Source organism: Paraburkholderia sp. BR10954 (assembly GCF_040965775.1).
Taxonomy (GTDB): Bacteria; Pseudomonadota; Gammaproteobacteria; order Burkholderiales; family Burkholderiaceae; genus Paraburkholderia; species Paraburkholderia youngii.
Genome location: NZ_JBFRCK010000020.1, coordinates 1 through 56,824, shown reverse-complemented (window position 1 = coordinate 56,824; position 56,824 = coordinate 1). Strand labels below are relative to the sequence as shown.

General features: G+C 62.0%; 56 protein-coding genes. 20 read left to right on the top strand and 36 right to left on the bottom strand.

The annotated features are described in order from the left end of the window. Positions 1-8: 8 nt before the first annotated feature. From AB4Y34_RS25010 to AB4Y34_RS24955, 12 genes are all read right to left on the bottom strand, one after another. Positions 9-878: a MaoC/PaaZ C-terminal domain-containing protein gene (locus AB4Y34_RS25010; protein WP_368717539.1), complete on the bottom strand. Its 870-nt coding sequence runs from the start codon at positions 876-878 to the stop codon at positions 9-11. A gap of 22 nt (positions 879-900) precedes the next feature. Beyond that, positions 901-1,707, bottom strand: a complete 807-nt coding sequence (locus tag AB4Y34_RS25005; RefSeq protein ID WP_176378378.1) for an enoyl-CoA hydratase — start codon at positions 1,705-1,707, stop codon at positions 901-903. A 16-nt stretch (positions 1,708-1,723) separates the two neighbouring features. Further along, positions 1,724-2,890: an acyl-CoA dehydrogenase family protein gene (locus AB4Y34_RS25000; RefSeq protein ID WP_368717538.1), complete on the bottom strand. Its 1,167-nt coding sequence runs from the start codon at positions 2,888-2,890 to the stop codon at positions 1,724-1,726. 34 nt (positions 2,891-2,924) lie between these two features. Beyond that, positions 2,925-4,079 carry an acyl-CoA dehydrogenase family protein gene (locus AB4Y34_RS24995; RefSeq protein ID WP_368717537.1) on the bottom strand — a complete coding sequence of 385 codons (1,155 nt, stop codon included), beginning with the start codon at positions 4,077-4,079 and terminating at the stop codon, positions 2,925-2,927. 31 nt (positions 4,080-4,110) lie between these two features. Further along, positions 4,111-5,310, bottom strand: a complete 1,200-nt coding sequence (locus tag AB4Y34_RS24990) for an acyl-CoA dehydrogenase family protein (protein WP_368717536.1) — start codon at positions 5,308-5,310, stop codon at positions 4,111-4,113. Positions 5,311-5,352: 42 nt separating this feature from the next. After that, on the bottom strand, positions 5,353-6,495 hold the full coding sequence (locus tag AB4Y34_RS24985; protein ID WP_368717535.1) for a CaiB/BaiF CoA transferase family protein: 1,143 nt from the start codon (positions 6,493-6,495) through the stop codon (positions 5,353-5,355). Between the two features lie 3 nt (positions 6,496-6,498). Beyond that, a complete protein-coding gene (locus tag AB4Y34_RS24980; RefSeq protein ID WP_176378383.1) occupies positions 6,499-7,353 on the bottom strand; it encodes an SDR family oxidoreductase in 855 nt (284 codons plus the stop codon). Positions 7,354-7,397: 44 nt separating this feature from the next. Then, positions 7,398-8,207 carry an enoyl-CoA hydratase/isomerase family protein gene (locus tag AB4Y34_RS24975; protein WP_368717534.1) on the bottom strand — a complete coding sequence of 270 codons (810 nt, stop codon included), beginning with the start codon at positions 8,205-8,207 and terminating at the stop codon, positions 7,398-7,400. Between the two features lie 17 nt (positions 8,208-8,224). After that, complete coding sequence (locus AB4Y34_RS24970) at positions 8,225-9,031, bottom strand: enoyl-CoA hydratase/isomerase family protein (RefSeq protein WP_368717533.1); 807 nt, start codon at positions 9,029-9,031, stop codon at positions 8,225-8,227. An 11-nt stretch (positions 9,032-9,042) separates the two neighbouring features. Further along, a complete protein-coding gene (locus AB4Y34_RS24965; RefSeq protein WP_368717532.1) occupies positions 9,043-9,843 on the bottom strand; it encodes an enoyl-CoA hydratase/isomerase family protein in 801 nt (266 codons plus the stop codon). 92 nt (positions 9,844-9,935) lie between these two features. After that, on the bottom strand, positions 9,936-11,087 hold the full coding sequence (locus AB4Y34_RS24960) for a thiolase (protein ID WP_368717531.1): 1,152 nt from the start codon (positions 11,085-11,087) through the stop codon (positions 9,936-9,938). A 57-nt stretch (positions 11,088-11,144) separates the two neighbouring features. Beyond that, positions 11,145-11,510 carry a Zn-ribbon domain-containing OB-fold protein gene (locus tag AB4Y34_RS24955; RefSeq protein WP_368717530.1) on the bottom strand — a complete coding sequence of 122 codons (366 nt, stop codon included), beginning with the start codon at positions 11,508-11,510 and terminating at the stop codon, positions 11,145-11,147. A 384-nt stretch (positions 11,511-11,894) separates the two neighbouring features. Between AB4Y34_RS24955 and AB4Y34_RS24950 the strand changes: the two genes are divergently transcribed. The 5 genes from AB4Y34_RS24950 to AB4Y34_RS24930 are packed head-to-tail and all read left to right on the top strand — an operon-like array spanning position 11,895 to position 16,462. After that, a complete protein-coding gene (locus tag AB4Y34_RS24950; RefSeq protein ID WP_368717529.1) occupies positions 11,895-13,058 on the top strand; it encodes an acyl-CoA dehydrogenase family protein in 1,164 nt (387 codons plus the stop codon). Positions 13,059-13,106: 48 nt separating this feature from the next. Then, the gene (locus AB4Y34_RS24945; RefSeq protein ID WP_176111382.1) at positions 13,107-13,583 is read left to right on the top strand and encodes a MaoC/PaaZ C-terminal domain-containing protein; all 477 of its coding nucleotides are present in this window, start codon (positions 13,107-13,109) and stop codon (positions 13,581-13,583) included. Positions 13,584-13,585: 2 nt separating this feature from the next. After that, a complete protein-coding gene (locus tag AB4Y34_RS24940) occupies positions 13,586-14,839 on the top strand; it encodes a CaiB/BaiF CoA-transferase family protein (protein ID WP_176378389.1) in 1,254 nt (417 codons plus the stop codon). A 38-nt stretch (positions 14,840-14,877) separates the two neighbouring features. Then, positions 14,878-15,642, top strand: coding sequence for a glucose 1-dehydrogenase (locus AB4Y34_RS24935; protein WP_368717528.1), 765 nt, complete (start codon positions 14,878-14,880; stop codon positions 15,640-15,642). A gap of 43 nt (positions 15,643-15,685) precedes the next feature. Continuing rightward, positions 15,686-16,462: an enoyl-CoA hydratase-related protein gene (locus tag AB4Y34_RS24930; protein ID WP_176122725.1), complete on the top strand. Its 777-nt coding sequence runs from the start codon at positions 15,686-15,688 to the stop codon at positions 16,460-16,462. A gap of 82 nt (positions 16,463-16,544) precedes the next feature. Here AB4Y34_RS24930 and AB4Y34_RS24925 read toward each other — a convergent pair whose 3' ends face one another. The 3 genes from AB4Y34_RS24925 to AB4Y34_RS24915 are packed head-to-tail and all read right to left on the bottom strand — an operon-like array spanning position 16,545 to position 19,193. Beyond that, positions 16,545-17,696, bottom strand: a complete 1,152-nt coding sequence (locus AB4Y34_RS24925; RefSeq protein WP_368717527.1) for a Gfo/Idh/MocA family protein — start codon at positions 17,694-17,696, stop codon at positions 16,545-16,547. A gap of 37 nt (positions 17,697-17,733) precedes the next feature. Continuing rightward, entirely contained in the window at positions 17,734-18,753 is a 1,020-nt protein-coding gene (locus AB4Y34_RS24920; protein ID WP_368717526.1) for an SDR family NAD(P)-dependent oxidoreductase, read from the bottom strand. Continuing rightward, positions 18,750-19,193, bottom strand: a complete 444-nt coding sequence (locus AB4Y34_RS24915) for a nuclear transport factor 2 family protein (protein WP_368717525.1) — start codon at positions 19,191-19,193, stop codon at positions 18,750-18,752. Before AB4Y34_RS24915 ends, AB4Y34_RS24920 begins: the two co-directional genes overlap by 4 nt. Before the next feature lie 180 nt (positions 19,194-19,373). Here AB4Y34_RS24915 and AB4Y34_RS24910 point away from each other — a divergent pair, with 180 nt between their 5' ends. After that, entirely contained in the window at positions 19,374-20,261 is an 888-nt protein-coding gene (locus tag AB4Y34_RS24910; RefSeq protein ID WP_368717524.1) for an SDR family NAD(P)-dependent oxidoreductase, read from the top strand. A gap of 20 nt (positions 20,262-20,281) precedes the next feature. Here AB4Y34_RS24910 and AB4Y34_RS24905 read toward each other — a convergent pair whose 3' ends face one another. From AB4Y34_RS24905 to AB4Y34_RS24870, 8 genes are all read right to left on the bottom strand, one after another. Continuing rightward, a complete protein-coding gene (locus AB4Y34_RS24905) occupies positions 20,282-20,962 on the bottom strand; it encodes a TetR/AcrR family transcriptional regulator (protein WP_176378395.1) in 681 nt (226 codons plus the stop codon). A gap of 132 nt (positions 20,963-21,094) precedes the next feature. Further along, on the bottom strand, positions 21,095-22,087 hold the full coding sequence (locus tag AB4Y34_RS24900) for an NAD(P)H-dependent flavin oxidoreductase (RefSeq protein ID WP_368717523.1): 993 nt from the start codon (positions 22,085-22,087) through the stop codon (positions 21,095-21,097). Positions 22,088-22,108: 21 nt separating this feature from the next. Beyond that, positions 22,109-22,888 (bottom strand): SDR family NAD(P)-dependent oxidoreductase, encoded by a 780-nt coding sequence (locus tag AB4Y34_RS24895; protein ID WP_176378397.1) that lies wholly within the window; start codon positions 22,886-22,888, stop codon positions 22,109-22,111. 51 nt (positions 22,889-22,939) lie between these two features. After that, positions 22,940-23,734 carry an enoyl-CoA hydratase/isomerase family protein gene (locus AB4Y34_RS24890; protein ID WP_176378398.1) on the bottom strand — a complete coding sequence of 265 codons (795 nt, stop codon included), beginning with the start codon at positions 23,732-23,734 and terminating at the stop codon, positions 22,940-22,942. A gap of 47 nt (positions 23,735-23,781) precedes the next feature. Continuing rightward, positions 23,782-24,519, bottom strand: coding sequence for an enoyl-CoA hydratase (locus AB4Y34_RS24885; protein ID WP_176121369.1), 738 nt, complete (start codon positions 24,517-24,519; stop codon positions 23,782-23,784). Positions 24,520-24,538: 19 nt separating this feature from the next. Continuing rightward, the gene (locus AB4Y34_RS24880) at positions 24,539-25,699 is read right to left on the bottom strand and encodes an acyl-CoA dehydrogenase family protein (RefSeq protein ID WP_368717522.1); all 1,161 of its coding nucleotides are present in this window, start codon (positions 25,697-25,699) and stop codon (positions 24,539-24,541) included. Between the two features lie 78 nt (positions 25,700-25,777). Continuing rightward, positions 25,778-26,989: an acyl-CoA dehydrogenase family protein gene (locus AB4Y34_RS24875; RefSeq protein WP_368717521.1), complete on the bottom strand. Its 1,212-nt coding sequence runs from the start codon at positions 26,987-26,989 to the stop codon at positions 25,778-25,780. A gap of 3 nt (positions 26,990-26,992) precedes the next feature. Continuing rightward, on the bottom strand, positions 26,993-28,927 hold the full coding sequence (locus tag AB4Y34_RS24870; RefSeq protein ID WP_368717520.1) for an AMP-binding protein: 1,935 nt from the start codon (positions 28,925-28,927) through the stop codon (positions 26,993-26,995). A gap of 352 nt (positions 28,928-29,279) precedes the next feature. Here AB4Y34_RS24870 and bktB point away from each other — a divergent pair, with 352 nt between their 5' ends. Continuing rightward, the gene (gene bktB, locus AB4Y34_RS24865) at positions 29,280-30,461 is read left to right on the top strand and encodes a beta-ketothiolase BktB (RefSeq protein WP_176121373.1); all 1,182 of its coding nucleotides are present in this window, start codon (positions 29,280-29,282) and stop codon (positions 30,459-30,461) included. Positions 30,462-30,482: 21 nt separating this feature from the next. On the opposite strand, the gene AB4Y34_RS24860 is transcribed toward bktB, so the two are convergent. After that, positions 30,483-30,842, bottom strand: a complete 360-nt coding sequence (locus AB4Y34_RS24860; RefSeq protein ID WP_368717519.1) for a hypothetical protein — start codon at positions 30,840-30,842, stop codon at positions 30,483-30,485. On the opposite strand from AB4Y34_RS24860, the gene AB4Y34_RS24855 reads away from it, so the two are divergent. Continuing rightward, entirely contained in the window at positions 30,825-32,168 is a 1,344-nt protein-coding gene (locus tag AB4Y34_RS24855) for an MBL fold metallo-hydrolase (protein WP_368717518.1), read from the top strand. The two genes, AB4Y34_RS24860 and AB4Y34_RS24855, sit on opposite strands and share 18 nt — an antisense overlap. 76 nt (positions 32,169-32,244) lie before the next feature. Here the strand turns inward: AB4Y34_RS24855 and AB4Y34_RS24850 are convergent, their stop codons facing one another. Then, the gene (locus AB4Y34_RS24850; protein WP_368717517.1) at positions 32,245-33,222 is read right to left on the bottom strand and encodes an NAD(P)H-dependent flavin oxidoreductase; all 978 of its coding nucleotides are present in this window, start codon (positions 33,220-33,222) and stop codon (positions 32,245-32,247) included. A 190-nt stretch (positions 33,223-33,412) separates the two neighbouring features. Between AB4Y34_RS24850 and folE the strand changes: the two genes are divergently transcribed. Then, positions 33,413-34,048, top strand: coding sequence for a GTP cyclohydrolase I FolE (gene folE, locus AB4Y34_RS24845; RefSeq protein ID WP_368717516.1), 636 nt, complete (start codon positions 33,413-33,415; stop codon positions 34,046-34,048). 93 nt (positions 34,049-34,141) lie between these two features. On the opposite strand, the gene AB4Y34_RS24840 is transcribed toward folE, so the two are convergent. From AB4Y34_RS24840 to AB4Y34_RS24825, 4 genes are all read right to left on the bottom strand, one after another. Next, complete coding sequence (locus tag AB4Y34_RS24840) at positions 34,142-34,684, bottom strand: nuclear transport factor 2 family protein (RefSeq protein WP_176378406.1); 543 nt, start codon at positions 34,682-34,684, stop codon at positions 34,142-34,144. Positions 34,685-34,695: 11 nt separating this feature from the next. Next, complete coding sequence (locus tag AB4Y34_RS24835; protein WP_176111403.1) at positions 34,696-35,010, bottom strand: hypothetical protein; 315 nt, start codon at positions 35,008-35,010, stop codon at positions 34,696-34,698. A 414-nt stretch (positions 35,011-35,424) separates the two neighbouring features. Further along, complete coding sequence (locus AB4Y34_RS24830; RefSeq protein ID WP_368717515.1) at positions 35,425-36,210, bottom strand: SDR family NAD(P)-dependent oxidoreductase; 786 nt, start codon at positions 36,208-36,210, stop codon at positions 35,425-35,427. Between the two features lie 129 nt (positions 36,211-36,339). Continuing rightward, positions 36,340-37,239: a LysR family transcriptional regulator gene (locus tag AB4Y34_RS24825; protein WP_368717514.1), complete on the bottom strand. Its 900-nt coding sequence runs from the start codon at positions 37,237-37,239 to the stop codon at positions 36,340-36,342. Between the two features lie 221 nt (positions 37,240-37,460). Between AB4Y34_RS24825 and AB4Y34_RS24820 the strand changes: the two genes are divergently transcribed. Next, positions 37,461-39,053 (top strand): methyl-accepting chemotaxis protein, encoded by a 1,593-nt coding sequence (locus AB4Y34_RS24820; RefSeq protein WP_368717513.1) that lies wholly within the window; start codon positions 37,461-37,463, stop codon positions 39,051-39,053. A gap of 10 nt (positions 39,054-39,063) precedes the next feature. On the opposite strand, the gene AB4Y34_RS24815 is transcribed toward AB4Y34_RS24820, so the two are convergent. From AB4Y34_RS24815 to AB4Y34_RS24805, 3 genes are read right to left on the bottom strand one after another with little or no spacing between them, the layout of a single operon-like run. Next, positions 39,064-39,777: an alpha/beta fold hydrolase gene (locus tag AB4Y34_RS24815; RefSeq protein WP_368717512.1), complete on the bottom strand. Its 714-nt coding sequence runs from the start codon at positions 39,775-39,777 to the stop codon at positions 39,064-39,066. A 32-nt stretch (positions 39,778-39,809) separates the two neighbouring features. Then, positions 39,810-41,405: a GMC family oxidoreductase gene (locus tag AB4Y34_RS24810; RefSeq protein ID WP_368717511.1), complete on the bottom strand. Its 1,596-nt coding sequence runs from the start codon at positions 41,403-41,405 to the stop codon at positions 39,810-39,812. Next, positions 41,402-42,871: an aldehyde dehydrogenase gene (locus AB4Y34_RS24805; protein ID WP_176378411.1), complete on the bottom strand. Its 1,470-nt coding sequence runs from the start codon at positions 42,869-42,871 to the stop codon at positions 41,402-41,404. Before AB4Y34_RS24805 ends, AB4Y34_RS24810 begins: the two co-directional genes overlap by 4 nt. A gap of 222 nt (positions 42,872-43,093) precedes the next feature. Between AB4Y34_RS24805 and AB4Y34_RS24800 the strand changes: the two genes are divergently transcribed. After that, complete coding sequence (locus AB4Y34_RS24800) at positions 43,094-44,074, top strand: LysR family transcriptional regulator (RefSeq protein WP_368717510.1); 981 nt, start codon at positions 43,094-43,096, stop codon at positions 44,072-44,074. 13 nt (positions 44,075-44,087) lie between these two features. Here AB4Y34_RS24800 and AB4Y34_RS24795 read toward each other — a convergent pair whose 3' ends face one another. After that, entirely contained in the window at positions 44,088-45,041 is a 954-nt protein-coding gene (locus tag AB4Y34_RS24795; protein WP_368717509.1) for a GlxA family transcriptional regulator, read from the bottom strand. Between the two features lie 201 nt (positions 45,042-45,242). On the opposite strand from AB4Y34_RS24795, the gene AB4Y34_RS24790 reads away from it, so the two are divergent. The 5 genes from AB4Y34_RS24790 (at position 45,243) to AB4Y34_RS24770 (ending at position 50,401) form a co-directional block, all read left to right on the top strand. After that, the gene (locus AB4Y34_RS24790) at positions 45,243-45,671 is read left to right on the top strand and encodes a carboxymuconolactone decarboxylase family protein (RefSeq protein WP_176378414.1); all 429 of its coding nucleotides are present in this window, start codon (positions 45,243-45,245) and stop codon (positions 45,669-45,671) included. Positions 45,672-45,710: 39 nt separating this feature from the next. Continuing rightward, a complete protein-coding gene (locus AB4Y34_RS24785; RefSeq protein WP_368717508.1) occupies positions 45,711-46,694 on the top strand; it encodes a phytanoyl-CoA dioxygenase family protein in 984 nt (327 codons plus the stop codon). 241 nt (positions 46,695-46,935) lie between these two features. Next, complete coding sequence (locus tag AB4Y34_RS24780) at positions 46,936-47,853, top strand: NmrA/HSCARG family protein (protein WP_368717507.1); 918 nt, start codon at positions 46,936-46,938, stop codon at positions 47,851-47,853. Positions 47,854-48,008: 155 nt separating this feature from the next. Next, entirely contained in the window at positions 48,009-48,821 is an 813-nt protein-coding gene (locus AB4Y34_RS24775) for an alpha/beta fold hydrolase (RefSeq protein WP_368717506.1), read from the top strand. Further along, complete coding sequence (locus AB4Y34_RS24770; RefSeq protein WP_368717505.1) at positions 48,818-50,401, top strand: AMP-binding protein; 1,584 nt, start codon at positions 48,818-48,820, stop codon at positions 50,399-50,401. Before AB4Y34_RS24775 ends, AB4Y34_RS24770 begins: the two co-directional genes overlap by 4 nt. Before the next feature lie 15 nt (positions 50,402-50,416). On the opposite strand, the gene AB4Y34_RS24765 is transcribed toward AB4Y34_RS24770, so the two are convergent. The 3 genes from AB4Y34_RS24765 to AB4Y34_RS24755 all read right to left on the bottom strand — a co-directional run bounded on the left by AB4Y34_RS24765 (position 50,417) and on the right by AB4Y34_RS24755 (position 53,596). Continuing rightward, complete coding sequence (locus AB4Y34_RS24765) at positions 50,417-51,292, bottom strand: enoyl-CoA hydratase-related protein (RefSeq protein WP_368717504.1); 876 nt, start codon at positions 51,290-51,292, stop codon at positions 50,417-50,419. A gap of 42 nt (positions 51,293-51,334) precedes the next feature. Beyond that, positions 51,335-52,288 carry a spirocyclase AveC family protein gene (locus tag AB4Y34_RS24760; protein WP_368717503.1) on the bottom strand — a complete coding sequence of 318 codons (954 nt, stop codon included), beginning with the start codon at positions 52,286-52,288 and terminating at the stop codon, positions 51,335-51,337. Between the two features lie 96 nt (positions 52,289-52,384). Further along, positions 52,385-53,596 (bottom strand): aminoglycoside phosphotransferase family protein, encoded by a 1,212-nt coding sequence (locus tag AB4Y34_RS24755; protein ID WP_368717502.1) that lies wholly within the window; start codon positions 53,594-53,596, stop codon positions 52,385-52,387. Positions 53,597-53,852: 256 nt separating this feature from the next. On the opposite strand from AB4Y34_RS24755, the gene AB4Y34_RS24750 reads away from it, so the two are divergent. The 4 genes from AB4Y34_RS24750 to AB4Y34_RS24735 all read left to right on the top strand — a co-directional run. Next, positions 53,853-54,656 (top strand): SDR family NAD(P)-dependent oxidoreductase, encoded by an 804-nt coding sequence (locus AB4Y34_RS24750; protein ID WP_368717501.1) that lies wholly within the window; start codon positions 53,853-53,855, stop codon positions 54,654-54,656. Positions 54,657-54,767: 111 nt separating this feature from the next. Then, a complete protein-coding gene (locus tag AB4Y34_RS24745) occupies positions 54,768-55,574 on the top strand; it encodes an SDR family NAD(P)-dependent oxidoreductase (RefSeq protein WP_368717500.1) in 807 nt (268 codons plus the stop codon). A 50-nt stretch (positions 55,575-55,624) separates the two neighbouring features. Further along, on the top strand, positions 55,625-55,945 hold the full coding sequence (locus AB4Y34_RS24740; protein ID WP_368717499.1) for a 2Fe-2S iron-sulfur cluster-binding protein: 321 nt from the start codon (positions 55,625-55,627) through the stop codon (positions 55,943-55,945). A 39-nt stretch (positions 55,946-55,984) separates the two neighbouring features. Beyond that, a partial coding sequence (locus tag AB4Y34_RS24735) for a cytochrome P450 (RefSeq protein ID WP_368717498.1) occupies positions 55,985-56,824 on the top strand: 840 nt, incomplete at its 3' end.

Here is a 56,824-nt window from a genome sequence, read left to right as displayed (position 1 = left end):
GCGCGGTTTCAGGCAATTTCCACGATGCCGTTGTTCAGCACCACCGCGTCGCGCGCGTCGACGCGCGCGCGCAAATGCAGGCGCGTGTCACTGTCCCGCCAGAACTGGAAGCGCACTTCTTCGCCGGGGTACACCGGCGAAGTCAGGCGCAACGCCAGTCGCTTCAAGCGCGATGCGTCGTTGCCCGCGAACCTGCGAATCGCCGCGTAACCCGCCATACCGTAGGTCGCGAGGCCGTGAAGAATGGGACGGCTGAAGCCGGCCTTCGACGCTACCTCCGGGTCCGCGTGCAGCGGGTTCGCATCGCCCGAAAGGCGGTAGATCAACGCAGCATGGGCACCGGTCGGGAACACGTATTCCGCATCGGGCGCACGCTCGGGCACCGCCGGAAGCGCTTCGGGCGGCGCGTCGCTCGCGCCCGACTCGGCGCTGAATCCGCCGTCGCCACGCAGAAAGGACACCTGCCGGACTTCGGCAAGCGGTTCGCCCGTCGAGGCGTCGATGATGTCGCGCTTGAGTTCGACGATCGCGCCTTTGCCGGCGCCTTTGTCCGAGATGCGGCTCACCCGCGTCTTGCTGACGATGGTCGCCGCCACCGGCATCGGGCGCACGAAACGCACGTCCTGCTCACCATGCACGAGCTTCAGGTAGTCGATGCCGGTGCGCGGGTCGCGCATCCACGATTTCGGCCACGCGAACGCGGCCGCGCAGGTCGGCATCGCTTGCAGGTCCTTTTCGTACACGTAGCGCAGCTGTTCGGTGTCGAGCGGGTCTCCGCCCAGCCCGAGACCCAGCGAATACAGCATCACGTCGCGCTCGCTGTACGTCTGCGTAACATCCTCGATCGGCCAGTTCTTGACGACTTCGTAGTTCAGCATGAGGTGATAGTCCTATGTGTGCTCAGTGGTCCGTGAAGTTGGGCTTGCGCTTCTCGAGGAAGCTCGCCATGCCTTCCTTGTAGTCATCGCACTGGTTGGCGATCGGCATGTCCAGTCCGGCGTACATCACCGCCTCGTGGGGCGTCTGGAATGGCACCTCCCAGACCTGCTCCTTCATGATGCGCATCGAGCGCGGCGAGCAGTACTCGGCCATTTCGCGCGCGTAGGCATAGGTCTCCTCGACGAGCTTGTCGGCCGGGATTGCCCGATTCACGAGTCCCATCCGTTCGGCTTCACGTCCCTTGATCTTGCGTCCCGACATCAGCAGGTCGAGCGCGTGCGCCTGGCCGACGTGGCGCGCGAGTATCCAGGCCATGCCGTACTCCGCGGTCAGGCCCCGGCGCGCGAATGCCGTCGTGATGGTGGCGTCTTCCGACGCAAAGCGGAGGTCGCAAAAGAGCGCGTGGATCAGGCCAATGCCGACCGTCGCACCGTTGAGCATCGCGATCACCGGTTTCGGGATGGCCGGATAGTACGAGCAGCGCGTCTGCCAGTCGGCGCGCTTGCGCATGTCGAACGGGCGCGGCAGCTTCGTCATCAGCGCGGCCGGGTCGCCGCCAAAGCTGTGAATATCGCCGCCCGCGCAAAACGCCTTGCCAGCACCGGTGAAAACGATGACGCGCACGCCATGATCCGCGCCCGCCGCCTGCATCGCCTCGTACACCTCGGTCGCCACCTGGTCGTTCCAGGTGTTCATGTGTTCCGGACGGTTCAGCGTGATCGTTGCAATACGGTCCTTGACGTCGTACAGAATGGTCTCGAAGCGCATGAGATCCCTCCAAAGCTCAGAATGAACGCGGCAGGTCGAGCACGTGCTCGGCGACGTAGGACAGAATCAGGTTCGTCGAAATCGGCGCCACCTGATAGAGACGCGTTTCGCGGAACTTGCGTTCGACGTCGTATTCGCAGGCGAACCCGAAACCGCCATGTGTCTGCAGACAGGCATTGGCGGCCTTCCACGAAGCCGTGGCCGCGAGATGCTTCGCCATGTTCGCTTCCGCGCCGCACGGCTGATGATTGTCGAACAGCTCGCAAGCCTTGTAGCGCATGAGGTCGGCCGCACGCACGTCGATGTATGACTCGGCAATCGGAAACTGGATGCCCTGATTCATGCCGATCGGCCGGTCGAACACGATGCGCTCGCTCGCGTACTTCGATGCGCGATCGACGAACCAGTAGCCGTCGCCGATACACTCGGCGGCGATCAGTGCGCGCTCGGCGTTGAGCCCGTCGAGGATGTACTTGAAACCTTTGCCTTCCTCGCCGATCAGGTTCTCTTCAGGGATTTCCAGATTATCGAAGAACAGTTCGTTGGTCTCGTGGTTGACCATGTTCGGAATCGGTCGCACGGTCAGGCCATTGCCGATCGCCTGATGCAGGTCCACGAGGAAGCACGACAGCCCATCCGACTTCTTCTTCACGTCCGACAGCGGCGTGGTGCGCGCGAGCAGGATCATCATGTCCGAGTGCTGCACGCGTGATATCCACACCTTCTGGCCGTTGACCACGTAACGGCCGCCTTTTTTTACAGCGTTGGTCTTCAGCTTTGTCGTGTCCGTTCCCGTGGTCGGCTCGGTCACGGCCATCGATTGCAGACGCAACTCTCCGCTCGCGATCTTCGGCAGGTATTTGCGCTTTTGCGCTTCCGAGCCATTACGCAGCAGCGTATTCATGTTGTACATCTGGCCGTGGCAGAACCCGGAGTTGCCGCCGTTGCGGTTGATCTCCTCCATGATCACGGACGCCTCGGTCAACCCGAGGCCGGAACCGCCATACTCCTGGGGAATCAGCGCAGCCATCCAGCCGGCCTTCGTCAGTGCGTCGACGAAGGCCTCCGGATAGACGCGCTCATGATCGATACGGCGCCAGTACTCGTCCGGGTACTCCTTCGAGAGGTCACGCAACGCGTCGCGCAGTTCCTGATATTGATCGGGTTTGGAAATTCGGCTCATGAATGGATTCCGTTTGCTTGGCTGGACGCGCGGCTCACGCTGCTGCATCGATCAGCCCGCCGGCATTGGCGAGCTGGGTCAGATGATGTTCGGTCGAACCGAACTGGATATCGATCACGCTCAGGCGTCTCAGGTAGTGGCCGATCTTGCACTCTTCGGTCATCCCGATGCCGCCGTGAAGTTGCACGCCTTGCTGACCGACGAAACGGCCCGAGCGTCCGATCTGCACTTTCGCCGCGGACATGCTGCGGTCGCGTTCGGCCGCATCCGGCTCCTCGCTCATCATGGTCGCGAAGAGCGCCATGCTGCGCGCCTGCTCCACCATGACGAGCATGTCGACCGCACGATGCTGGAGTGCCTGAAACGATCCGATAGGCACGCCAAACTGCTTGCGGACCTTCAGATACTCGACTGTTTCTTCGTGCGCGGCGGCCATTGCGCCCACGGCTTCCGCGCTCACCGCCGCGATGGCGTGCGCAACGACCGCTTCGATCAGCGGCAACGCGGCGCCCGCCACGCCCAGCACGTCGCTATCCGCAACGCGCACGCCGGACAATTCGATGTCTGCCGCACGCAACCGGTCTTGCGTCGGATACGAGTGGCGCGTCACGCCAGCCGCGTCGCCGCTGACCACGAACAGACCGATGCCGTCGCGCGCGCGTCTGCCGCCCGACACGCGCGCCGACACCACCAGAAGATCGGCGCTGCCGCCGTGCAGCACCACGCGCTTGGCGCCGTCGAGCACCCAGCCGTCGGCGTCGCGCCGTGCGGTGGTCGCAACGTCCGCAAGGTCGTAGCGCGACTGCGCCTCGCTGTGGGCGAACGCCATCTGCAGCTCACCCTGCGCAATCTGCGGCAGAATCGCCGCACGTTGCGCCGCGTTGCCGCCGAGGCGCACGAAGCCGCCGCCCAGCACGACCGTCGCAAGATACGGTTCGACTGCGAGCCCACGGCCCAACGCCTCCATCACGATCATCGTTTCGACCGGGCCGCAGTTACTGCCGCCGTATTCCTCGTCGAACGAAAGGCCCAGCAGACCCATGTCGGCGTAACGCGCCCAGAGCGCCCGGCTGAAACCGTCAGGCTCAGCGAGATACTTCGCGCGCTGCTCGAAGCCGTACTCGTCCTTGACGAGCCGCTCGACGCTGTCCTTGAGCATGCGTTGCTCATCGGTGAAATCAAAGTCCATATCTGATGCTTCTCCGCAGTTCGCCGGTCGCTCAAAGTCCGAGCACGGACTTGGCGAGAATGTTCTTCTGAATCTCGTTGGAGCCGCCCACGATCGAGACGTGGCGCGCGAAGTAGTGATTCGGCGCGATCGTGAGCCCCCATTCGGGTTCCCGAACCGGATCGCCAAGCCCGCGCAGGAAGTCGAGATCGAGCGGCAACGCGTCCGGCCCGGCGACCTCGAGGAGCAATTCAGCCGCGAGTTGCTGCAGCTCCGAACCCTTGATCTTCAGGATCGAAGTCTTCGGGTCGGGCACGTGGCTGTCCTGCGCGCTGCTTTCGGCGATCACGCGCATCTGCGTCATTTCCAGGGCCTTCAGCTCCACCTCGACGGCCGCGACGCGTTCGCGAAAACGCGGGTCGTCCCACAGCACGCCGTCGCCGCAGGGCACGCGCTTCGCGAGCTCCTTCGCATGACGCACGCGCATCTTCGAAACGCCCACGCGCGCGATGCCGCTGCGCTCGTTGCCAAGCAGATATTTCGCGTAATCCCAGCCCTTGTTTTCCTCGCCGACCCGGTTCGCAACCGGCACGCGCACGTTGTCGAAGAACACCTCGTTGGTTTCATGGTGGCCGTCGATCGTGATGATCGGGCGCACGGTCAGGCCCGGTGTCTTCATGTCGATCAGCAGATACGTGATGCCCTGCTGCTTCTTGCCGCTCGAATCCGTGCGCACGAGACAGAACATCCAGTCGGCGTGATGCGCGGTCGAAGTCCACAGCTTCTGCCCGTTGATCACGTAGTGGTCGCCGTCGCGGACCGCCTGGGTTCGCAGCGCGGCCAGGTCCGAACCGGCGCCGGGCTCGGAAAACCCCTGGCAGAACCAGTATTCGAGGCTCGCGATGCGAGGAAGGAAATGGCGCTTCTGCTCTTCGCTGCCGAACGCGATCAAAACCGGACCGATCATGTTCACGTTGAACGACAGCGCCTCGGGCGCCGGCGCCATGTGCAGCTCTTCCTTGAAGATGTACTGCTGCACCGCGCTCCAGCCCGTCCCGCCCCACGCCTTGTCCCACGCGGGAGTCGCCCAGCCGCGTTCGTACAGAATGCGCTGCCAGCGGCGCAGGTCGGCCGCCGAATAACGCTGCCCCAAGGTCGCCTTGCGTCGAATGTCGGCGGGCAGCGCTTCCTTGAAGAAGGCTCTCACCTCATTGCGGAACGCCAGCTCTTTGTCGGTATATCGCAGATCCATGAGTGTCTCGTTTCGTCTTGATGGGTCGCCTGACGGTGCGGATCAGGCCAGCGTTCCCGCTTCTTTCAGCTCGCCGATGCGGGCCGGATCGAGCCATGCGGCCAGCGCGGCCTCGACCGTGGACGCGTCGGGGGCCTCGGGCGGCGTAGGCTTCGCGGGCACGGTGGCGGAAAAGCGTGGCGCCGGCGCGGGCTGCACGATGCCGTCGACTTCGATGAACGTGCCGCGCGCCTTCAGATGCGCATGCTCGGGTGCCTCGGTCCACGACAGCACGGGAGCAAAGCACGCGTCCGTATGCTCGAGCAGAGTCGACCACTGCTCGCGCGTGCGGCTCTTGAACTTGAGCGCGAACAGCGCGCGTGCCGCGGGCCAGTTGCTCGCGTCGAGCTGCGTTCCCAGCGTTTGCGGATCGATGTCGAGCAGGCGAAGCAGTTCGACATAGAACTTGTCCTCGATAGGGCCGACCGTGATCCACTTACCATCCGCGCATTCATACACGTCGTAGAAGTGCGATCCCGAGTCGGTGACATTCGTCCCGCGGCCGTCACGCCAGATGCCGGCAGCCTGCATGCCGAAGAACGTGGTGGCGAGATTGGCGGTGCCATCGACGATTGCGGCATCCACGACCTGCCCGGCGCCGCCGTTGCGCGCATGCAGAATCGCCGAGAGCAGTCCCATTGCCAGGTACAGCGACCCGCCCGCATAGTCGCCGATCAGATTCAGCGGTATCGACGGTGACTGGTCGCAGCGGCCAATTGCGTTGAGTACGCCGGTGATCGCGATGTAGTTCAGGTCGTGCCCGGCGTACCGCGCGAGCGGACCTTCCTGGCCCCACCCGGTGATGCGTCCGTAAGCGAGCTTCGGATTACGTTCGAGGCAGACCTGCGGGCCCAGCCCGAGTCGTTCTGTCACGCCCGGCCGGAAACCTTCTATCAGTGCGTCGGCGCGCTCCACCAGACCGAGCACGAGCTCGACGGCCTGCGGGTCCTTCAGGTCGAGCGCAATCGTCTTTCGGTTGCGCAGCAACAGGTTGTAGCGCAGCGGACGCTCGATACCGAGCTTGACCGGCTGGCGGCGCTCGATGCGCAACACCGTGGCACCCAGATCGGCGAGCAGCATCGCCGCCATGGGCCCCGGCCCGATGCCCGCCAGCTCGACGATTCGAACTCCTGCAAGCGGCCCCATCGTTCACCCCTTGCGAGCGTGGGCGCGCATCGCGTCCCATTGCTCGTCGGTCCAGTCCTGCATGGCGCGGAAGGTCGGACCGCCCACGCCCTGCATCCAGCGGCCGCCGTCGATCACGATCATGTCGCCGGTGATGTAGCCGGAGCCATCCGACGCCAGATAAGCGTAAAGATCGGCGAGTTCCGTGTGATCGCCGAAGCGCCGCAGCGGCACCGAGCGCTCCTGCGGCTCGACCTGCGATCCCGGCGGGTACAACTGCTCCCATGCACCCGGCGTCGGGAAAAGTCCGGGCGCCACCGCGTTCAGGCGAATGCCCTTCGGGCCCCACTCGACCGCGAGGCTGCGGGTCATCGCCAGAACACCCGCCTTCGCCGCGGCGGACGGCACGGTAAAGGCCGAGCCCGTCATCGTGGGCGTCGATACCGTGCTGATCACGTTGCCCGGGTGACCCGCGTCGATCCAGCGCTTGCCCGCCGCGATCGTGCAATAGAAGCTGCCGTGCAGCACGATGTCGAGCACCGCATCCACTGCCCGCGCCGACAGGCTTTCCGTGCGCGCGATGAAGTTGGCCGCCGCGTTGTTCAGCAACACGTCGAGCGGACCGTCCCGCCAGATCGTGTCCATCATCGACTCGACGGACTCCGCGCTGCGCACGTCCGCCTGCACCGTCGTGACACGGGCGCCCGGCACCGCGCCGCGAAACTCGTCGGCCGTCGCGTCCAGCACTTCCTTGCGGCGACCACAGATGACGAGTTCGGCGCCCAGTTCGAGGTAGCGTCGGCCGATACTCTTGCCAAGGCCAGTGCCGCCTCCGGTGATGAGAATTCGTTTGTTCTTCAGCAGGTCGGGCGTAAACATATGCGTTGAACTTCCAGTAGAGACAGCAACGGAGAATGGCAGCGTCAGGCGCCCGTGAAAACCGGCTTGCGTTTTTCCATGAAGGCCTTTACCGCCTCCGTGTGGTCGCTCGTTTGACGGGTCAGCGGATTGAGGTCGGTTTCGAGGCGGCATGCGTCTTCGATCGAATTGCCCGCGTTGACGAGGCTCGCCTTCAGGAGCGCCAGCGTCACTGGCGGATAACTCGCGAAGCGCGCCGCGGTCCCGATTGCCGCATCGAGCACGCCGCCGCTTGCGGCCACCTCGCTGACGAGGCCGAGGCGGCGCGCCTCGGCGGCGTCGATCACATTGCCCCTGAGCATCAGCTCACGCGCCTTGCCGCCGCCGATCTTTTGCGGCAGCGTCCACAGAATGCCGGTATCGGGCAACAGCCCAACCTTGCCAAAGGCACACGAATATCTCGCTGTATCGGCGCTTACCACGACATCGCATGCGGCAGCCAGTGACACCCCCGCCCCGTAGCATGTGCCCTCTACCGCCGCAACGACGGGTTTCGTGCCCGTATAGATCAGCTTGAAAAGACGCACACCCACTGCGATACGCTCACGAAGCGCCAGCAGCGGTGGCGTGGCCGCGTGCATTTCGGACAGGTCGCCGCCCGCGCAAAAATGGCCGCCCGCGCCCGTCAGCACGATCGCGCGGGTATCCGGGTGGTCGTGCATCAGCCGCTGGAACACCTCGGTCAGCGCGAGACGCATCTTCATGGAGAACGCGTTGCGGCGCTCGGGATAGTTCATCGTGACGATGGTCACGTCGCCTTCGCGGCGAAGCTGCACGATCTCGTCCGCAGCCTTTTCTTTCTGCTCGATAGTCATCGCATTGCTCCCCGCGCTCACTCGCCCGTGAAGACCGGTGTGGTCTTTTCCATAAACGCCTTGCAGGCAGCCTGATGGTCTTTCGACTGACGCAGGATGGGCTGAAAGTCGATCTCGGCTCTCAGCGCGCCTTCCATGGTCGTCGCGGCGTTGGTCAGCGCGTCCTTCAGCAGCGCCACGCCGAGCGGCGGCAGCTCGGCGAGGCCGCGCGCCACTTCGATTGCCTTCGCGCGCGCAGTACCCGGCTCGACGACTTCGTTCGCAAGGTGAATGTTTTTGGCCTTGTCTCCGTCGATCTCGGTGGCGAGCGAGAGCATCTCGCGCGCGCGAGCCATGCCGATGCGTTTCGGCAGCGTCCACAGAATGCCGGTATCCGGAATCAGACCTACACGCAGAAACGCCGCGCAAAACCGCGCAGTCGAAGCCGCGACGACGTAGTCGGTCGCCACCGCGAGCGACAGACCGGCGCCGAAGGCCACGCCTTCCACCGCCGCCACGACCGGTTTCGGTCCAGCCTGCATTTCCCGCACCACGACGCACGACTCCGCCAGGATCTCGCGGCTTTGCAGGATCGTGCGCTTCGTCATCTCGGAGATGTCCGCGCCCGCGCAGAAGTGCTCGCCCGCACCCGCGAGGACGATTGCGCGCGAATCCGGATCGTCGACCATCAGCCGATGCATGGTGTCGCGCAGCAACTGGCGCATCTGGCGTCCCATCGCGTTGCGGCGCCGGGGATTGTTCAGCGTCACGATCGCGACGGGTCCCTCGCGGGTCACCTCGATCAGCGACGTCACTTCGTTTTCTGCCGTTTGTTTTTCGCTCATATCGCCTTCCGTCAGTCGGCCACGAATACCGGCTTGCGCTTTTCCATGAAGGCGCTCACCGCCTCCTGGTGTTCGCGGCTGCGGCGCAGGATAGGCTGCAGGTTGACTTCGGTTTCGATCGCATCGTCGAGCGTGCGGATGCCCGTCGCGAGCGCGGCCTTCAGGTGCGCGGTGGCCACCGACGGCAGTTCCGCGTACTGTTGCGCCACCTTCAATGCGGCGTTCAGCGCCTCGCCGGGCTCTACGACCTGATTCGCAAAACCGGTTTCGCCTGCTTCGACGCCATCGAACTCGCGCGCGCTCAGCATCAGTTCGCGTGCAAGACCGCCGCCCACGCGCTGCGACAGCGACCAATAGAGCCCCGTATCGGGCAGCAGCCCCACCTTGATGAACGCGCTCGCATATCGCGCGGCCGACGACGTGACGACGTAGTCGCACGCGGCGGCGAGCGAGAGGCCGGCGCCGAACGCAAACCCCTCGACGGCGGCGACAACCGCTTTCGGTCCTTCGACCATCAGCCTGAAAATATCGAGCGGCAGTTCATTGCGCTGGCGGTATTCGAGTACCTTGCGCGCCTGCATCTCCGAAATGTCTCCGCCTGCGCAAAACGTATTGCCCGCGCCAGTCAATACGATCGCACGGCAAGTTTCCTCGTGATGCATCAGGCGATAAAGCTGCGCGTATAAGGTCTCGCGCATCTTCAGCGAAAACGCGTTGCGCCGTTGCGGATAGTTCAATGTGACGATCGCGATCGCACCGTCTTGCCGGACCTGTACGATCTCGGCTGCATCGTTGCTGGTCTCTTCGCTCATCTGTCCGTCTCCTGTCGATCAGAGTTGGCGCTGTAGCACTTACTCTGATTCCATGCAAAGCTGTTGACAGTGACCCTGGCGGGCGGCGTGTCTTACAGCGTTTCCTGTGTTCCGAGAATCACCGTGGCCTGGCTCGACAGCACGCCGCCGTTGCCGTGCGCGATCGCCAGCTTCGCGCCCGGGATCTGGCGCTCGCCGGCGCGGCCCGTCAATTGCCGCATCGATTCTTCCATCAGAAAGAGTCCATACATGCCGGGGTGAACGCAGGACAGACCGCCGCCGTTGGTGTTCACCGCCAGCCGGCCACCCGGCGCGATGCCGCCATCCGCTACGAAGTGGCCGCCTTCGCCTTTAGCGCAAAAGCCGAGGTCTTCGAGAAACAGAATGGTGTTGATCGTGAAAGCGTCGTAGAGCATCGCGACGTCGATATCGCCTGCTTTCACGCCCGCCATCTCATACGCACGCCGGCCTGATTCCGCTGCGGCGGTCACCGTGAGGTCCGGCATGCTCGCGATTTCGCGGTGCGAGGTGGCCGAAGCTGCACCCAATAGATATACCGGCTTGTCGGTCAGATCGCGCGCCCGATCGGCGCGCACCATGACGACCGCCGCCGCGCCATCGGTCACGAGGCAGCAATCACGCACGGAAAGCGGGTCGGACACGAGGCGTGCGCCCATCACATCTTCGATCGACAACGGCGTACGCATGTACGCTTCGGGGTTGAGCTGCGCCCAGTTGCGCGCGGCTACGGCCACTTCGGCGAGATGCTCGCGCTTCGTGCCGTACTGATGCATATGCCGCGCCGCCGCAAGCGCATATGACGAAACCGGATTCATCGGCTTGTACGGGCTCTCCCACGGCGAGGGGCGCGACGATTGCACCAGTTTGCCCGCCGCGCTGCGCTGATTGCTTCCATATGCGATCAACGCAACGTCGATCTGTCCCGTACACAACGCCATGGCCGCGGTGTGCGCGTATATTTCGAACGCCGAGCCGCCGCTTCGATTGTTGTCGGTGAACCTCGGGTTAATACCGAGGTATTCGGCAAACGTGAGGCCCGAGAGCATGTCGTCCGGCGTACACACGAAAAGCCCGTCGACATCGCCAGGCGTCAGCCCTACCTGAGCCAGCGCGTCAACGGAGGCACGCGCAGCAAGATCCAGCGACGACAAGCCAGGTGCTTCCCCAATGCCATAGGTGGCGCCTGCCACCAGTGCGGTACGCCCGCGCAAGTTGAATTCCATCGATCTACCTTTCATCGGTGCGACCGGCTCTTGACGGCCGGTTGCGGTTAGCGGGCGTCAGGCTGGTTCGAACACAAGCAGTGCCCCATCTCCCCGGTACACGATCTTCGCCTGCACGGGCATACCAATTCGCACGGCCTCTGGCTCGATGCCCTCTACACAGCTGAGCATGCGCACACCTTCTTCCAGATCGATCACGGCGACGTTGTAGCTTGGCGCGGGCGATTTCTGGCGCACCACGGTGGTGGAATAAACCGTGCCATTCCCGCAGGCTTCGACCCACTCGAGGTCGCGCATCCCCGTAACCGGCTCAGCTACGCGCGGGTAGAACACATAGCGACCGCTGCTGCGGCTACGCTGGATCATCAAGCGGCCCTCGGCCAGAAACTTCTGATAATCGACTTCAGGACAAAGAGAGTCCATTCCCCGCTCCTCCAAATCGTTTTGCCACGGGCTCGCGCCGAATCGAGCCACTCTGTCGGGTCAAAATGGAACACATAACCGAACACTGTTCCAAATCTTAAACGGATTGGAAGGATGCTGTCAACGCCGGAAAACCCCTGCCACGCCCCGTCGCGCAAGGCTGCCACTACATCCCGACCAAATTGCTGGCGCACCTCGGAGAAACCCGCGGCCGCAGGTTTCAGCGCTTGACGACCGGCAAGCGATTCGTTTAATTTATCGAACATTGTTCAATTACCTGAAGAGACCGGCGTGAGTCGGAAGAGGTCGGCGGGGGCGACGTGTCCCCTCTCCGGTGACGAATCCGGGGCCGCCCCAGAAAAACCGCTAGCAAGAGAGCTCGAAGTGACATACGAACTAACAGACGACCAGGTTCAGATCCGCGACCTCATCCGCCGCGTCGCAAGGGAGCGCGTGGCGACACGCGCCGACGAGATCGACCGTACGGCCGAGTATCCGCACGATATGTACGCTCTGCTCAAGGAACTGGGCCTCTTCACGCTGCCGTTTCCCGAAGCGTATGGCGGCGCTGGAAGCCTGATGTCGGCCTGTATCGCCGTCGAGGAATTCGGGCGGGTTTGCTACAACACGGGCTATCTGCTGGTCGTGCAATGGACGCCGTTCGGAGCGATTCTCGAAGGCGGCACCGAAGAACAGAAGGCTCGCCTTCTGCCTGGACTCGCCTCCGGCGACTTGCGGGGCGCTCTGTCGATTACCGAAGCGCAAAGCGGCTCCGACGTCTCGGGCATTCGCACCACGGCACGCCGCAAGAATGGCGGATATTTGCTCAACGGCTCGAAGATCTGGTGCACGAATTCGCATATCGCCGACTTCATTCTGGTCGCCGCCAAGACGCTCGATGAAGAAGGACAGCCGCTCGGCATCAATCTATTCATCGTCGATCGCAACACGCCGGGTCTGACGATCGGCAACGAAGAAGACAAGATGGGCGCGCGCGGCGTCCCGTCGTGTCCGCTTTATTTCGACGACGCTTTCATCCGCACGGAAGATCGTCTCGGGCCCGAAGGCGGCCAGGGGTTCAAGGTGGCAATGGAGACGCTCAACACGAGCCGCCCCATCGTGGCCGCGCGCGCGGTAGGCATCGCGCAGGGCGCGATCGATCACACCGTCAAATTCATTCAGGACCGCGTTGCATTCGGTCAGAGCATCAGCAACTTTCAGGGCGTGCGCTGGATGATCGCTGACATGGTCACCCAGACCGAGGCTGCGCGCCAGCTCGTCTATCGCACGGCGTCGCTCGTCGACGCGGGCGTCAGAGGCCGTGAACTCGCCCCTATGGCGGCGATGGCGAAGATGTTCGCATCGGATGTCGCGATGAAGGTCGCGACCGACGCCGTACAGCTTTTCGGCGCCGCGGGCATCTCCAACGAGTACCCGATCAATCGATATTTCCGCGACGCGAAGGTGGTGCAGATCATCGAGGGCACCAACCAGATTCAGCGCAACATCGTCGCGGACAACGTGCTCGGCCGCATCAAGAAGAACTGACGACGACAGCTGATCTAACAATCGAGCGACAACAACAGAGGACAGGCAATGGTAGAAATCGAAACGGTTGGTCTGGGGATTCACTGGGAGGATCTGCCCGTTGGACGCAAGTTCAAAACCGTAGGCCGGACGGTCACGGAAACGGATGTCGTGAATTTTGTCTCGGTGACCGGCATGCTGGAAGTCCTGTTCACCAACACCGAGTTCTTGCGCGAGCAATCCGCCATCAAGGGCCGTGTCGCGCCGGGAGCGCTGGTGTTTACGCTCATGGAAGGGCTGCTCACGCAGGCCACCATGCAGGGCGTCGGCTTTGCGTTCCTGAACATGGAGCTCGACATCAAAGGCCCGACCTACGTGGGCGACACGATCCATGTCGAATGCGAAGTGATCGAATGCCGGCCTAGCAAGGGGCGTCCCGGCCTCGGGCTCGTGCGCACCCGCAACCGCGTGGTCAAGCAGGACGGCACGGAAGTGATGGTGTACACGCCGCTCAGGCTCGTTAAGGGCAAGGAGTACAAGGCCTGAGCATGGAAAATCCACAACAACCTCTCGAACAGGCGACCGGCCCGCTAGCCGGTGTCCGCGTGATCGATCTGACCATCAACGTGCTCGGTCCGGTCGCCACACAGTTGCTCGGCGACATGGGCGCGGACGTCATCAAGATCGAACCGCCCGAAGGCGACCAGAACCGCAAGAACGGTCCCGGCCGCAATCCCGACATGGCCGTGTTCTATACGATCATGAACCGCAACAAGCGGAGTGTGATCCTGAATCTCAAGCTGGCCGAATGCCGCGAAGCGCTGCTCAAGCTCGTCGAGACCGCCGACGTGATCGTGCACAGCATGCGCCCGAGCGCGGCCGAGCGCCTCGGCATCGACTATCAGACGGTGCGGGCGCGCAATCCGCGCATCGTCTATGCGTCGGGCGCGGGCTATCGAATCGACGGTCCCTACAAGGACCGCCCCGCTTTCGATGACGTGATCCAGGGCGAGAGCGGCATCGCCTCGATGAACCGCGACACGGACGGCTCGCCGCGCTACTTCCCCACCGTGATCGTCGACAAGTTCTGCGGCTACGTGCTGGCGTCGTCGATCGGCATGGCGCTCTATCACCGCGAGCGGACCGGTGTCGGCCAACTCGTGCATGTGCCGATGTTCGAAACGATGCTGCAATTCAATCTGTTCGAGCATCTTTGGGAAGGCGCGCTGGGCTCCAATGACGGAACCGGTCTCGGCTATCCGCGCATGTTCTCGCCGCACCGCCGGCCCTACGCGACGAAAGACGGGCATATCTGCCTGCTCGCCGTGAACAACGAGCAATGGCGCCGCGTGCTGTGCGCAATCGATGCCGCGCATCTGCTCGACGACCCGCGCTTCTGTCACATGAGCGAGCGCATGCGCAACATCAACGAGCTGTACCGCATCGTCGGCGACGCGATCCGCAACAAGACCACCGCGGAATGGAACGCGATCTTCGCCTCCGCCGACGTGCCGCACGGCCCGGTACGCGACCTGAAAGACCTGATGCACGACGCGTACATCAAGGAGACCGGCTTCTTCCAGCGTTTCGAGCACCCAACCGAAGGCGACATGGTCATGACCTCGATACCGGTGCACTTCTCCGAGTCGCCCGGCAACGTTCGCTATCTGCCGCCGAATCTCGGCGAGCACAGCATCCAGGTTCTGATCGAAGCGGGTTACAGCGAAGACGAGGCCAGCGCGCTGCTCGCCCGGGCCACGGGCAAAGCCGACGAAGTTTCCGAAGCGCTGAGCAAGGATTAACTGGCGCGAAAGCGCCTCGCATATCACGGAGGGAATCAATGAAGGGGCTCAAGGAGAAGGTCGTCATCGTCACCGGCGCCGCAGGCGGAATCGGAACGGCCATCAGCAAGCGGTTCGGCGAGGAAGGCTCGACCGTCGCGCTGTTCGATCTGAACGAAGAGGGCGCGGCGCGTGTTGCGGCGGAGATCGAAGCAGCGGGCGGCAAGGCGCGCGCGTACCGCGTCGACATCACGGACCATGAAGGCGTGCATGCCGCGGTGGCGAGAGTCGAAGAAGAACTGGGACCAATCGAGGTTCTCGTGAACAACGCCGGCTGGGACATGGGCGCATTTTTCCTGCAAACCGAGAAGCCGTTCTGGGACAAGGTGGTTGCGATCAACCTGTACGGTCCGCTGAACATGCACCATGCCGTGCTGCGACGGATGTCCGAGCGCGGCCGCGGCCGTGTCGTCAATATCTCGTCGGATGCGGGGCGCGTGGGCTCCTCGATGGAAGCGGTGTACTCGTTCTGCAAAGGCGGCCTGATCGCATTCACGAAGACGATGGCGCGCGAAATGGCTCGCCAGATGATTCCCGTCAACGTCGTTTGCCCGGGTCCCACCGCGACCCCTCTTCTCGACAACCTCGCGCAAGGCGAGAAAGGCGAGCGCATCAAGGCGGCCCTCGTGAAGGCCGTACCGTTCGGCCGCATGGGCGACCCGAGCGACATCCCGGGCGTGGTTGTCTTCCTCGCGAGTGACGACGCCGCCTTCATCAGCGGCCAGGTCATCAGCGTGTCTGGCGGTTTGACGATGGCCGGCTAAAAGGCACCGCTGCCGCAAACAACCAACAACATTGGACTACGACATGGAATTCAAGGACATCAGCTATCAGGAGGCGGATGGGATCGCGACGATCACCATCAATCGCCCGAAGGTCTACAACGCATTCAGCGCCAACACCGTCGAAGAGCTCATCAAGGCTTTCGGCCTCGCGGGATGGAACAAGGATATCGGCGTCGTCGTGCTCACGGGTGCCGGCGACAAGGCATTCTGTACGGGCGGCGACCAGTCCGGCGACGGCTACAACGGGCGCGGCACCGTCGGTCTGCCGATCGAGGAACTGCAAAGCATCATCCGCGACATTCCGAAGCCCGTGATTGCCCGGGTGAACGGCTACGCAATCGGCGGCGGCAACGTGCTCGTGACGATCTGCGATCTCGCCATCGCTTCCGAGACCGCAGTGTTCGGCCAGGTCGGACCGAAGGTCGGGTCGGTCGATCCCGGTTTCGGTACCGCCTACCTCGCGCGCATCGTCGGCGAGAAGCGCGCGCGGGAAATCTGGTATTTGTGCCGCAAATACAGCGCGAAACAGGCGCTCGACTGGGGGCTCATCAATGCCGTCGTGCCGCCCGAACAGCTCGACGCCGAAACGAAGAAGATGTGTGACGAGATTCTGCAGATGAGTCCCACCGCTATTGCGCTGGCGAAGCGTTCGTTCAATATCGACACCGAGAATATCCGCGGTATCGGCGCATTCGCAATGCAGGCGCTCGCGATGTACTACGACACGGACGAATCGAAGGAAGGCGGCAATGCGTTCCGCGAAAAGCGTAAGCCGGAGTTCCGCAAGTACGTGAAGTAAGTGAAGAAGAAGCGTGGGCGACGGGCGTGCGAACCGCCGCCCGCCCACCTGGCTCGAGTAGTGAGGGGCCACGCTGGCCGCTTCAACGATCGGCGATCTCGATCCATCGTCCGCTGCGGCCGGACTCGATCACCGCCTCCACTACCCGGTGCGCGTGGGCAGCCTCTTCGAAGCTCGGCGAGGGTGTGCGCTCGTGCTTGATCGCTTCGAGCATGTCGTGAAACATCCAGCCCATCGACACCATGTACGACGGAGCATTCTGTTTCGAGAACCCCGTTCCCGGCACCGCGAAATAGTGCTCCGGGGTTTCGAGCCATTCGCCCGCGGCCGTGCCGAACTCGAACGGCTCCGGCTTGCCCGCATAGAGACGCGATGAAATGCCATCGCCGAACGTAGGATCGACGTAGAGCAGGCGTCCTTTCGTTCCCCACAATTCGGCACGAATGCCGGGGCCGTCGGCGACTGCCCAGCTTGTCTGGATCGTGCCCAACGCGCCGTTTTCCATGCGCAACACGCCGCAGCCGAGATCGGCGGTGTCTGGCGCGTACGTGCTACCGTCCGGCAAACGCCATTGCTTGATGCCCGTCGTGTCCGACCCGGTCGCCGCCTTCACCCGGCCGAGCAATGGCATCAGAAACAGGACCATGTGGCTGCCGAAATTGCGCCATGCGCTGCCGCCGCTTGTGGATTCGGCTAACCACTTGTACGGCGACACGCCGCCGCCGGGATAGGAGGCATGGGGATAAATGAAACCGTCGTGGTTACGCAATGGCTGAAGAAGCTGAAAATTGAAACCGAGTGGCTCGCCAAGGAAGCCCTCTGAAACAAGCTTCAGCATGTGCATCGCCGCGGGCACCCAGCGGAACTGCGCGTCGACCACACCGACCAGCCCTTTTTTCGCGGCCAGTTCGCTCTGCGCGAACGCATGTTCCGTATCGACCGCGAACGGCAGCGCGTCATAGACGTGCTTGCCCGCGTTGAGCGCGGCCATCACCATGTCATAGCGATACGAAGGCCGGCTGCCGACATCGATGATGTCGAGAGTGGGATCGGCGACGAGATCCGCGACGTCCCAATAGGCGCGCGGCACGCCGAAGGCTTTCGCCGCTGCTTCGGCGGTTTCGCGGTGCGCGGTGCAGACTGCCGCCACCTCCACATCCGGCAATAGCCGCCAGGCGCTGCCATGCACTTTCAGGCTCCAGTTGGCGCCGATGATGCCGATTCTGCGTGTCACGATCGTTTCTCCATGTCTCGTTGCTCCCTGTCGTTGGTCAAAGGCCTGTCGGGTCCAGCCGCCGCTTTGCCTCGGCGCGATAGCCGCTGATGATCGATTCGAACTCTCCCCAAACGCTTTGCGGCTGGTCGAAGTGCGTCGTGTCATCGATTTCGGCCAGATGTCGCTCGATGTCTTCCGGCGTAGGAGGACGGCCGTGCTGGCTCAACCACCCATCGGCCTCGCCGACGAAAACGCGTGCGAACCGCCCGCCCGTTGCCGTGTAGAGCGCGCGATTGGCCTTGCACCGTTCACTTGCCAGCCATATCGCCATCGGCACGACAAATTCGTTGCGGATGCCCGGCGCGACCAGTGCGAAATCTTCCGGCATACCGTCATGGAAATCGGCAGGCCATTCATCGCTGCCCTGACCGAGCCGGCTGGCGCCGCACGGCAGCAACGCGTTGACCTGAATGCCGTACTTCTCGCCTTCCGCGCCGATACTGTTCATCAGCCCCACCAAACCCGCTTTTGCGGCACCGTAGTTGGCTTGCCACACGGAACCAAACATCGCGGATGCGGAACTGGTCAGGACGATTCGCCCATATTTCGCGGCCTGCATCGCACGCCACGCTGGCTGGCCCACAAAAAATGCGGCCATCAGGTGAACGTCCATGATCGAGCGAATCTGCTCGTCGGTGAGTTCCTCAAATGGCGCGTTGCGTAGAAATCCGGCGTTGTGAATGAGGACATCGACCCTGCCGAATGCGTTCAGCGCGGCGTCCACGATTGCAGTTCCACCGGCTCTCGTCGCGCAACTTTCATGGCAGGCGATCGCTTTGCCACCTGCGGTTTCGATTTCTTCGACGACACCCAGAGCCGCGCTCCGGGCACCGATGTCCGACAGCACATTGCCGCGCGGATCGGTTCCCAGATCGTTCACGACGACGGCGGCGCCACGCGCCGCCAACGCCTTCGCATAGTCGCGGCCCAATCCGCTTCCCGCGCCAGTCACGATCGCAACGCGGCCGTCGAAGCGAATTGTCGAATCCGCATCCAACACGTCCTGCGCGTTCATGCCGGCGCTCCGACATCGACGCGCAGTCGCTGCAGCTTCATGCTCTTGATATGCCACTGGCCGTCGATCTTCTCGTAGGTCTCGACATAGTGGCCGTAGCCGTGGAGCGTGCGATTCGGATATCCCGAGTCCGCTTCCCAGCGCAACATGTCTTCCATCGCCCAGATGCCGCTCGCCGTCGTGCCCGACGTGATCTTGATTTCCGGACAATGGCCGTGATGAACACTCACGCATTCCGCAAGAGGAACGCTGACTGCCTGTTCGATTTTTTCCCTGCCGACGAGAATGCATCCGGGCACGTCATCGCTGATATCGAACCGGGCATCGGGCGCGAACACGGATTTGAAGCCGTCCCAGTTCTTTGTGTCGATGCAACGGAAATAGCGCGCTTTGAGTTGCTTGATCTCCTCGATTGCAACGAGCTTTTCGATGTCGGTCACTCGGGTTCCTCCATTGATCGACGCGGTCGCATCGGAGTCTTTATCGAAACCCGCTGTCGCGTGTTCCGCTGATTGCCTTGATGTTCTTGATCAACAATAGCACCGCCAGTACCATTATTCAATACATGAGATTGCGACACGCTTCGGTCGCGCACATCACTAAACGAAAGGACAAGGCGAATGGATATTCTGGATCGCAGAGGCGCACTTGAAGGTCGCAGAGCGGTGTTGATTGGCGGCGCCGCAGGAATTGGAAGAGCGGTCGCTCTGGCACTAGGCGAGGCCGGCGTCGATATCGCTTTGTGCGACATCGATGACGAAGGCATTGCGGACACATCGGCGCAATTGCGAGCGCTCGGCCGCCGCGCGCTCGGCATGCACGCGGATGCCACACAGCCAGAGCAGCTCGCGCAGTTCTATGACGCGACTGCGGGCTTCTTCGATGCGATCGATCTACTCGTGAACGTGGTTGGCGGCACTGGTATGCAGCCGTTCATCGAACGCACGCAGCGCGATTGCGCGGACGACATTCAGCGCAACTTCGGCTACGTGATTGAATCCATGCGTCACGCAGTGCCGCTGTTACAGCGCGGCGGCCGTGGCGGCTCGATCGTGAACTTTACGACCATCGAAGCGCATCGCGGCGCCGGCGGCTTCGCAGTCTACGCTGGCGCGAAGGCCGCAACGACCCACTTCTCGAAGGCAATGGCCTGGGAGCTCGGTCCGCTCGGAATCCGCGTGAACCTGATTGCGCCCGACACGACGCCCAGCGCGGGCAACGCCGCGGCTATTCCCGAACCCTGGCGCTCGCTCAACGCCGATGCCCCGCCCGAGTGGTGGGCGAAGGCCTTCGAGATGTACATCCCGCTGCAAGCTCCTCCGAGTGCGGACGATCTGGCGAATGCCGTATTGTTCCTCGCGTCTGACCTTGCGAAATCGGTCACGGGTCAGGTGCTGCATGTGGATGGAGGCGCCGCGGCCGCCCTCGGCATGTTGCGCTGGCCATACGACGATGGCGCAACGCTCCCCGTTCCGATGGGCGGCACCTTGCGCAAACTGTTTGGCTAATGCCGTAACGGAAATCGCGACTACTTCCGATCCATTGCGCGCGGCAGTATGCCGTCGAGGAACAGCGTAAGTGCGAGCTCTAGCGCGGCATGCCGCTCTTTATCGCGAAGCGGCTCGCCAAGGAAGCTGGCGAGGCCGCCGCTCGTCAGCGCGCCAAAGCACGCGGCCGCCGCGCGCGGATCGGAGACCACGATCTTTCCGTTGAGTGCCAACGCAGCGAGATAGTCAGCGATCGGAGCCAACGCCCTGTCTTGCTGATCGACGACGTCTTCGAGCATCTCGTTCAGTTCTTCTCGCGCCTCGCTTACCGCCCTCCACATCGCGCGTATGCTCGGGTCCGCATGGTAGGACTGGATGATTTCCCCATAGTCGCGCAGCACGGAGCGCGGCGAACGACGTGCGTCGGTGGACACGTTGGTGAGCGGATCGAGCAGCAGCGGAACGCCGCGCTCCATCGCCGCGCGCAGCAGGCCCGCCTTGCTTCCATAGCGCCGGTAGATCGTGGACTTGCTCGCGCCAAACGATGCCGCAATGCCGTCCATCGTCGCGGCTCGATAGCCGACGGCCATGAACTGTTCCAGCGTATGGTCGAGCAGTTCGTCCTGGCGCCTCTCTGCATCGGCCTTGAATGGGCGACCCCGTTTTGCGCGTGGTAAAGCCTCCCCCTTACGCGCGGCTCGCGACCCTTTCTCTGCGCTCATGACTTGTCGATAGATGATGCGTATGGTTCGCCGGTATTGGAACCACTTTGCGTCAGATTGTAGCCTGGGGGTCGCAACCGCCTGAGCCTCGTGACGCGCTGCTGCTCGCTCTATCGTCGCCGCGCTGGCCGTCTAGGTCATCAGTCTGTTCAACCGGCTCGACGCCGCCACCGCGTCGTCGATGATCTCATCGAAAATTGCCTCGACCTTCCGGACCGCGTCAGCAAAGATCGCGGCGTGCCCGTAGTCGATCATGCCTTTGCGTGTGTCGCCAGTCACGTAAGCCTCGTGCGCGAGCGCGCCCATCACGTGCGGACGGAACCGCTCGAACTCGCTCACCTGCGCACGATCCAGTTCCATGACCGCCTCGGCGCTCTCGTTGCGCAGCACGCGGTGGTGATCGCGAATCGCAGACTTGACCACGACGCTTTCGCTGCCGTCGCCCTCCACGACCTTCGCTTTGACCTCGGGATGAATCCATAGCTCCTCGGCGACCATCATGCGAGTACCCATCAGGACCGCGTCGGCGCCCATCGCGAGCACCCCTGCAAGCTGCCGCCCGGTGCCGATGCCGCCGCCGATCACGACCGGCAAGCCGATTTCCCGCGGCGCCTGCGCGGCCTGCACGATGCTGCCGATCTGGTAGACGCCTGGATGGCCGCCGCATTCATTACCGACGACGATCACGCCGTCGACGCCCATCCGCGCCGCCGTATGTGCATAGCGCACGGCGGGCACCTTGTGCAAAACCTTGATGCCCGCCTCCTTGAGCAGCGGCACGACCGCTTCCGGGCTCGCACCGGCCGTCTCCACGCAGGCGACCTTCTCTTCGATCAGAATGCGGATCTGTTGCTTGACCCGCTCCACGCCACCCGCTTGCCGCGATATGTACAGATTGACGCCGAAGTTGCTGGCACCGGTGAGCTCACGGCAGGTGCGCAACTCATTGCGGAATTCGTCGGAATCGGGAAAGCCCGCGCCGACAATGAAGCCCATGCCGCCTGCGTTGACCACCGCCGCGACATACCGTGCGTCGGATACGCGCGGCCCGAGACCGCCGCAAAGAATCGGGTGGCGAATACCGAGCAGATCGGTGATTCGCGTGCTAAACGTGTGGGGGCGCACGATGCCATTTCCTCCCGCACGTCAGCGAAACGAAATCGTGTGGCCGCCATCCACCGCGATCGTCTGGCCGTTGATATAACCGCCCGAAGGCGAAGCGAGCATCACGGCGAGCCCGGCGATCTCCTCGACCTCGCCGAAGCGCTGCGATGGATTGCGGCCACGGTACCATTCGACCATCGCCTCGTCCTCCCATTGCGATCGCGCCATCTCGGTCTTGAACGTTCCGGGCGCGATGCAATTGGCGGTGACGCCCTTTGCTGCGAATTCCATCGCGAGGTTCCTCACGAGCTGCATGTCGGCGGCTTTGGTGAGCCCGTAAGTTCCCGTCGCGGCATCACCGAAAAGGCCGACCACGGATGCCACCGAAATGAAGCGCCCATAACCACGCTCGATCATGCCGGGCACGGTCAATTGCGCGAGCCAGATATTGCTCTGAACGTTGACCTGCATGAACTTGTTGAAGGTTTCGTCTTGCAGATCCAGGGTGGATCCGATCCACGGATGAATCGCCGCATTCGCCATCACGATATCGACTCGGCCCCACTCGCCGTTCGCCGCGGCCACTAGTCCTTGCAGTTCGGCTTTACGGCCGATATTGCACGCGAACGGCATGGCCACGTGGCTGCCGATCTTGTCATTGATGGCTTGCGCGGCAGTTTCGCAGGCGTCGGCGTTCCGGCCGGAAATGACGACTTTCGCGCCGTGCTCCGCCATGCCGAGGGCGCTGGCGTAACCGATGCCGCGACTCGATCCGGTGACGATCGCGACCTTGTCGGTGAGGTCGAATAGTGATGAGCGCATTGGTACTCCCGAAATGAGCGGACGGATGAACACGAGGCTCGGCGAGCGGAATTAGCCTTGTTTGCGTTTCTGCCGAGCGATGAAAGACGACGCGATCTGATGATGCTCGTTGCTGAGCGTCGCCTCCAACTGCCGAGCAAGCGTCGTGTCGAGCATCTGCGCCGCGCTGCGATGAAGATGCAGGTTCATCAGCTTCTTAGTTTCGCGCAGCGCGTTGCGCGGCTGCTTGAGCAGCTTTTCAGCAAGCGCCAAGGCCTCGTCCATCAGCTTTTCGGGCTCGACGACGCGATTGGCGAGACCGAACTCGACCGCCTGCTGCGGTGTGATGCGGTCGCCGGTGAAGATCAGTTCTTTCGCTCGCAGCAGACTGGTGTAGAGCGGCCACGCCACCGAGATCCCATCGCCGACGACCAGCCCGATGTTGATATGCGGCTCCGCGAGAAACGACTTCTCCGACATCAGAACGATGTCGCACAAGGTGGCCATTGTCGCGCCCCAGCCGACGGCCGGCCCGTTGACCGCAGCGATCAGCGGAATCGGCACGTCGATGAAGCCGTGTATCGTTCGACGCGCGTTCTCCTGGACCTGCGCGGCGAACTCGGGGTCGTCGAGCGTCTTGACGAAGTGATTCATGTTTCCGCCAGCGCTGAACGCTCGTCCCGCACCGGTGAGAATGCCGACACGCGCGTCGGGGTCCGAGGCTAGCGCAGCAAAAAGCTTTGGATAGCTGAACAGCATCTCCGTGGTCGACGCGTTCAGATCGTCTGGCCGATTGAGCGTGATGATGCGCAGGCCGCCGGCGGCTGTCACCTGAATATCGTCTGGAAGATCGTAGAGATTTGCCATGCGGGTACATACGTCCCTTGAGTTAAGCGCTTTGGTTGGGCAGCCGGTTATTTCCCCACCTGCCACGCCATGCCGCCATTCTTCTTTCTTTGCGCCAATGCAGCCTTCTCGATTCGCAAGGCCTCTTCCAGTGAAGTTAGCGCACCCTGATCGATCACACGCTTGACCGTCGCGACGAGATCGGGCCGGCGGCTCGCGATCGTCTTCGCGAGTGAGCTTGCCCGCTCCATCAGTTGATCGTGGCCGACCACCTCGTTGACGAGGCCAATGCGCAACGCCGTGGCCGCGTCAATCGGGTCACTGGTAAAGCTAATCTGCTTGGCCCACCTCGGACCCACGATATATGGCAATCTCGCAGTCATGCCACCGCCGGCGAGCGCGCCGATTTTCGTATGCGTATCGGCAAAGCGCGCGCGCTCGGACGCGATGATGAAATCGCATCCCATCGCAAGTTCCAGACCGCCAGTAACGGCAGCGCCGTTGACCGCCGCGATCACCGGCTTGGTGATGCGCGGCCACATATCGATCATTTCCGCGACCCACGAGCGCGGCGCATCGGGCGCCGAGAAGTCGTTCAGATCGAGCCCCGCGCAAAAGGCCGGATCTGCGCCGGTCACGATCAGCACACGCAGGCTTTCGTCCGCTTCGAAGCGGTTCAACGCGCCGACGAGTGCTTCGGTCAATGCAAGGTTCAGCGCGTTGCGAGCCTCGGGCCGATTCAGTGTCAGCGTAAGAACGGCGTCTTCTCGAGTCACGCCGAGCAAATCGGTTACTTTCGCGTCCATCGCAATTCCTCGCTAGGGTTCACGCCAGCGCAGCCAGTACCTCGCACTGAATCTGCCGTGCGTAACGATTCAGGTGATAGTCCATGTTGCCGAACAACGCGTCGAGTACCAGATGGCGGCGATAGTGATGGCCCACCTTGTATTCGTTCGTAATGCCGTAACCGCCGTGCAACTGGATGCCTTGCTGCGTCACGAACTTCGCGCTGCGAGTGGTCTGCGCCTTGCAGCCTGAAACCTCGACGCTTCTATTTGGCCCGTTCTCGCTGAGCGCTAGCAATGCGCGATGCAGTGTTGCTCGCGCCTGCATCGCATCGATCGCCATGTCGGCCATCCGGTGTTGCAGCGCCTGGAAGCTGCCGATCGCGACGCCGAACTGCTTGCGGGTCTTCATATATTCCGAAGCGAGTTCGATGGCATCCTCCATATCGCCTACGAGTTCCGCACAGATCGCGACGATCGTTTCGTCGACGGCGGCCTGCAGCCCTTCGAAGGCATTGCCCGCTTCGCCTAAGACATCGGATTGCGCCACCACGACGCCTTCGAGTAGCAAGTCGGCCGATGGCGTGCCGTCGAGCAACGCGCAGGTCTTGAGCGTCACACCTGCCTGCTTCGGATCGACGACGAAAATACCGATGCCGTCCTTGTCGCCGGCCGCACCGGCCGTGCGTGCGACGACGAGGAGGCGATCGGCGACAGGTGCGCCCACCACGAGCGTCTTGTAGCCATCCAGCCTCCACGTCCCGTCGGTGGTCTTCGTGGCGGTGGCCGTCACATAGTGCACCTGGCCTCGCGCCTCGCGTTCGCTGTGCGCGACCGCACAAACAGCCTCCCCCGAGACGATCCCGGCAAGCAGCGTCTCGCGCTGCCCTTCGCGCCCACAGCGAGTCACCAACGACGCGGGAAACACACCGCACATCGCATACGGTTCCAACACCAGCGCGCGGCCCATCTGCTCGGCCACAATGGCGCTTTCGACGGGCGAGAAACCGAGCCCGCCCATTTTCTCCGGAACGGCGATACCGAGCCAGCCCATTTCGCCGAGCGTGCGCCACGTGTCGCGCGAAAAGCCTCCTTCTTTCGAGGCCAGATCGCGGCGATGTTCGAACGTATAGCTCTTTTGCACAAAGCGCTGCGCGCTTTCCAGCAGCATCCGCTGTTCGTCGCTCAACTCAAAATCCATGCTGCACCCTCTTTCTGCCGGCAATTGATGCGATTCCCCCCAACGGGAATCGACGGATGTTCGTGGATCGACTCGAGCTCACAGGTCGAACATCGCCTTGGCGATGATGTTTCGCTGAATTTCGGCCGTTCCGCCATAGATCGTGCAAGCACGTCGATAGAAAACCTCTGCCGCGAGGCCCGGCGCGTACTCGGGCCCGATAAACGACAAGTCGCGCAGCGCTCGCTCTTCGTTCGGATCAGGATAGAACACGGCACCGTAGTCGCCGATCACCTCGAGCAGCATCTCAGTCAGCTTTTGATGGAGCTCCGAGCCTCGCACCTTTAGCATGGAGCCGATTGCCATTCCGCCGCTGCGCTCGTCGATCCCTTGATGCAGGATCTTCTGCACCGCCATGTCGATGGCGCGAACCTCCAGCTCATACTGCGCAAGACGTGCCGCAAACGTCGGGTCTTGGATCAACGGCTTGCCGGCCGCGTGCTCGCGCGACGCGTAGTGCCGGATCTTGCGCAGATAGCGCTTGAGCGCCGGGGCCTCGGCGCCGAGGAACGCGCGCTCGTTGAAGAGCAGAAATTTCGTATACCCCCAGCCCTTGTTCACTTCGCCGATCAGGTTTTCGGCGGGCACGCGCACGTTGTCGTAGAACACTTCGGCAAGGTGGTTGCAGCCGTCGAGCGAGCCAATGGGGCGCACGGTAACACCCGGCGACGTCATGTCGAGCAGCAAAAAGGAAATGCCTTTTTGCGGCTTCGCTTCGGTATCCGTGCGCACCAGCACGAAATTCCATTGGCCAGAGGTGCCAAAGCTGGTCCAGATCTTCTGCCCGTTGACGATGTAATGGTCTCCATCGCGAACCGCCGTCGTACGCAGCGACGCGAGATCGGAGCCCGAGCCCGGCTCCGAAAAGCCCTGCACCCAGAACACTTCCCCGCGTTGAATCGGCGGCAGAAAGCGGCGCTTCTGCTCTTCATTGCCGAACTCGCAAATCACCGGGCCGACTAGCGACACACCCGCCTGGTTCTGCGCCGGCGCACCCGCCAGATAGCACTCTTCTTCGAATATGTAGCGCTGCATCGCGCTCCAGCCTGTGCCGCCGTCCGCAACCGGCCAATGCGGCACTGACCATCCGCGCGTCTCATGCAGAATGCGGGTCCAGCGCTGCGAATCGTCGTCGCCTGCGAGAAACCCCTGCTGCCCGCGAAAGGCCATATCCGCCGGCAGATGCTGCTTGAGAAACGCCCGAACTTCTTCACGGAACGCCATGTCCGCAGGGTCTACGCGAAAATCCATTGTTTAGCTTCCGGCGTTTTCAGTACGTTGAACTCGATCTGCATCCGCTGCCGCGGCAGCGTTACCGACCAGGGTGCGCGGCGTGGGCGGCACGCGATACAGCTCGTCCACGACGCCACGCCGCCGCTCGAGCACATTGCGTTGGCTGATTGCGCTCTTCGCGCTCAATTCGCCGTTATCGAGCGTCGGCTGCTCGCTTTCGAGCACGATGCGGACAATGCGGGCCGAGCTACCGCCAGCACGCGCGGCGAGCTTGTCGAGCCCCGCCTGGAAGAAGGCGCGCACGCCGCGGCTGTTGATGATCTGGTCGACGTCCGGCATCGGATCGTGAAGGTCGTCGCAAAGCGCACGGCACGCTTCGATGTCGGGGAAGACGAGCGCGCTCAGGTATTCGCGGTCGTGCCCGGCGATCACGATGTCGCGCGCATACGGGCCAAACACGTTCAGCGCGTACAGTCGCAACTCCGCGACGTTGACCCATGTACCCGTGGATAGCTTGAAGTTCTCCGCGATGCGTCCGTCGAAACGCAGTCCAAGTTCCAGACGCTGCGGGTCGATGAAGGTTGCCGCGTCACCCGAGCGGAAATAGCCCTCATCGTCGAACGCGGCGGCGCTGCGCTCGGGATCTTTCCAGTAGCCGGGCGTAACACAGTCGCCGAAAAAGCGGATTTCCAGCTTCTCGTCCACCGGAGCCACTTTCACTTTGACGCCGGGCACGGGCAAGCCCGCGATCGCCTCGCGTCGCGGATCCCAGGCTGCCGACATTGGCGTCGGGCCCGCTTCCGTGCCGCCGATGCCCGACATGATAAGAACACGCTGGCCGATGGTTCGCACCGCGAGCTCGTCGAGTTGCGCCCAGATGTGCTTCGGCAGGCTAGCGCCGCCGTAGTAGATGAGCGCGAGCTTGCTGAAGAATTTTTTGCGCAGCGCGTCGTCCGCCTTCAGATGCGGAATCAGCGAGGCCAGCCCTTGGGGCGTATTGAGGTAGACGACCGGTGCGATTTCGCGCAACGCCTGCACCGTCGGACCAATTTCCTCCGGCGTCGGCTTGCCTGGGTCCAGGTAGTACGTACCCCCGCCATACAGCACCATGCCGAAGTTGTGCGTGCCGCCAAAGGTGTGATGCCACGGCAGCCAGTCGACGAGATCCGGTGGCCCATCCTGAAGAAACGCGAACACCTGGGCGACTTGCTGTCGATTGCTGCACAACATGCGCTGCGGGTAGATGACGCCTTTCGGTGCGCCCGTCGTTCCCGAAGTAAACATGATCTTGCCCACCGTATCCGGGCCGACCGCGTTGAACGCTTTTTCGACGTCGGCCGTAACCGGCGTCTTCAGCCAGTCGGCGACACGCGAACCGGCACGCCCCTCCGGCAACGGACCGACGACGACACATTCGACGTCGCCGAACACCTCGCGCAATGCACGGCCATATTGCGCGCCGTCATCAGCGAAGACGAGGCCGGGCGTGCATACGGCAGCGAGTTGCCTGAGCTTCGAAAAGTCCTGCGACAAGAGCGAGTATGCGGGCGTCACCGGAATATAGGGAACCCCGACGTGCAATGCGGCGAGCGCGAACAGCGCGTGTTCGAAGCTCCGATCCGAAAGAATCATCAACGGACGGGACGGCGACAAGCCTCGGTCGAGCAACGCCTGCCCCAGCGCACGCGCGCCGTCGAACGCCTGCCGATAGGTCAGGGACTCCCATGACTTGCCGTCCGGCGTCCGCCGCGCAAGCAGCGCACGCTCGGGTGTGACACTCGCCCAGTGTTCGAGCCGCTCCGTCAAGCGGACGGGATACGGTTCGAGCGGTTCCTTCAGTTCATACACCACGCTTCCATCGGGCCTTCGCTCGACGATCGCGTCCATGCTGCCGAGGCGGATCGGGCGAAACGGCACATCCATCAGGGCATCGTGCGAAGCCGTACCTGCATCCATCTGAATCGTCCTGTTGTTATCTGGCAAGTCATGTCCCGCGCGCGCTCGCATCGCCATCCGATACACGCAAATCTCGCGGATCAAGACAAACCAATAATTGAACGTCGATCATCATGTTGAACCAGCATAGCGCGAAATCGAACCCGCGTCTATCCGTTGTCACCCACAAGGAAGCCGGATATCCAACCCGCGATCCGGCGCGAATGAAGCACGAAATGCTCGGCACCATCTCATCCTTGCGCACTGCACAATTGCGTGGACACGAAAGCGAAAATGCGCTACTTTTCGAACAGCATTCATATTGTTAAACACGAACCGGATCGTAACCGATTCTCGGGACCAAGGAGCCATCATGTCGGATGAGGTCGTCGTCACCGCTGCCGTTCGCACCGCTATTGGAGATTTTGGCGGCGCGCTATCGAGCGTTCCGCCCACGACGCTCGGCGCAACCGTCGTTCGCGCGCTGCTCGAGCGTACGAATCTGCCGGGTGAAGATGTAGGTCATGTGGTGTTCGGCAACGTGATCCATACCGAGCCTCGCGACATGTATCTCGCGCGCGTCGCCGCGATGGAAGGCGGCGTCAGCGCCGAAGCACCGGCGCTGACGCTCAACAGGCTGTGCGGCTCCGGCCTCCAGGCAATCATCTCCGCCGCCCAGGCCATCGCGCACGGCGACACCGAAATTGCGATCGGCGCAGGTGCGGAAAGCATGTCGCGCGCAGCCTACGTGGCGACCGGCGCGCGTTGGGGTTCGCGCATGGGCGACATCCGTCTGATCGACATGATGGTCGGCGCGTTGACTGATCCATTCAGCGCTTGCCATATGGGCGTAACCGCAGAGAACGTCGCGAAGAAGTACGGCATCACGCGCGACGATCAGGACTCGCTCGCCGTCGAATCGCACCGGCGCGCTGCGCAAGCCATTCACGACGGCAACTTCCGCGAGCAGATCGTGCCGGTCGCCCTGCGTACGAAAAAAGGCGAAATCGCTTTCGATACCGATGAGCATGTGCGGTCGGGCACGACCCTCGCCGATCTCGCCAAATTGCGCCCGGCGTTCCAGAAAGACGGTACGGTCACGCCCGGCAATGCGTCCGGTCTCAATGACGGCGCCGCAGCTGTCCTGCTGATGGCCCGCCGCACCGCCGAACAACGTGGCCTTCGTCCTCTTGCGCGACTGGTCTCCTGGGCTCACGCGGGCGTCGACCCGCAATTCATGGGCATTGGTCCCGTGCCTGCAACACGGAAGGCGCTGCAGCGCGCGGGTTTGACCGTCGCCGACCTCGATGTGATCGAAGCGAACGAGGCTTTCGCCGCGCAAGCTTGCGCTGTGGCGAAGCAACTGGAATTCGACAGCGCCAAGGTCAACCCGAACGGGTCGGGTATTTCGCTCGGTCATCCGATTGGCGCGACCGGCGCCGTCATTGCGGTCAAAGCCATTCACGAGTTGCATCGTTGCGGCGGCCGCTATGCGCTCGTGACGATGTGCATCGGCGGGGGCCAAGGCATCGCGGCCATCTTCGAGCGCATTTAAGGCTTTCGCAGCGTTATCCGTTCAACCAGAGGGAGAGACGTGGTACGTCCCGAACAACTGCTTCACGCGCAACGACAGCCGGCGGCGCCACGCCCCGCTGCGACGATACTCCTGGTCCGCGACGCGTTGTACGAAGGTTCGCCAACCATCGAAGTGCTGATGACACGACGGTCGGCGCAGGCGAGCTTCGCGCCGGGCGCGTTCGTCTTTCCCGGCGGAGCGATCGACTCCTCCGATGCACGAATCGCCCGCAGCGCACGACGGCGCGCCACGCAAGACGATGCACAGGCGGTTCAGGCCGTGGCTGCCATTCGGGAAACATTCGAAGAACTCGGCGTGCTGCTGGCATGGCGACACGACGGTGTGCTCGTCGACGACCACGACATTGCGAAGCTCGAGCGGGCAACAGCGATCGAGGACCATTGCTCGCAGCATGGGCTCACGCTCGCTGCGGATTGCGTTTATCCGTTTGCTCATTGGATCACCGACCGTGATCTGCCGCGGCGCTTTGACGTCCAGTTTTTCGTGGCGCGCATGCCGGTCGATCAAACCGCGGTCGCGGACGGCGCCGAGCAGTTCGAACCCTTGTGGGTTCGTCCCGACGAGGCGCTGGCACGCCATGCCGCTGGCGACTTCGCGATGATCTTCCCGACGGTGCGCACGCTCGAGCGCCTTCGCTCGTTCGACTCGGTTGATGCACTGCTCGCCGCGTGTAGGGCGGAAAAGTCACTCTGGAGCAGTTGTCCGCGTGGTGGGATGAAAGCAGGCAGTGTCATGCGGTGCATGGAAGGCGATACCCCATACGGCGAACTGCGCCTCGTGTGCCCCGATGGCCAGGTGCTCCACTGTCTCGATTGGCGATCCACAGAAACGATCCCACTCCTGCGAAACGTGATGCGATTGACCGCGACGAACGGCGGGTTGATGACCGGTCCAGGCACGAATAGCTACATCGTCGGCACAGCGACGACTGGCTTCATCGTCGTCGATCCGGGACCAGGCGACCAGGCGCACCTTCAACGCATCTTCTCGGCAACGGGCGGCGACATTCGCATGATCGTCTGCACGCACTCCCACTTGGACCATGCGCCCGGAGCGAGGCCGCTGCAGTCGATGTGCCCGCACAAGCCACCCATCCTCGGCGTGCCGTCCGGACCTGCCGCCAAGGCAAGCAATCACTTCGTCCCCGACCGTGGATTGCTCGACGGCGAGGTGCTCACGCTTGTGCATGACGGAGAGACGCATCGATTGCTCGTGGTCTCCACGCCGGGGCACGCAAGCAACCACGTGTGCCTGGTCCTTCTGGAGGACGGACTGCTATTCAGCGGCGATCACATTCTGAATGGCAGCACGACCATCATCGATCCTCCGGACGGCAATATGACGGCGTACCTTGCGTCACTAGACCGACTCGACGCGATCTGTACCGAACGTGAGATCGAATTTATTCTCCCCGCACACGGGTACGTGCTCGACCGTGCGCGTGACCAGATCGCGCGCCTCAAGGCACACCGGTTCGCCCGGGAAGCCAAGATCGCCGACGCGGTCAAGGCGCTGCCGAGCGGTTCGATCGACGATTGGCTGCGGCTTGCTTACACCGATGTTCCCGAAAGACTGTGGCCAGCCGCTTTCCGGTCGCTGCTGGCTCATCTGGAGCGGCTCGACGAACACCGTCATCTGACCGCGCGCGCGTGCTTGCGCTCGTAATGCCTGTATCGGCTGTCCACTCCCCCCTGAATCTCAAGCGCGGGCAGCCGCATTCGATTGCCGTCTTCTTTCGACTTCAGCTCTCTGCTACGAGCGCGGTCAGCCGGTCATGAATGAGTGCGCGCGCCTCAGCCACCATCCGATTCACGAGTTCCGCACAGGTGGGAATATCTTCGATAAGCCCGATTGCCAGACCGGCCGGGAACGTTCCATCTTCCGTATCGCCCGTCTCGTACATACGCTTGCCGCGCTCCCCGCTGACCAGCGGCTTGAGATCCGCAAACGTCGCACCCTCTTTATGCTCCAGTTCCAGCACTCGCTCCGCTACCGAATTCCTGAAGATACGCGACGTGTTCTTCAGCGTGCGGAAGATCAATGCCGTATTGCGCTCATCATGCTCTACTAGCTTGCGCTTGACGTTCTCGTGAATCGGCGCCTCCCGCGTTGCCATGAAACGCGTTCCCATGTTGATGCCATCCGCGCCGAGCGCGAGTGCGGCGACCATGCCGCGCGCATCGGCGATGCCACCCGAGGCAATCATCGGGATGCGCAGCTTCGCGGCGGCGGCCGGCAACAGGACCAGATTCGGCACGTCGTCCTCACCGGGATGGCCGGCGCATTCGAATCCGTCCACGCTCACGGCGTCGCAACCCAACGCTTCGGCTTTCAGCGCGTGACGCACCGACGTGCACTTGTGGATCACCTTGATTCCCGCAGCCTTGAATGACGGCATATATGACTCGGGATTGCGTCCCGCCGTCTCGACGATCTGCACACCGCTCTCCACGACCGCTTGCACGTACTCGTCGTACGGCACCGGCTTGATCGTCGGCAGGATTGTCAGGTTCACGGCGAATGGTCGATCCGTCATCGAGTGAACGCGAGCTATCTCGTTACGCAGTGCCTCCGGTGTGGGCTGAGTGAGGGCGGTGATGGTGCCGAGCGCACCGGCGTTCGAGACAGCAGCGGCCAATTCCGCGCGGCCCACCCACATCATGCCCCCTTGAACAATTGGGTATCGAATCCCAAGCAACTCTGTAATGCGCGTTTTCATCTGCTGATTCCTGTGTAAGTGCATCCTGATTCGTCAACGTGCAGCGGTCGAGCGTCGCGTGTGAAATGCGTCGTTCGTTTATATTTACGAACATCGTGCAATTATATACACTCCTCCATTGCCGATGCTCATTTGCTGCACTCGCGGACACGCATGTGATTGCACGAGGCATGAACGATCAGGAGAATTGATGAACAAGCGAGACAACGAGATTAGCGCTGAGGAAGCGTCGGTTCTCCCGACCCTGGATCAAGCGGAAGAAGCCGTGCGTACGCTCATCCGATGGGCAGGCGACAACCCCGAAAGGGAAGGCCTCATTCAAACACCCGCACGCGTCGCGCGCGCATATCGCGAGTTCTTCTCGGGCTACGAATCCGATCCAATGCAGATCCTGGCAACCACGTTTTCCGAAGTGGATGGCTATGACGAGATGGTGGTGCTAAACGACATTCGCTTCGAAAGCTACTGCGAACATCATATGGTGCCCATCATCGGACGCGCGCACGTTGCCTACTTGCCCGAGCATCGCGTGGTCGGCATTTCCAAACTCGCGCGCCTCGTCGATGTCTATGCCAAGCGTCTGCAGATTCAGGAGAAGATGACCGTTCAGATCGCCGACGCGTTGAACACCGTGCTGCAACCCAAGGGGGTCGCCGTCATTCTCGAAGCCGCACATCAGTGCATGAGCACGCGGGGCGTGCATAAGCCGGGCGCGTCGCTGGTGACGAGTCGAATGCTGGGCGCATTCCGCGACGATCCTTCCACGCGCCGCGAGTTTCTCTCGATTGTCGGTCACGGCGCGAATACTCCATTACCCAATAGCTAAAAAAGCCAACGTCGGCTTCCAGCCGACGTTGGCTTTTTGGGCAAATCGATTCGCGTATCCGCGGCAAGTGTCGTTACAGGCTTGCGTACGGTTTCAAACCTCGGCGGGTTGACGCGTCGTTAGAGGCCGTTCATAAGAAACGTCTTCACGACTTCTTGAACTAACGCCATTGCTCATGAGGATTTCACGCCATGCCGCAGGTACTTCTGCAGGCGTGAGTTCGTTGATAGCTTCAGAGATGCAGACACGAGCCGCGATCGCCCACACACCATCACGCTTCTCGAAGCGGTCGATATAGCGCCCCACCGCCAGCGTGTCCGGCTTGACGCGATTTTCTCCGAAGAAAAGCCAGTACGTTTCCGCGTGCGCCTCATTGCCCTGCAATTCGACGCTGTGATTGAACACCATATGGTGGTGCGACAACTGATGCTCGGTATGGTATCCAAAAGCCCAGTCGACGAATTCCTCTGCATTTCCAACGAATGCGCCGTGATCGTCGATGGCGCCCGGATGGTATGCCGACAGCGTCAACTCACGGTCCATGCGGTCGACCCCGCGACAATACCGGTGCACGCATTCGAGTATGTCCTGCTTGTCCAACAGCGCTTCCACGCGTGCGTTCAACTCTTCATTCATCGTATTTACCGTTAGATGGTCATGGCGACAAAAAAGACGACCGCGCCAATCACGGCGCCAACGAAGCAATAGCCTTCGCCTGTCGACAAATCAGTTTCCTGCGCTCGCGCACGGCTCGCGATCGCGCATCCGATGATGCCCGCAAGTGCCGTCAAGCCAAGCACGGCAAACGTCATCACCACGCCGAACAGCGCGGACCGACCTAGTTCTTCCATGTGCAGGTCACGTTGCAGCAGCCAGACCGCTGCTGCCGAAATCGACAGAAGAATGAGCGGCAGCCATACTCTGCGCGCTTCTCGTGCGCTCTCGCGAGTCAGCGTTTTCATCGTGTCCGGCCCCCCATGCGCAGTTTGCCGAGACTACCAGGCGCCATTGCTTCCAGCGCGCGCGTCACCCAATTCGGCTGTCTTGCGCGAGCCGATTCGTTCGACGAGGGAGCGCCGTTTTCAGCGCGCTGACGACGATAGTCGAACGTGTAGTCCGCAAGTGGACCTCGTAAATCGCTGTCGAGAAAGTACATCGCATGTCTCCGATCAGACTTATGCCTGGCGGGCGCTTGCATGGCGCCTCTAGATAGACATCCTAGGTCACGGAAAACTGTTATGCAACAAGTCGTTCAATTAATGGCGTCGGTGTTTTCACTAGCCGTGAAGGGATAGACCGAATCGCATGCGCGAGCGGCCCGTTGCACACATGGTCATGTGTGCAACGGGGGTCGGCAATGAGACGCGGACGAGCAATCAGGAGACCTGGAAGCCGCCATCGACAGCGAGAAGCTGTCCGGTGACATAGTCCGATGCCGGCGACGCGAAGAACAGCACCGCCCTCGCGATATCGGAGGCGACACCGATGCGACCGAGCGGCATGCGGCCAGGCTGCGTAATCGGCCCGTGGGCCTGATGAACCTTCGTCGATGCGGCCGCGCCCTCCGTTGCCACGCCGCCGGGCAGCACTGCGTTCACGCGAATTCCATGTGGTGCGAATTCGAGAGCTGCGACCTTGGTGAGGTTGTTGACACCCGCCTTCGATGCGCCGTAGTCGCCGTTGTCGAAAATCACCGGCTGCAGCGAAGCCACCGACGAAATATTGATGATCGAACCGCCGTTTTTGGCACCCTGCATCCGCTTGATCGCTTCGCGCATGCACAGGAAGGTGCCGCGCAGGTTGACGCCGAGCACCTTGTCCCACTTCTCGGCCGACGTCTCGACAAATTGCGTCTTCGGATAGATACCCGCGTTGTTGACGAGAATATCGAGGCGCCCGAGCTTCGCCTGCACGGTTTCGTACATCGCGAGAATCGACGCTTCATCGCCGATGTCGACTTTGACCGCGATAGCCTTGCCTGACGCGCTTTCGATCTGTTTGACCGTCTGCTGTGCTGCTTCCTCGTTCAGATCCGCCGCGACCACCGCCGCGCCGGCCGACGCTAGCAGCAGGGCCGTCTCACGTCCGATGCCCGAACCTGCCCCTGTCACCACCGCTACTTTCTGATCGAGATTGAATAGACTCGCCACATTCGTGCTCACTGCTCCTCCTTTTGGCTCGCGTCGCGAGCAAGTTATTTTCTGAACGTCATTCGGAAAAATAAACGCCCCGTTTGAAGGTGTCAAGATAAACGAGGATGCGCATGACGGAAGGAGCAGCTACTGCGGGTATCACGTAGCAGTCGACGACGCGATTTCACGCATGATGTCGAGCATTGAACGATGATAGGGCTTGTGAGGCCTATCCGCCCACACCAGCGACACTTCGGTTTCGCCCGAAGCTGGAACATCCTCGATGTCGATGTAGGCGACACCCTCCACGGGCAAGTAACGCGCCGAGTTCAGCATCAGGCCGACACCCAGTTCGTGAGCCACCAGATTGAGCATCGTATAAGGATGGCGCGCTTGCTGGGTCACGCGCGGCGACAGCCCCGCCTCGCGGCGCGCGGCCTCGAACGCGGCGAAGAGCGGCTGCGACATCTGCTGAGGGAACATGATGAGCGGATATCGCGCGAGATCCGCGATGCGAATCGAACGCTGCGTCGCCACCGGCCACTTCGCCGGAACCGCGGCGACCACACGCAGACGCTCGATGACCACGCTTTCCAAACCCGAGACGTCTGCGGCGCTGGTGACCACCACGCCCAGGTCGATGCTGCCGTTTTTCACGCTGGCGACGGTCAAAGCACTGCCGCGCTCGATCAACCGGACGTCGACACCGGGCCATTGCTTGCGGAGCCCCTGAATGGCTAGCGGCATGATTCGAACCGCGCACATCGGCACGAACGCAACGCTCAAACTCGCCAGTTCGTCGGCGGCTTGCCGCACGCGCCGCTCGGCCAACTCGGCTTGCGCGATCAGTGGCTTCGCTTCCGCGAGCAACGCGGCTCCGGCGGGCGTGAGCGAAACGCCTCGCGGTGTGCGTTCGAGCAGTTTGATACCAAGCTGCTCCTCCAGCCGCATGATCGACTGGCTGAGCGGCGGCTGCGCCATGCCCAGTCGCGCAGCCGCACGGCCAAAGTGCTGGGTCTCCGCAACCGCAACGAAATGTCTGAGATGCCGCAATTCCATGAGCTGATATGACTTTGATATCGAGTGTCGCCAGCATATCGCCTTTGTCCCATTGCGGGGCACTGCGGACGAACCCTGGTCACATTGTTGAACGCGGGGGCCCCAACGACATCTCGGGTGCTCCCCCAGCTTGACGTCAAGCAGCGATCCACATACATTTTAGAATGACGTTCTACAATACGAATAATAACCAAAGACAGCTCGGGTGAGCTTGGACAGATATGGGGCAACAGGACAATACGAATCGCGATTACGAGCTACAGGACCATGAGCTGATGGTCTGCTGCGTAGGCGTGCAATCTCAGGTGGTCTATACGAACCCGGTTTATCAGCGTGTCACGGGCTTTTCGCTGCAGGAACTCCAGGCTACGCAGGGAGCGGACCGCATACGCGACGTTCCCCAACCGGTACTGGCCGACCTCGGTGCGGCTGTTAGGCAGGGCAAGCCCTGGAGCGGACTGATCAAGCTCGCTTGCAAGCGTGGCACCCTCGTGTGGTGCCGTTTGAACATGGCGCCACTCGTTTCGCACGGACGATACATCGGCTCCCTAATGGTTCTCAGCAAGCCGGTTCATGGTGAGATCGAGCAGACCGAAGCACTGTATCGACGTTTTCGCTCTGACCATGACGGAAAGCTCGGATGGGAGCAAGGGCGCATCGTGCGCCGCGGCATCGTTGGCAAGGCCGCCGGCCGGATTCGCTCGGTTGGTCTGAAGCGCTACATCTGGGGCGTCCTCGGCGTGCTCGCCCTGGTGGACATACTCGGACTGGCGAGCTGCGCTGACGGTCTTTCCTCGTTCTCGTTCGGGAGCGAACTCGCCGCACTGATTCTGCTGACCTCCGCTGCGGGGGTGTTCCTGTCTCGCGTCATCGCCGCCCCGTTGCAGGAAGCCGCGCGAACTGCGATGAAGATTGCCGCAGGCGATCTGAGCGCCACGTGCCACAGCGTTCGAAGCGATGAAATCGGTGATGTGCTCCGAACGCTGAATCAGGTCAGTATCAACATGCGTGCCACCGTGCTCGACGTCCGTAATGGCGTAAAGACCATGCAACAGGCAACGAACGATATTGCCGCGGGCACGTTCGAGCTTTCCGGACGAACGGAAACGCAGGCCAGCAGTCTCGAAGAGACGGCTGCTTCGATGGAGCAGATCAACTCGACGGTGGGTCACAATGCCGACGCAGCCAGACAGGCGAGTAGTCTGGCCGCCCGCGCGAGCCAGGCGGCCGAAGATGGGGGACGAGTAGTAGATCAGGTCATCTCGACGATGGAGAAAATCACGCAGTCGAGCAGCAAGATTTCGGACATCATCTCCGTCATCGATGCCATTGCCTTCCAGACCAACATTCTGGCCCTGAACGCCGCGGTCGAAGCCGCCAGAGCCGGCGAAGACGGACGTGGGTTCGCCGTGGTAGCGGGCGAGGTCCGGAATCTCGCTCAACGCAGCGCGCAGGCCGCAAAGGAAATCAAGGCGTTGATCACGCAAAGCGTCGAAACGGTCGAAGGAGGATCGAAGCTGGTCGATTCGGCAGGCAAGACGATTGCCGACATCGTCGCGCAAGTTCGTGGCGTAACCAATCTGGTCAGCCAGATCGCGGAGGCATCGCGAGAGCAGTCGGCCGGAGTCAGTCAGGTCAGCGTTGCGGTAGAACAGTTGGACCGCATGACGCAGGTGAACTCAACGCTCGTTCAGCAGCACACGGCCGCAGCCGATAGCATGAAGCAGCAAACCCAGCGACTCGCCGAAATGCTGTGCGTTTTCACGCTTTCCCGCGACGAACGAAACGCGCTGCTGAGCGGAACTGCCGCGTAAAGCCGGAGTGCTAGATGAACTGCAGCAGAATCCGGGCGATTGCCGTCGGATTTGAAAGCATGGCCATATGGCCTGCATCGATTTCGAGTATGTCGATGGGTTGCAAGGTCGCGATCGTCCGGTCCTGCGCATCAGGCGTGAATGCGACGTCGCGCGTCAGCTTGACGAAGGTGCGGGGAATAGCCGGTGTTACTCCGGCGAAAGGCACACACTCCAGCAATGGTGCAATCGAGTCTGCAACGACAAGTTCGCAAGTCGCGTCGGCCAGCTCGGCGGGCATGTCATTGCAGAACAGATAGCGCGTGAAGTCTTCGGGTGTCTTTTGCTGGACGATGTCTCCAGCGTCCCGGCTATTCAATAACACCGTCCTGATCTCCGGCGTCATAGCTTCGACGTTGCTCATTCCCTCGGGAGCAATTGGCGCCGAGACGAACACCATGCGTTTAACGCGCTCGGGCGCCAACGCGGCGACGGCACAAGTCACCGAGCCGCCCATCGAATGCCCCACCAGCACGGCGCGCTCAATGTGGGCATCGTCCATGTCGTGGAGCACGGAGCGCGCGTGCCGCTCCAGCGTCATCCCCTCCAGCGATTCACCGCGATAGCGGCCGCGCCCCGGCAGGTCGAAAGCGATTGCGTTTCCCTCGAGTTCATCTACGACCGCAGTCCAGCAATCCGCTGCAAAATGACCGCCGTGTACCAACACTACTTTGGGAATGCTCATGTGCGCGCTCCAGATCAGGTAAATCGTCCAGATCAACCCGCGATAATCATTTCCGCCGCCTTCTCGGCCACGGCGATCGTCGCAGCGTTCGTGTTGCCCGAAATGATGTTCGGCATGACGGATGCGTCGACCACGCGTAGCCGCTCGACACCGCGAACCCGCAACCGGGTGTCCACAACGGCCATGTCGTCGGCTCCCATCCGGCAACTGCCTACCGGGTGGTAGCCGATGCCCACGCGTTGGCGCACGTACGTCTCCCACGCACTATCGCTTTCAGGCAACGACGCAGGTTCATGATCGCCGATCACGTGTCTCGCCAGCGGGGTTGCGGCGAACACCTCGCTCACAAGACGGCTGCCCTTGATGGTCAACGCAAGATCGCGTGGATCACCAAGCAACGCATGCTCGATGACCGGCTTCGAGTACGGATCGGGATCCTTCAGGCGGATACGCCCGCGGCCGTGGGGTCTCAGCACCTGCGAGCCGATCGTCACGCCTGCCTGCTTCGCGAGCGCGGGATGTCCGCCGACGAAAGCTATCGCCAGCGGCAGGAAGCTCATGGCAATGTCCGGCTCGGTCAGTTCGGGTGCGCTGCGCGCGTAGGCCATCGCGTGGACGGCTATCGAGGTCAGAATCCCTCTCTTTACCGTTGCATACTTCAGCAGATGTCCCGCGAGACGCAGGGGACCCACCATTGTGTTGTACGTCGGCACGTCGGTCAGTCGGCTCTGGGAAACCCCGCAATGTTCCTGCACATTACGGCCGACGCCGGGCAGATCGGCGACGATCTCAACACCCATCGCGGACAGATCGGCACCGGTGCCGATGCCAGATCGCAGCAACACGCCGGGCGAAGCGATCGTTCCCGCACTCAGCACAACTTCGCGGCGAGCGGTAAAAGTGCGCCTCTCGCCTGCGACAATCACCTTGACACCAATCGCCCTCCGTTGTTCGAAGAGCACATGGTCCACGACCGCGTCAGTCGTGACAGTGAGATTGGGCCGATCTAGCGCAGGTTCGAGGTAGGCCTTGCGAGCGCTGCAGCGTTTGCCCTTCCGGGTCGTGCCATAGACGATGAATGATCCATGCACGTCGCCTGCGCAATACTCGGCACGCGCTGGCATGCCGCAATGCCCCGCAGCCTCGAGAAAGGTGTGAGCCAATGGATGCAGTACGCGCGGCGGCGAGACGCTCAGCGGACCATCAGAGCCATGCGCCGGGGACGCGGGACCGGTGAAATTCTCCGACTTGCGGAAATACGGAAGTAGATCGTCGAATCCCCAGCCCGGGCACCCGCTGTCCCGCCACGCGTCGTAATCTCCACGCTGGCCACGGATATAAACCATCCCATTGATGCTGCTGCTTCCACCTAGCGCCTTTCCCGCTGCCCATGTCGTCACGCGCGCACCGGCGGAGGGATCGGGCGCGGTCGGATAAATCCAGTCCGCCTTGGGATTGCCCATCAGCGCGAAACTGCCGGCTGGCATGTCGAAGAGAAATCCCTTTCCTTCCTTGCCCGCCTCCAGCAGCAACACACGTGTCGAAGGATTCTCGCTCAATCTCGCCGCAACGACGCACCCAGCCGAACCGCCGCCGATCACGATATAGTCGAAAACGCTTTCTCTCATCGCTTGCCTTCTCTGCGCGCAACGAAGACGTTCTTGAGCTGCAGATACTCCTCCATACCGGCCCAGCCACCCACCCTGCCGAAGCCGCTTTGACGGTATCCGCCGAACGGCGCGACGGGTGCCATCGACGCGAAGCCGTTGATGTTCACGTAGCCCGCGTCGAGGCGCTCGGCGAATGCGTGCGCCCGGTCGAGATCATTGGTGTGCAGATAAGCACCGAGCCCGTAACGCGTACCGTTGGCGATCGCCAGCGCCTCTGCGTCATCGGCAAACTGAGTGATCGACAACACGGGACCGAACACCTCGTTCTGTTCCAATGCACTCCCGGGCTGGACATCGGCGAACACGGTCGGCTGGATGAAGAAGCCGTCGGCCAGTTCGCCGCCCAATCGCTCGCCGCCCGCAACCAGCTTCGCGTCGCGTCGCGCTTGCGCGATGATGCCGAGGATACGATCGCAAGCCAACTGGCATATCACCGGTCCAGCGACAGTGCCGGAATCGAAGGGATCACCTACCTTCATGCTGGCAGCCACCGCCGCGGCGCGCGCCACCATTTCGTCGTAGCGGGATCGGTGCACGAGCAAACGGGTCGGGTTCACGCAACCCTGCCCGCTCAGCCCCAATGCGCCATACACCGCCTGGATCGCTGCGGCGTCGAGATCGGCGTCTTCGAAGACGAGATTGGCGGACTTCCCGCCCAGTTCCAACGCGACCGGCTTCAGACATGCCGCCGCTGCCGCCATCACACGCCGCGCGACGCCTTCACCGCCCGTGAACGTGACCTTGGCGACGTCGGGGTGAGCCACGAGCGCCTCGCCAGCCTCGGCCTCGCCGGGCACGACGTTGAACAGGCCCGCTGGCAAGCCGGCCTGATGCGCGAGTTCAGCGATTCGCAGCGCGACGAAAGGCGCAAGCGCTGGCGGCTTCAGAACGACGCCATTGCCGGCCGCGATTGCCGGCAGCGCCATCATGCAGGTCGCCATCAGCGGACCGTTCCAGGGAATGATGACGCCCACCACACCATAAGGCTCTCGCCGGGTGTAATTGAAGCCCGGCGCCGGATAGGACTCGCCGTACGAACCCTCGATCTTGTCGATCCAGCCCATGTAGTGATCGACCCAACCTAGCGCCATGTCCATCAGCGGCAGTCCCACTGGAATGCCGGACTCCCGGGCACCGAGAAATGCCAACTGCTGCTGGTTCGCTTCGAGCAGCTCGCCGAGGCGCCTGAAGCATCGTGTCCTCGCGCGCGGCCCCATCTCCATCCACACACGTTGGGCCGCCTTGGCCGCCTTGACGGCGTGGTCGATGTCGCTCGCGCTAGCCAGGCGCACAACGGCCTGAGGACGCCCCGTCGAAGGGTTGACATGCTCGATGGCGTCGCCATCACCTTCGACAAATGCGCCGCCGATAAAGAGTCGGCCGGGGACGTCGAGCGGGTGTTGGTGCGAGGGGGAAAGTGACATGTGCTGTTCCATTGAGCGTTTGACTTCTGGAGGCAGAAGACGCGTGCAGGAACAGACGCCGGGCGCGCCGTCGTGGTCGGTGGTGTCGTCTCCTGAACGTTATGCTGGCCGGCTGGCGCGCGACGCGAGCCGGCTCTGATAAATGCGATTCTAGCGATGGCCCATGCTTTACACTGCTTACCGAACGGAACATCTAGAGTGACTTTTTTTCATTAATTGACGATGCCCGAAATCCGAAACCTGCAGCCTTTCGTTCAGGCCGTCCGTTGCGGCAGCTTCATCGCAGCGGCCACCCGGCTCCAGGTCACACCGCCTGCCGTCAGCAAGAGCATTGCCGCTCTGGAGCGTGAACTGGGCGTGCGCCTCTTCAACCGGACCACCCGCAAGCTCAGTCTGACGAGCGAAGGGCGGCAGTTCTTTCAACGCGTGGCGCCGTTGTTGAGTCAACTCGACGAAGCCGTCGCGGATGTGCGGCGCAGCCCTGAGCATCCGGAGGGGATGATCAAGGTTTCGGTGACGCCCACGTTCGGAAGGCATTGCCTGACCCCGGTGATCGCGGAGTTTCTGCAACGCTACCCGCTCGTCGAAATCGACATCAGCTATGACGAGGTTGCGCCAAGTCTGGTCAATGACGGTGTCGACGTCAGCATTCAGCATGCGCGCGGACGAGGAACCAACCATGTCTCCCGTCCGCTGTGTGACTACCCAATCGTACTGGTCGCGAGTCAGGACTACCTCGAACGCAAGGGCGTGCCGCAATCGCCAGATCAACTGGCCGCACATGACTTCATCGGCATCCGGATGCCTTTTGGGCTCGCGGCGCTTCATCTCGAACGCTTGCCCGGCGGTACGCGAAAACGAACCAATCGCGGGGAAAAGGCGTTCATCCATCATCCCCGCGGCCGCCTCACCGTCGCGGGTCAGCCGGATACCAGCCTGATCGCCGCTCTCAGCGGCGCCGGCATCACGCCGTCTTCGGTGCCCGTGGTGCTGCCGTATCTGCACTCCGGAGCGCTCAAGATCGTGCTTCCCGACTACAGGGTGCGCGGAGACGAGGCGGAGGGTGTGGGACCACGCATTTACGTGCACTATCCCCACCGCCAGTATCTGCCCGCGAAAGTCAGGGTTTTCGTGGACTACCTGCTCGAACGCTTTCGGACAACCGATTTCGGCAAAGCGCAACTCGACAGATATTCGGCCTGAGCGCCGGCCGCCTTCACTCGCGGTCGGTGCCGCGCCGCCGATACGCGGAAGGACTCGTCGAAACGTGCTTGCGAAAGATGTTGCGAAATGCGCGCACGTCCGAATAGCCCACCATGACGGCAATCTGCTCGATGGAGATCTGCGTGTTGCGCAGCATCCTCTTGGCAGACTCGATGCGCAGCGAACTCGCATAGGCACGCGGTGTCACGCCCAAGCTACGTGTAAAGCGACGCAGCAACGTGGCATGACTGACGGCGAGGAGGTCCGCCAGCTCGCTGATCTTGAAGTCCTGAGCGAAACGCTGCGCGAGCCAGAATTGCGCGCTGCTCACGAGCGGATCGTCGCTCGTCAGGCGGCCTTCCTCGCGCTCGCCGTCGGTGCCGGTCGTCGATGCGAGCCATTGGGCGGTGTGCGGCGATATCGCACGATCGACCAGACGGGCCACGAGTTGCCACTCGCTTGCCGGCACGCTGCAAGTGTGCACGCCGTCATGCTCGGCGATCGTGGAACCCGGGTCCACGCGCACCTTTGGAAAGCGCGAGCGGAACAGGCTTCTGAGCACTCGCGGGACCGCTGCCGGGCCACCGTCGAGCAAGCCCGCCTGCGCGAGCAGCGCCCCTGCCGTGCCGCTTGCTGCCAATACTGCTCCCCGCGCACGCTGCCAGCGCAACCAGTCCGTCACCGGCTCCGCGTGGTCGAGGAGCGTAACGAGTGCCTCTTCACTGGCGACCGCAAAAGCCGGGACATAGACGATGCGGTACTCGGTATCGCCGAGCAGGTTCCCGTCACTCTCCATCCTTCGTCCGCCGGCGAACTCCAGGTCGTTCCCGTTGGCGCCGAGAAGACGCACCTGGGTCTTCATCGTGTGCCGGTAGGGAGGAGCGAACTGCCCAAATATGTGTCGTGCGATCAGCGCGAATCCGTCTACGAGCGCGCCGACGCTCGATAGATAACTGCCTGGCAGCACGAGCGCGGCAACGTCTTTTACCGGTTCAGTCGGAGCGGCGGGCTTGCGAATTTCGATCCCCCAATATGCAGATTTTGATCCTCTTTCGCCGCGATCTTAGCACGCATCATCGTTGCTATCGCCTGCCACCAGAACGGCGGGGAACGCGGAATCGCATCCGCTGCCAATAGCCGCGCCGTCGCGGTCAAACAGGAGACAGAAGTGAAGAACCTCGAAGAAAAGCTTGCCTACGGTTTGAAGGTATTCGGCGAAATCATGGGTGAAGACAAGGCAGCCGGCTTGCGGGCCGCGAGCGAGTCCACCGGCTTCGGATCCGACATTTCGCGCCTTGCCGTCAACTACGCGTTCGCGGATGTATGGGGCGACGACAAACTCGAGCGCAAGCAGCGCAGCCTCGTCACGCTGGGCATCCTCATCGCCAGCAGGCAGACGCTCGAACTGAAGAACCACGTCCGCATTGCCGTGCGCAACGGTCTGAGCGCACGCGAACTCGAAGGTGTACTCATGCAGGCGCTCCCGTATGTCGGCTTTCCTGCCGTCGCCTCCGCTACCACGGCGGTTCTCGAGACGCTGCGGGAACTGGGCATCGACACCACCACCCGCACCTCGGAAGAACGCGGCTTGCTGTAAGGCGCCATCGGAGCGCCCCGCGATCTAAGGAGACAAGTTATGAGCACACCAATCGTGGATATCGTGCCGGCAATGCGCGAATTCAACGTTTCCAACGACCTGATCGGCGATCACACCGCGCTGCAAGCACGATGGGACGAAGACGGCTACCTGTTTTTCCGCGACGTTCTGGACCATGAGCCGCTGGAGCGCATGCGCGGTCTGCTGGTTGACCACCTCGACAGCCACGGCTTCGTGGACCGCAACGATCGAGACGTGCGATGGACCGGCAAAGAACGCGAAAACTTCAGCTTCTTTCCTGTGAAGGCGATGAATGAACAGCGTGCCGCACGCACCGTGATGGAAGACCCGGCGATTCGTGCGTTCTTTCAGCGGCTGTTCGGCGTACCGCTTTACTGGGTGCCGTTCACCGAATACCGCACGTCGCCGCCCGCTATCGACAAAAGCCGCACGCGCTTCGACTTCATTCATGAAGATGCCATCTACAGCGACCGGCTCGATTTCATCATCTGCTGGATTCCGCTCAGCGATATCGATGCGCAAGTTGGCGGGCTGGCCGTAGCGGAAGGATTGCACAAGCTTCCGTGTCTGCACAGGAAAGACGGCGACAAGATCATCCCGATCGATCTCGCTAGCGTGCCCGAAGATGCATGGCGCCGCACGAACTACCGCTTGGGCGACGTCCTGTTGATGAGTCGGCGCACGCCGCACTCCGGCCTCAGCAATCATTCGGACCGTTTTCGTCTTTCTCTCGACACGCGCATTTTGCCGCACGGCGGAAGTTTCCCGTTCGAGCCGCGCCTGCCGTATGTGGGGACGCTGACGTCGATCGCATCGGGCCAGATCGTCGTGCGCGACGCGCATGGCGAACATGTGCTGCGACTCGACGAGACGAGCTATCTGCGCGGTTTCCAGGGCAACCGTCTGCGCGGAGACGAAATCGCCGACGTTTATCAGCCGGGCTGCGAAGTGATCGTTGCGCATGAAGGCGGCCTCGTTCAAACGCTGCGGCCGCAGCACTGATCGTCGTATCAGACGCGAAGACGAGGCATCGTCTTCGCGCCACCTCACGCCTTACGTTTCCAAAGCATCGGCTCACGCTCCGCTCGCACATAAATTGAACATCGTGCTAATATCAGAACGCGTGCTTCGGAGCACGAGGCCGCGCATCTGCAATCACTGTCACCGGGATCAGCGGCATCGCGCGCGAACCGTCCAGGCATGACCCGCCTGGCCTGCGTATCGTTCGACCACGGGACAAGTCATGATCGATTCATCCGACGCGGTACTGGTCATCGGCGCCACTGGCATGCAAGGCGGTGCCACGGCTCGGCATCTCGTTGCGGCTGGGCGCAAGGTGCGTTTCCTGACGCGAAATCCAGACTCGCCGGCTGCGCGTGCACTTGTCGAAATGAATGCGCAGGCGCTACAGGGAGATCTGGACGACAGCGAGTCCCTCGAAAAAGCGCTGGAGGGCGTCGGTTCCGTCTTCTCCGTTCTCCTTCCTGATTTTGATCGCAGCGACAGCGAACGCCGCCAGGGCTTTGCGCTCATCAACGCAGCACGTAACGCGGGCGTCGCGCAGTTCGTTCATACCTCGGTGGCGCAGGCGGGCAATCACGAGACGTTTCCCGGCTGGAACGACAAGCGTTGGAACCGAAAATACTGGACGGACAAATGGGAGGTCGAAGAGGCCGTTCGCTCGGCGGGTTTCGAATCGTGGACGGTCTTGCAACCCGCATTCATGATGGACAATCTGGCTGAGCCGAAAGCAGCCGCGATGTTTCCGCACCTGCGCGAAGGCCTGCTGCTCACCGCATTACTACCCGACGCACGACTCGACTGGATTGCCGCCGACGACGTGGGCGCGCTCGCGACCAGCGCGCTAAACGATCCGCAACGCTGGCACGGTCACACCGTGCCGCTGGCGTCCGAAAAGCTCACGATGTCTGAAGTCGCGCAGCGCCTCGCCAACGTAATGGGTGTACAGATCCGCGTTTCGCACGTATCACCGGATGAAGCCAGAGCAAAGGGACTCTTACCGGGATGGGTGAATGCACAGGAATGGATCAACGCGGTCGGGTATCGCGTCGATCTCGACGAGCTTTCCGAACGTGGTGTCCAGCTCACTCCGATGGTGGACTGGATCGATGCGAATCGACAGCGCATCGCACTCGCATAGCGGTCGTTGCGAAGCAATCGATCTGTCGCACGCGCGAGAAGTCCTTCGTATGTCATTTCGTTCCGCACCGTCCGTCTGTGAACCGGTGTGGGCAAGCCCCAGGCAATGGAAAATCCACAATGAATGACCGTGCACCCTCATGGTTCGATGGCGCGATGACGCAGCCGCGTCGATCCCACTTCACCGAAGGCAGCGGGGTTACCGTGCATTATGTCTCGTGGAATGCCGCAGACACAGCTAAGCCGCCCCTCGTCTTCGCGCACGGCTTTCTTGGGCACGCGCACTGGTGGGACTTCATTGCGCCGTTCTTCACCGATCGCTTTCGCGTTTTCGCCTTGGATTTCAGCGGCATGGGGGACAGTGCCTACAGGCAGGAATACAGCGCCGGCATTTTCGTGCGCGACCTCGTCGCCGTCGTGGATGCAATCGGCTCTGGACCGTGCGTCGTGGTCGGCCACAGCTTTGGCGGATCGCGTCTGCTTCAGGCGTGCGCGACCTTTCCCGATCGTCTCTCGCATGCAATCGTGCTCGATTCGTATTTCATGCTACGCGGCGACAACTTGCCTGCGGTGGAAAGACGGCCGCCGCCACGCCCCTATCCGGACTGGCATACCGCCGTCAGTCGGTTTCGACTCATCCCTGAACAAGATTGCGAGCCGTGGCTGCTCGAGCATCTCGCGCAAACATCGCTTCGTCGAACCGCTGACGGTTGGGTATGGCGCTTCGACCCGAAGCTGCGGGTTCTCCAGCCGGTCGAAGGCGAAGAAGACCTGCTGAGTCGCATCACAGTACCCGTCAGCTATGTTCACGCCGAGTGCAGCAGCGTGGTCAGCGCCGATCGCGCTCGCCGCATCGTGGATGCGATTCCCGGCGCGAAGGGCCCCATCACGATGCCACGCGCAGGCCATCACATGATGCTTGACCAGCCACTCGCGCTGGTGAGCCTGCTACGAGCATTGCTGGCATGAACCCCGACATGCGAGAACCGATGACAACGCCGTGGTCGACCGAGCAGCCGCTCGCGGCCCTGATTGCGCACGCGGTCGAAAAGCACGGCGCCACTTCGCTGCATTTTCATACCCAGGGCGGTGCCTACACTTGCACCACCCGGTCCCTGCTGCAAGACGCGAAAGAGATAGGCCGGGCGCTGAGAGCCATCGGCCTGCGTCGAGGCGATGTGATCGCGATACAACTGCCCACGCAGCGTGAGACTGCGCTGCTGTATCTGGCTGCACTCGAGATTGGTGCGGTGCTCGTGCCAATCGTGCACATCTACGGTCCCGCCGAAGTCGGCTTCATCCTTCGACAATCGCGCGCCCGATTTCTTTGCGTGCCCGACTTTTGGTTCGGCACCGACTATCTGGAGCGTGTCGCCGCGCTTGGCAACACGCCCGACCTCGAGCGCGTTATCGTCGTTGGCGATCGGGCGCCCTCGAACGGCATCACATTTGACGCGCTGCAACGACTCGCCGCGACAACGCATGATCAGCGCCCTCTCGACCTGCCAACGTCGGAAGATATCTGCCTGCTGCTGTACACGTCGGGAACGACAGCCTCGCCGAAAGGAGTGCAGCACTCTCATCGCACCGTAGGCGCAGAGTGGCAGATTCCGTTCATCGACGGGCCAGGGCCGTATATGACGCCCTTCCCTGCTGGTCATATTGCAGGCTTCAATTTCCTGTTGCGTCCGTTCATAACCGGCACCGAGATGGTGTTTATGGACCGATGGGACGCCTCACTTGCCGCGCGACTGGTCGATGAGTATCGCGTGCGCCTTTCTGGCGGCACACCGTTTCATCTCCAGGCACTTCTAGAAGCCGCTCGCCGCGACGGGCGCAGTTTGGCGTCCCTCGTGTCTTACGGCCTGGGCGGCACAGGCGTCACGCCGGAGCACGTCGCCATCGCCGACCACGCCGGATTCGCCGGAACCCGCGCTTACGGGCTGACCGAGCATTCGACAGTGAGCGTCGGATGGGCCGATTCTCCCTTTGATATCCGGGCCTGCACGGACGGCCGCATTCAACCCGGCTCGCAGGTGCGCGTCGTCGACGAGTTGGACAGCGACCTGCCTACGGGACGCGACGGTGAGATTCTGATCAAGGGACCGGAGTTGTTTGTCGGTTACACCGATCCGGCGCTCAATGCGACCGCGTTCACGCACGATGGCTGGTTCCGGACCGGCGATATCGGCCGCGTCGACGAAAGCGGCTGCCTGACCATCACGGATCGCAAGAAAGACATCGTCATTCGCGGGGGAGAAAATATCTCGTCGCTCGAAGTAGAGCGAGTGCTCGCCACGCACCCGGCCGTGCGCGATGTCGCCGTCGTCGCTCAGCCAGACGCACGATATGGCGAAAGAGTCTGTGCGGTCGTCGTCTTGCACGAACACACCTCGCTCGATCTGAGCGCAGTCCAGATCCACTTTGCCGCTGCGGGTGTGGCGAAGCAAAAGACGCCGGAACACCTTTGCGTGGTTTCGGAACTGCCGCGTACGCCTTCAGGAAAGGTGAAAAAAGGCGATTTGCGCAAGCAGCTTGCGGCGCAATAGTGGGTCGGTCGATGCTTATCCAGCGGGGCCGTCGTGGCGAGGCTTAAAAAACCGATCTCGCTGCCTTGGCACCTCATCGGACGAAATAAGCCGATCATAGATCGCACGCGCTGCGGCCATACCCGCATCGAAATCGGCCGACTCGGCCGCGGCTGCGATGGCATTCAGACACTCGCTTTTTACCGCCTCGCTACAGCTGAGGCGTGAGCGCGCCTCGGCAACCACGGAAACCGGATCGCAATCGGGCAACGGCAGCCGGCGAATCAACGGCAATGACGTGCTCCCTACCTTCTCACGCGCCAGTTCTATCGCAACGCGCAACAGGTGCTCCTCATCGCCCTCGACGATCCGGTCGAATAACGCGGTGCCGCGGAACGTTCCTGCGCGCACGATCTGAGCGCCAAGAATGAAATCGATCGATTTTGCGAGGCCCAGCACGCGCGGCAAACGCTGCGTGCCGGAAAGAGGGATCACGCCGAGCTTGCATTCGGGCAGACCGATCTGCGCACTGTCCGCGACCACACGGTAGTGGCACACCAGCGCGGTTTCCAGGCCGCCACCAATTGCGAACCCGTGGATAGCGGCTACCACCGGCTTGTCGCTCGCCTCGATCACCGGATGAACATGCATCGACAACGCTGGCGCAGCCGTTGCAGCAGAAGTGCCGAATTCGCGAATGTCGCCTCCCGCCGAAAAGCCGCGTCCACTGCCCGTAAGCACGATCGCGCGAGCAAGCGCATCGCGTTGGGCTGCGTCGAACGCAGCGACGAGTCCACGGCGGAGCCTCAGCCCTAGACCGTTGACCGGTGGATGGTCCATCGTGACGATAGCGATGTCGTCTTCTACACGATACGTTACGTCGGCGAAGCGCTGCGGCTGGCAATGCGTCATCTGTTATTTGTTATGGCGTTTGACGAGGCCGATAAGGTGCGGCTAGCGGCTGTTCGCAAGCCAGCTTGGCATATCCGCTGGCCACGGATCGGCGTACACCGCGTGCACACCCATCGCGGTCGTGTAGGCCAGGTTCAGTACGTTGCAAAACGCGATGAAAGCCAACACCCGAAGCGCCGTGCGAACCGCTGGATGACATTCGATACGATCGACGCCTCGCTCGATGGCCGTATGTCCGTTCTTGTCGACGCTCAGCAAAAGGAAGGCCGACGCCACGAAAGCAGACGGAAACAGCAAGAACTCATAGACCGGAAACTGGTAGTAGTGACCACCCCAGAAAGAAGCGCTCTGGAACGCCCCCGGCCACGCGTCGAACCCCATGAACCGGCTGGCAGCGATGTCGAGCAAGCCCATTGTCATCCAGATCACGGCGAAGCCCGCGAGCGCGAGTCGTACGTTGCCGGCGCGAGGCCAACACTTGCGGGTCGCACGCATCGCCCACAACGCCACCACGGCGGTGCCCGTGAAGGTATAGAAGTAGCTTGGCGCGTCGATCAGAATCGGTTCGGCGATGCGAGCATGCGACGATTGCCAGAATGGAATGAACCGGCACCAGCAGCCGAAGTTCAGCGCATAGGCGTTATAGGTGAACATCGGTCGAAGAAAGTCCAACCACGGATCAAGCCAATATGCTGAGAGCCAGCCGATCATCATCAAACGCACCGCGTCGATGCGGCGACTCTTGACGATTCCGTAGACATACCAGATCGCTACTGGAATCAGGATCAGCACGCTGACCCACTGGTAATGGTCGATCGTCGCTTTCACGGACTCTGGAATCGGATCCGCGCCCAATTCCACGGGGCGGAAGTCCTCTGAACGAATCCACGCCACATAGGCGCGGATTTGTGCAAAAGCGAAAAGCGCACCGAGCGCTGCCCACGCATACACCCTATGCCAGGTTGTACTGCTGCGCGGGGCGACCATTTCCGACATGCGTTGCCTCCTTCATCACGCCGTCATTCACTTATGTGAATGCTGATCGCCAAAATGTACTCCTACCGATGTGGCTACGTCAAGCGCATACGCAGGTTATCGGCCCATGAGGTCGTGAATCTCGTGATCGAGCGCCGCCATCGCGAACCGAGGCGCAACTGCGCAATTGTTGACTTCCGCCTGCCATTCCACGGGATTCACAAGCCAGAAGAACAGCCCATAGACGATGTGGCGCCGGTAAGCATCCAGCGCGCTTCCAAATGACGGCGGCTTGTCTACGCCGTGAAAAGCGAGCCGCTCGAGATAGTATTCGAGCAACTCACGCTCCCATCGCGGCCGATCCGCGATATCGAGTGCCGATATCAGGAAGTACGTGACGTCATGGGCCCACGGTCCGCGTCGATACGACTGCCAGTCAAGAAAGCCGGGCGTGCCGTCGCAGTCGAAATAGAGGTTGCCGAGGTGTACGTCGCCGTGAAGAAACGTCATCGGCCCGATCCGGTCGAAAGCACGCAGATCGAGGAGCGCCTGCTCCATCCAGTCACGATCATGAAACCGCTTAGGCACTGCGGCGCCGCGCGGCAACTGTGTATAGCTGGCGAACACATCCGGTTTTAGCTGACCCCAGTGATACGTGCCCGCCTCGCCGTCGGGCAGCGGGTCCTGCGCCGCGAGCCAGCCCAGTTCGCCACCGTTCTCGAGCGCCGGCGATTGCCAGAACTGCGCATGCCACCGCGCCTGGGCATCCAGATTTGCCGCTGCCTGCGCAAACGTCAGCGGCCGCTGCACGCGACAGAATTCCACTTGCCGAGAACGTAGATCCTCGAGGATCACGATTGACTGCCCGCTTCGACTGTCCGTCTCTGCATAGAAGCAGGCAGGCACATTCGCAAGTAAGCACGGATGGACTTCCTTGAAGAATCTCGCCTCGTATTCGTATATGTAGGCGTTCAGATTGCGATACTCGGGAACGAAGCCACCCTTGACGATCAGAGACTCCGGCATGCCAAGCTCGCGTCCTCTTGCGTTGTAAGCGAGACGCACCCTGACTTTGGTCGCCGTGCCGTACATCACGTCGTCTATAGCCAGCGATTCAATCGCCACGCCCTCGTGGCACTGGGCGAGCGCCGAGGTCAGCCATGAAGGTGTGATCTCCTCGACCTGCAACGGAAGCCTGCCGGCCTCTGAGTGTGGCCCGTGTGATTCCGCCAGGGCGAGGCTTTTCTTCGCAACACTCATCTTGACGCGCTCCTGTGAGTTCCGTGTGCGTTCGTGCTCGACATCGTCCACGCGCATGTTGCGCGGCACGTCTGAAGGCTCGCAACGAGGGAAATCCCGGCTGGCATTTTCGTTTCTTTTTTAGAACGACGTACGCTTTCCTGCGCACCACTTCAAACTCGTCTGCTAACACCGCGCCGAGCCGGCTTCATTGCTACGGATCGCGAGTGCGCTGGATTAGTGAAATTTCTTCACTCTAATCGTTCCATCCAGTAACCATCTTCTATTGGGTGTTGTGGCTAGAATTCATAAAAAGGCCTAAACCGAGCCCCCAGGAGACAACTCGATGACCACGACCGTGCTTGAACGGCTATTCGGCATTAGCGGAAAAATCGCTGTCGTTACCGACAAGGGACGCAATTCCAGCATCGATATTGCGCCGGTGCTGGCCGAGGCCGGCGCACGAGTGGTAGTCGCGGATCACAGTCCGGCGCATATGCAACCGGTCGTCGACAAAATCCATTCGGTGGGCGGCGAGGCAATCGCCATTGAGACGGACGTGGAACGCGAAGCCTCGGTGATTGCCTTATTCGACCAGGTCAAGGCCACGTGGGGCAGCCCGGACATCGTAGTCAATTGCGCGGCGATGACCAATAACGGCCCGCTTACAGAGTTCTCAGAAGCCGCCTGGGACGAAGTCATGGCGATCGACCTTAAGTCTGTGTTCTTTTGCATGCGAGAAGCGATCAAGCACATGCTCGCCGCAGGACGGGGTGGACGCATCGTGAACGTCACCACCATGGGCGCCACGCATGCCGTGCTCAATGGCAACGGCGCTTATGGCGCCGCGCGCGCCGGTGTCGCGGGGTTAGTGCGGTCCGCAGCACTTGACTATGCCCGCGACCGGATTCTCGTCAACTGCGTGCTGCCCGGTGCGGTGCCCGGCAAGGTTCAGTTTCATCCGGATATGCAGGCTCGCCTTAAGACAGGACAGCTTACGGGACCCGGTACGGATGCTGAGCGACGTCTGCCGCTCGGATGGGGCGACCCCGCCGATATCGCCGCCGCGGTGCTGTATCTCGCGGGGCCATCGGGCCGCTATATGACGGGCCAATCGATTACGCTCGACGGCGGATTTCTGATTAGCTGAAGGCGTCGGCGGCTGCCGCGAATCCTGGGTCGGCGGTTCACCGTGGCACTACGACGACTGAAGCGAACCGAATAGCCCGACCTCCATCGACCAATCAAACCGGAGCATTTCATGTTTAGCGAAACGCAGATCGGCGCGCGCCTCGCGCAGATTTTCAATCTCACGGGCAAGACTGCCGTTATTACCGGCTCTGCGCAAGGTCTCGGCCGCGAGACGGGGCGACTGCTTGCCGAGGCCGGCGCCAATGTCGTGATTGCCGACCTGAACCCGGATGCCGCTTCCGCAACCGCAGCAGAGATCGAAGCCAACGGCGGCATCGCGATTCCATGCAAAGTCGACGTTGCCGACGAAGCGTCCGTCAAGGCACTCTTCGCCGCCGTCGATGCAAAGTTCGCCGGTGTGGACATTCTGATCAATAACGCCGCGCACCGTTCGAAAGCCGAATTCTTTGAAATGTCCGTCGAACAATGGGATCAGATGCAGGACGTCACACTGCGTGGCACGTTTCTGTGTTGCCGCGAGGCTATCACGCGTATGAAGGCAAAGGGCAGCGGTGGCTCGATCGTCAACATTTCCTCCGTTGGCGCACTTCGACCCACGCTGTGGGGCGTCAATGCCCATTACGACGCTGCGAAGGCTGGCGTTGATAGCATCACGCGATCACTCGCCAGCGAGTTCGCAGCCGATGGCATCCGCGTCAACTCGATCCTCCCAGGCGGCATGGCCAGCGAAGGCGGCAAGAACATCAGCGCGACCTTCAAGATTCGAGGACCCATCGTTCGTGCGGGCCGGGTGCCGATGGGACGAATGGCCGCCCCGATCGAGGTTGCCCAAAGCGTGTTCTTCCTCGCGAGCCCTGCCGCAAGCTATGTCACCGGACAGATCATCGCCGCGGACGGCGGCTTCACGGTTAGCTAGGTAACTGCCACTGCGTGGCTCGCCCGACTGCAAAACATTAGGACACGGAAATGCCAAAGATTACGTTTATCGAGCACGACAACACCGAGCATATCGTCGATGCGATTGCCGGACAGTCGTTAATGCAAGCAGCAATCGACAATTCGGTGCCCGGCATCCTCGCGGACTGCGGGGGCTATTGCAATTGTGCGACTTGCCATTGCTACGTCGACGATATGTGGACCGCAAGGATTCCGCCTGCGAAACACGCGGAACTCGACATGCTGAGCGGCGCCATCGATACCAACAACAACAGCCGACTCGGTTGCCAGATTCAATTGACCAACGATCTCGATGGATTAGTCGTCCGGCTACCCGCTTCGCAAACCTGACGAAACCCACGACGAAAAACCTGTTCGCGGAGAACACACATGTCTCATAGCGCGGTCCCACTCGTTCCAGTTCCCGACCATGTTCCTCCCGAACTCGTGGTGGATTGGGATTTCAGCAAGCCTCCCGGCGGCGAAGCCGACATCGTCGGCGCCTGGAAACGTCTGCACGATGGTCCGGACATCATCTGGACGCCGTACAACGGCGGTCACTGGATTCTCACGCGAGCGGAAGACATCGAATTCGCGCAGCGCAATCACGATCCGTTCTCCATGCGCGAAATCACGCTGCCCGCTAGTACCACAATGCAGATCTTGCCGCTCTCGGCCGATCCGCCTGAGCATGCCGACTATCGCGCACTGATCAACCGCTTCTTCGCGCCGAAAGTGATACGCGACATGGAAGGCGAGATCCGTAAACTGGCTGTCTCGTTGATCGAAAGCTTCCGGGAAAGAGGCCGATGCGAATTCATGGCCGACTTCGCGATGAAGTTTCCCATCACGATCTTCATGCGGCTCGTGAACCTCCCGCTCACCGATCTGGACGATCTGCTTGCGTGGACCGAGGCGAGCGTTCGCGCCAACGATCCCCAGCGTCGCGAATGGTCGCAGCGCATGCTGTTCGGCTACCTGGAGAGCATCATTCGTGAGCGCCAGAAAGAGCCGGGTACGGACCTGATCAGCGCGATAGTGAATGGAACCGTATTCGGCAGGCCCCTCACGGAGCAAGAGATCCGCGGCATGATGGTCAACGTCATCTTCGGCGGACTCGACACTGTCGCGTCCACCATGGGCTTTGCGGTGCTCTATCTCGCTCGCAATCCCGCGCATCGTCGTCAGCTGGCGGAACACCCGGAGCTGGCGGGGAACGCGGTGGAGGAA

Bases quoted from the DNA above. Each gene is read 5' to 3' on its own strand.
- folE (WP_368717516.1), top strand. From the start codon at position 33,413: ATGAACAAGCGAGACAACGAGATTAGCGCTGAGGAAGCGTCGGTTCTC.
- AB4Y34_RS24990 (WP_368717536.1), bottom strand. From the start codon at position 5,310: ATGGATCTGCGATATACCGACAAAGAGCTGGCGTTCCGCAATGAGGTG.
- AB4Y34_RS24920 (WP_368717526.1), bottom strand. From the start codon at position 18,753: ATGAACGCGCAGGACGTGTTGGATGCGGATTCGACAATTCGCTTCGAC.
- AB4Y34_RS24750 (WP_368717501.1), top strand. From the start codon at position 53,853: ATGACCACGACCGTGCTTGAACGGCTATTCGGCATTAGCGGAAAAATC.
- AB4Y34_RS24775 (WP_368717506.1), top strand. From the start codon at position 48,009: ATGACGCAGCCGCGTCGATCCCACTTCACCGAAGGCAGCGGGGTTACC.
- AB4Y34_RS25000 (WP_368717538.1), bottom strand. From the start codon at position 2,890: ATGAGCCGAATTTCCAAACCCGATCAATATCAGGAACTGCGCGACGCG.
- AB4Y34_RS24910 (WP_368717524.1), top strand. From the start codon at position 19,374: ATGGATATTCTGGATCGCAGAGGCGCACTTGAAGGTCGCAGAGCGGTG.
- AB4Y34_RS24970 (WP_368717533.1), bottom strand. From the start codon at position 9,031: ATGAGCGAAAAACAAACGGCAGAAAACGAAGTGACGTCGCTGATCGAG.
- AB4Y34_RS24905 (WP_176378395.1), bottom strand. From the start codon at position 20,962: ATGAGCGCAGAGAAAGGGTCGCGAGCCGCGCGTAAGGGGGAGGCTTTA.
- AB4Y34_RS24850 (WP_368717517.1), bottom strand. From the start codon at position 33,222: ATGAAAACGCGCATTACAGAGTTGCTTGGGATTCGATACCCAATTGTT.
- AB4Y34_RS24965 (WP_368717532.1), bottom strand. From the start codon at position 9,843: ATGAGCGAAGAGACCAGCAACGATGCAGCCGAGATCGTACAGGTCCGG.
- AB4Y34_RS25010 (WP_368717539.1), bottom strand. From the start codon at position 878: ATGCTGAACTACGAAGTCGTCAAGAACTGGCCGATCGAGGATGTTACG.
- AB4Y34_RS24940 (WP_176378389.1), top strand. From the start codon at position 13,586: ATGGAAAATCCACAACAACCTCTCGAACAGGCGACCGGCCCGCTAGCC.
- AB4Y34_RS24960 (WP_368717531.1), bottom strand. From the start codon at position 11,087: ATGGAATTCAACTTGCGCGGGCGTACCGCACTGGTGGCAGGCGCCACC.
- AB4Y34_RS24785 (WP_368717508.1), top strand. From the start codon at position 45,711: ATGAGCACACCAATCGTGGATATCGTGCCGGCAATGCGCGAATTCAAC.
- AB4Y34_RS24760 (WP_368717503.1), bottom strand. From the start codon at position 52,288: ATGTCGGAAATGGTCGCCCCGCGCAGCAGTACAACCTGGCATAGGGTG.
- AB4Y34_RS24745 (WP_368717500.1), top strand. From the start codon at position 54,768: ATGTTTAGCGAAACGCAGATCGGCGCGCGCCTCGCGCAGATTTTCAAT.
- AB4Y34_RS24770 (WP_368717505.1), top strand. From the start codon at position 48,818: ATGAACCCCGACATGCGAGAACCGATGACAACGCCGTGGTCGACCGAG.
- bktB (WP_176121373.1), top strand. From the start codon at position 29,280: ATGTCGGATGAGGTCGTCGTCACCGCTGCCGTTCGCACCGCTATTGGA.
- AB4Y34_RS24955 (WP_368717530.1), bottom strand. From the start codon at position 11,510: ATGGACTCTCTTTGTCCTGAAGTCGATTATCAGAAGTTTCTGGCCGAG.
- AB4Y34_RS24825 (WP_368717514.1), bottom strand. From the start codon at position 37,239: ATGGAATTGCGGCATCTCAGACATTTCGTTGCGGTTGCGGAGACCCAG.
- AB4Y34_RS24995 (WP_368717537.1), bottom strand. From the start codon at position 4,079: ATGGACTTTGATTTCACCGATGAGCAACGCATGCTCAAGGACAGCGTC.
- AB4Y34_RS24820 (WP_368717513.1), top strand. From the start codon at position 37,461: ATGGGGCAACAGGACAATACGAATCGCGATTACGAGCTACAGGACCAT.
- AB4Y34_RS24870 (WP_368717520.1), bottom strand. From the start codon at position 28,927: ATGGATGCAGGTACGGCTTCGCACGATGCCCTGATGGATGTGCCGTTT.
- AB4Y34_RS24780 (WP_368717507.1), top strand. From the start codon at position 46,936: ATGATCGATTCATCCGACGCGGTACTGGTCATCGGCGCCACTGGCATG.
- AB4Y34_RS24840 (WP_176378406.1), bottom strand. From the start codon at position 34,684: ATGAATGAAGAGTTGAACGCACGCGTGGAAGCGCTGTTGGACAAGCAG.
- AB4Y34_RS24805 (WP_176378411.1), bottom strand. From the start codon at position 42,871: ATGTCACTTTCCCCCTCGCACCAACACCCGCTCGACGTCCCCGGCCGA.
- AB4Y34_RS24875 (WP_368717521.1), bottom strand. From the start codon at position 26,989: ATGGATTTTCGCGTAGACCCTGCGGACATGGCGTTCCGTGAAGAAGTT.
- AB4Y34_RS24980 (WP_176378383.1), bottom strand. From the start codon at position 7,353: ATGTTTACGCCCGACCTGCTGAAGAACAAACGAATTCTCATCACCGGA.
- AB4Y34_RS24945 (WP_176111382.1), top strand. From the start codon at position 13,107: ATGGTAGAAATCGAAACGGTTGGTCTGGGGATTCACTGGGAGGATCTG.
- AB4Y34_RS24880 (WP_368717522.1), bottom strand. From the start codon at position 25,699: ATGGATTTTGAGTTGAGCGACGAACAGCGGATGCTGCTGGAAAGCGCG.
- AB4Y34_RS25005 (WP_176378378.1), bottom strand. From the start codon at position 1,707: ATGCGCTTCGAGACCATTCTGTACGACGTCAAGGACCGTATTGCAACG.
- AB4Y34_RS24835 (WP_176111403.1), bottom strand. From the start codon at position 35,010: ATGAAAACGCTGACTCGCGAGAGCGCACGAGAAGCGCGCAGAGTATGG.
- AB4Y34_RS24885 (WP_176121369.1), bottom strand. From the start codon at position 24,519: ATGGACGCGAAAGTAACCGATTTGCTCGGCGTGACTCGAGAAGACGCC.
- AB4Y34_RS24765 (WP_368717504.1), bottom strand. From the start codon at position 51,292: ATGACGCATTGCCAGCCGCAGCGCTTCGCCGACGTAACGTATCGTGTA.
- AB4Y34_RS24810 (WP_368717511.1), bottom strand. From the start codon at position 41,405: ATGAGAGAAAGCGTTTTCGACTATATCGTGATCGGCGGCGGTTCGGCT.
- AB4Y34_RS24930 (WP_176122725.1), top strand. From the start codon at position 15,686: ATGGAATTCAAGGACATCAGCTATCAGGAGGCGGATGGGATCGCGACG.
- AB4Y34_RS24890 (WP_176378398.1), bottom strand. From the start codon at position 23,734: ATGGCAAATCTCTACGATCTTCCAGACGATATTCAGGTGACAGCCGCC.
- AB4Y34_RS24815 (WP_368717512.1), bottom strand. From the start codon at position 39,777: ATGAGCATTCCCAAAGTAGTGTTGGTACACGGCGGTCATTTTGCAGCG.
- AB4Y34_RS24935 (WP_368717528.1), top strand. From the start codon at position 14,878: ATGAAGGGGCTCAAGGAGAAGGTCGTCATCGTCACCGGCGCCGCAGGC.
- AB4Y34_RS24740 (WP_368717499.1), top strand. From the start codon at position 55,625: ATGCCAAAGATTACGTTTATCGAGCACGACAACACCGAGCATATCGTC.
- AB4Y34_RS24985 (WP_368717535.1), bottom strand. From the start codon at position 6,495: ATGGGGCCGCTTGCAGGAGTTCGAATCGTCGAGCTGGCGGGCATCGGG.
- AB4Y34_RS24975 (WP_368717534.1), bottom strand. From the start codon at position 8,207: ATGACTATCGAGCAGAAAGAAAAGGCTGCGGACGAGATCGTGCAGCTT.
- AB4Y34_RS24800 (WP_368717510.1), top strand. From the start codon at position 43,094: ATGCCCGAAATCCGAAACCTGCAGCCTTTCGTTCAGGCCGTCCGTTGC.
- AB4Y34_RS24895 (WP_176378397.1), bottom strand. From the start codon at position 22,888: ATGCGCTCATCACTATTCGACCTCACCGACAAGGTCGCGATCGTCACC.